The organism is Helicobacter monodelphidis (assembly GCF_003288845.1).
Classification (GTDB): Bacteria; Campylobacterota; Campylobacteria; order Campylobacterales; family Helicobacteraceae; genus NHYN01.
In genome coordinates, this window is record NZ_NHYN01000010.1 from 1 (window position 1) to 57,238 (window position 57,238).

At 35.5% G+C, this 57,238-nt stretch carries 59 protein-coding genes and 1 other RNA gene (1 of these 60 cut by a window edge); 17 read left to right on the plus strand and 43 right to left on the minus strand.

Annotation, left to right across the window (positions count from 1 at the left end):
* Positions 1–348: 348 nt before the first annotated feature.
* Entirely contained in the window at positions 349–606 is a 258-nt protein-coding gene (locus CCZ01_RS05410) for a ComEA family DNA-binding protein (protein WP_112052211.1), read from the plus strand.
* 4 nt (positions 607–610) lie between these two features.
* Here CCZ01_RS05410 and CCZ01_RS05415 read toward each other — a convergent pair whose 3' ends face one another.
* From CCZ01_RS05415 to CCZ01_RS05425, 3 genes are read right to left on the minus strand one after another with little or no spacing between them, the layout of a single operon-like run.
* Positions 611–1,021: a M67 family metallopeptidase gene (locus CCZ01_RS05415; protein ID WP_112052212.1), complete on the minus strand. Its 411-nt coding sequence runs from the start codon at positions 1,019–1,021 to the stop codon at positions 611–613.
* A complete protein-coding gene (locus CCZ01_RS05420; protein ID WP_112052213.1) occupies positions 1,022–1,627 on the minus strand; it encodes a TetR/AcrR family transcriptional regulator in 606 nt (201 codons plus the stop codon).
* A gap of 12 nt (positions 1,628–1,639) precedes the next feature.
* The gene (locus tag CCZ01_RS05425; protein ID WP_112052214.1) at positions 1,640–3,016 is read right to left on the minus strand and encodes a sodium-dependent transporter; all 1,377 of its coding nucleotides are present in this window, start codon (positions 3,014–3,016) and stop codon (positions 1,640–1,642) included.
* A 261-nt stretch (positions 3,017–3,277) separates the two neighbouring features.
* Between CCZ01_RS05425 and CCZ01_RS05430 the strand changes: the two genes are divergently transcribed.
* The 3 genes from CCZ01_RS05430 (at position 3,278) to CCZ01_RS05440 (ending at position 5,486) form a co-directional block, all read left to right on the plus strand.
* Positions 3,278–4,186: a DMT family transporter gene (locus CCZ01_RS05430; protein ID WP_112052215.1), complete on the plus strand. Its 909-nt coding sequence runs from the start codon at positions 3,278–3,280 to the stop codon at positions 4,184–4,186.
* 164 nt (positions 4,187–4,350) lie between these two features.
* Complete coding sequence (locus tag CCZ01_RS05435) at positions 4,351–5,160, plus strand: 3'-5' exonuclease (RefSeq protein ID WP_112052216.1); 810 nt, start codon at positions 4,351–4,353, stop codon at positions 5,158–5,160.
* Between the two features lie 14 nt (positions 5,161–5,174).
* The gene (locus CCZ01_RS05440; RefSeq protein WP_112052217.1) at positions 5,175–5,486 is read left to right on the plus strand and encodes an HU family DNA-binding protein; all 312 of its coding nucleotides are present in this window, start codon (positions 5,175–5,177) and stop codon (positions 5,484–5,486) included.
* Positions 5,487–5,551: 65 nt separating this feature from the next.
* Here CCZ01_RS05440 and CCZ01_RS05445 read toward each other — a convergent pair whose 3' ends face one another.
* The gene (locus CCZ01_RS05445) at positions 5,552–6,406 is read right to left on the minus strand and encodes a DUF817 family protein (protein ID WP_220106540.1); all 855 of its coding nucleotides are present in this window, start codon (positions 6,404–6,406) and stop codon (positions 5,552–5,554) included.
* Positions 6,407–6,828: 422 nt separating this feature from the next.
* Here CCZ01_RS05445 and CCZ01_RS05450 point away from each other — a divergent pair, with 422 nt between their 5' ends.
* Positions 6,829–7,722 (plus strand): DMT family transporter, encoded by an 894-nt coding sequence (locus CCZ01_RS05450; protein WP_112052218.1) that lies wholly within the window; start codon positions 6,829–6,831, stop codon positions 7,720–7,722.
* Here CCZ01_RS05450 and CCZ01_RS05455 read toward each other — a convergent pair.
* Entirely contained in the window at positions 7,719–8,834 is a 1,116-nt protein-coding gene (locus CCZ01_RS05455) for an Mrp/NBP35 family ATP-binding protein (RefSeq protein WP_112052219.1), read from the minus strand. The two genes, CCZ01_RS05450 and CCZ01_RS05455, sit on opposite strands and share 4 nt — an antisense overlap.
* Positions 8,835–9,225: 391 nt before the next feature.
* Here CCZ01_RS05455 and CCZ01_RS05460 point away from each other — a divergent pair, with 391 nt between their 5' ends.
* Positions 9,226–10,341: an ABC transporter substrate-binding protein gene (locus CCZ01_RS05460; RefSeq protein ID WP_112052220.1), complete on the plus strand. Its 1,116-nt coding sequence runs from the start codon at positions 9,226–9,228 to the stop codon at positions 10,339–10,341.
* 31 nt (positions 10,342–10,372) lie between these two features.
* Here the strand turns inward: CCZ01_RS05460 and CCZ01_RS05465 are convergent, their stop codons facing one another.
* The 21 genes from CCZ01_RS05465 to CCZ01_RS05565 all read right to left on the minus strand — a co-directional run bounded on the left by CCZ01_RS05465 (position 10,373) and on the right by CCZ01_RS05565 (position 27,906).
* Positions 10,373–11,473, minus strand: coding sequence for a DegT/DnrJ/EryC1/StrS family aminotransferase (locus CCZ01_RS05465; RefSeq protein ID WP_112052221.1), 1,101 nt, complete (start codon positions 11,471–11,473; stop codon positions 10,373–10,375).
* Positions 11,463–12,047: an acyltransferase gene (locus CCZ01_RS05470; protein WP_112052222.1), complete on the minus strand. Its 585-nt coding sequence runs from the start codon at positions 12,045–12,047 to the stop codon at positions 11,463–11,465. The genes CCZ01_RS05465 and CCZ01_RS05470 overlap by 11 nt, the downstream gene beginning before the upstream one ends.
* 78 nt (positions 12,048–12,125) lie before the next feature.
* A complete protein-coding gene (accA, locus tag CCZ01_RS05475; RefSeq protein ID WP_112052223.1) occupies positions 12,126–13,103 on the minus strand; it encodes an acetyl-CoA carboxylase carboxyl transferase subunit alpha in 978 nt (325 codons plus the stop codon).
* A gap of 10 nt (positions 13,104–13,113) precedes the next feature.
* The gene (locus CCZ01_RS05480; protein ID WP_112052270.1) at positions 13,114–14,355 is read right to left on the minus strand and encodes a beta-ketoacyl-ACP synthase II; all 1,242 of its coding nucleotides are present in this window, start codon (positions 14,353–14,355) and stop codon (positions 13,114–13,116) included.
* A gap of 53 nt (positions 14,356–14,408) precedes the next feature.
* On the minus strand, positions 14,409–14,645 hold the full coding sequence (gene acpP / locus CCZ01_RS05485) for an acyl carrier protein (protein WP_112052224.1): 237 nt from the start codon (positions 14,643–14,645) through the stop codon (positions 14,409–14,411).
* 74 nt (positions 14,646–14,719) lie between these two features.
* Positions 14,720–15,463, minus strand: a complete 744-nt coding sequence (gene fabG, locus CCZ01_RS05490; RefSeq protein WP_112052225.1) for a 3-oxoacyl-ACP reductase FabG — start codon at positions 15,461–15,463, stop codon at positions 14,720–14,722.
* Positions 15,464–15,495: 32 nt separating this feature from the next.
* Entirely contained in the window at positions 15,496–15,708 is a 213-nt protein-coding gene (rpsU, locus tag CCZ01_RS05495; protein WP_112052271.1) for a 30S ribosomal protein S21, read from the minus strand.
* A gap of 89 nt (positions 15,709–15,797) precedes the next feature.
* Positions 15,798–16,637, minus strand: coding sequence for a metal ABC transporter solute-binding protein, Zn/Mn family (locus CCZ01_RS05500; RefSeq protein ID WP_112052226.1), 840 nt, complete (start codon positions 16,635–16,637; stop codon positions 15,798–15,800).
* 11 nt (positions 16,638–16,648) lie between these two features.
* Entirely contained in the window at positions 16,649–16,972 is a 324-nt protein-coding gene (gene cutA, locus CCZ01_RS05505) for a divalent-cation tolerance protein CutA (RefSeq protein ID WP_112052227.1), read from the minus strand.
* The gene (locus CCZ01_RS05510) at positions 16,972–17,286 is read right to left on the minus strand and encodes an LETM1/MDM38 family protein (protein WP_112052228.1); all 315 of its coding nucleotides are present in this window, start codon (positions 17,284–17,286) and stop codon (positions 16,972–16,974) included. Before CCZ01_RS05510 ends, cutA begins: the two co-directional genes overlap by 1 nt.
* A complete protein-coding gene (locus CCZ01_RS05515) occupies positions 17,286–18,098 on the minus strand; it encodes an HdrB C-terminal domain-containing protein (protein ID WP_112052229.1) in 813 nt (270 codons plus the stop codon). The genes CCZ01_RS05510 and CCZ01_RS05515 overlap by 1 nt, the downstream gene beginning before the upstream one ends.
* Positions 18,098–18,784 carry a DUF5644 domain-containing protein gene (locus CCZ01_RS05520; RefSeq protein WP_112052230.1) on the minus strand — a complete coding sequence of 229 codons (687 nt, stop codon included), beginning with the start codon at positions 18,782–18,784 and terminating at the stop codon, positions 18,098–18,100. Before CCZ01_RS05520 ends, CCZ01_RS05515 begins: the two co-directional genes overlap by 1 nt.
* Positions 18,785–18,787: 3 nt before the next feature.
* Complete coding sequence (locus tag CCZ01_RS05525) at positions 18,788–19,246, minus strand: hypothetical protein (RefSeq protein ID WP_112052231.1); 459 nt, start codon at positions 19,244–19,246, stop codon at positions 18,788–18,790.
* A 10-nt stretch (positions 19,247–19,256) separates the two neighbouring features.
* Positions 19,257–20,987 (minus strand): M3 family oligoendopeptidase, encoded by a 1,731-nt coding sequence (locus tag CCZ01_RS05530; protein ID WP_112052232.1) that lies wholly within the window; start codon positions 20,985–20,987, stop codon positions 19,257–19,259.
* Between the two features lie 189 nt (positions 20,988–21,176).
* Complete coding sequence (locus CCZ01_RS05535) at positions 21,177–21,602, minus strand: PepSY-like domain-containing protein (RefSeq protein ID WP_112052233.1); 426 nt, start codon at positions 21,600–21,602, stop codon at positions 21,177–21,179.
* A gap of 75 nt (positions 21,603–21,677) precedes the next feature.
* A complete protein-coding gene (locus tag CCZ01_RS05540; protein ID WP_181566331.1) occupies positions 21,678–23,207 on the minus strand; it encodes a class I SAM-dependent methyltransferase in 1,530 nt (509 codons plus the stop codon).
* 17 nt (positions 23,208–23,224) lie between these two features.
* On the minus strand, positions 23,225–24,286 hold the full coding sequence (locus tag CCZ01_RS05545) for an LptF/LptG family permease (RefSeq protein ID WP_112052235.1): 1,062 nt from the start codon (positions 24,284–24,286) through the stop codon (positions 23,225–23,227).
* Complete coding sequence (gene pth / locus CCZ01_RS05550) at positions 24,286–24,846, minus strand: aminoacyl-tRNA hydrolase (RefSeq protein ID WP_112052236.1); 561 nt, start codon at positions 24,844–24,846, stop codon at positions 24,286–24,288. Before pth ends, CCZ01_RS05545 begins: the two co-directional genes overlap by 1 nt.
* Positions 24,847–24,858: 12 nt before the next feature.
* Entirely contained in the window at positions 24,859–25,395 is a 537-nt protein-coding gene (locus CCZ01_RS05555; protein ID WP_112052237.1) for a 50S ribosomal protein L25/general stress protein Ctc, read from the minus strand.
* 61 nt (positions 25,396–25,456) lie between these two features.
* Positions 25,457–26,215, minus strand: coding sequence for a glycosyltransferase family 2 protein (locus tag CCZ01_RS05560; RefSeq protein ID WP_112052238.1), 759 nt, complete (start codon positions 26,213–26,215; stop codon positions 25,457–25,459).
* An 8-nt stretch (positions 26,216–26,223) separates the two neighbouring features.
* Positions 26,224–27,906, minus strand: a complete 1,683-nt coding sequence (locus CCZ01_RS05565) for an ABC transporter ATP-binding protein (RefSeq protein ID WP_343216169.1) — start codon at positions 27,904–27,906, stop codon at positions 26,224–26,226.
* A 94-nt stretch (positions 27,907–28,000) separates the two neighbouring features.
* On the opposite strand from CCZ01_RS05565, the gene rfaQ reads away from it, so the two are divergent.
* Together rfaQ and CCZ01_RS05575 are read left to right on the plus strand one after the other, a co-directional pair.
* A complete protein-coding gene (gene rfaQ / locus CCZ01_RS05570; RefSeq protein WP_112052240.1) occupies positions 28,001–29,071 on the plus strand; it encodes a putative lipopolysaccharide heptosyltransferase III in 1,071 nt (356 codons plus the stop codon).
* The gene (locus tag CCZ01_RS05575) at positions 29,068–30,042 is read left to right on the plus strand and encodes a hypothetical protein (RefSeq protein WP_112052241.1); all 975 of its coding nucleotides are present in this window, start codon (positions 29,068–29,070) and stop codon (positions 30,040–30,042) included. Before rfaQ ends, CCZ01_RS05575 begins: the two co-directional genes overlap by 4 nt.
* On the opposite strand, the gene truD is transcribed toward CCZ01_RS05575, so the two are convergent.
* The 6 genes from truD to CCZ01_RS05605 form a co-directional block, all read right to left on the minus strand.
* The gene (gene truD, locus CCZ01_RS05580; protein ID WP_112052242.1) at positions 30,039–31,127 is read right to left on the minus strand and encodes a tRNA pseudouridine(13) synthase TruD; all 1,089 of its coding nucleotides are present in this window, start codon (positions 31,125–31,127) and stop codon (positions 30,039–30,041) included. The two genes, CCZ01_RS05575 and truD, sit on opposite strands and share 4 nt — an antisense overlap.
* Complete coding sequence (locus tag CCZ01_RS10375) at positions 31,127–31,441, minus strand: hypothetical protein (protein ID WP_181566332.1); 315 nt, start codon at positions 31,439–31,441, stop codon at positions 31,127–31,129. The genes truD and CCZ01_RS10375 overlap by 1 nt, the downstream gene beginning before the upstream one ends.
* A gap of 278 nt (positions 31,442–31,719) precedes the next feature.
* On the minus strand, positions 31,720–32,460 hold the full coding sequence (locus CCZ01_RS05590) for a phosphatidylglycerophosphatase A family protein (protein ID WP_458692858.1): 741 nt from the start codon (positions 32,458–32,460) through the stop codon (positions 31,720–31,722).
* 8 nt (positions 32,461–32,468) lie between these two features.
* A complete protein-coding gene (locus CCZ01_RS05595; protein WP_112052244.1) occupies positions 32,469–33,665 on the minus strand; it encodes a sulfate adenylyltransferase in 1,197 nt (398 codons plus the stop codon).
* Positions 33,628–34,536 (minus strand): response regulator, encoded by a 909-nt coding sequence (locus CCZ01_RS05600; protein WP_112052245.1) that lies wholly within the window; start codon positions 34,534–34,536, stop codon positions 33,628–33,630. The genes CCZ01_RS05595 and CCZ01_RS05600 overlap by 38 nt, the downstream gene beginning before the upstream one ends.
* The gene (locus CCZ01_RS05605) at positions 34,533–35,684 is read right to left on the minus strand and encodes a bifunctional 2-C-methyl-D-erythritol 4-phosphate cytidylyltransferase/2-C-methyl-D-erythritol 2,4-cyclodiphosphate synthase (RefSeq protein ID WP_112052246.1); all 1,152 of its coding nucleotides are present in this window, start codon (positions 35,682–35,684) and stop codon (positions 34,533–34,535) included. Before CCZ01_RS05605 ends, CCZ01_RS05600 begins: the two co-directional genes overlap by 4 nt.
* A 568-nt stretch (positions 35,685–36,252) precedes the next feature.
* Between CCZ01_RS05605 and CCZ01_RS05610 the strand changes: the two genes are divergently transcribed.
* From CCZ01_RS05610 to CCZ01_RS05625, 4 genes are all read left to right on the plus strand, one after another.
* Positions 36,253–37,173: a DMT family transporter gene (locus tag CCZ01_RS05610; protein ID WP_112052247.1), complete on the plus strand. Its 921-nt coding sequence runs from the start codon at positions 36,253–36,255 to the stop codon at positions 37,171–37,173.
* Between the two features lie 73 nt (positions 37,174–37,246).
* Positions 37,247–40,528, plus strand: a complete 3,282-nt coding sequence (carB, locus tag CCZ01_RS05615) for a carbamoyl-phosphate synthase large subunit (RefSeq protein ID WP_112052248.1) — start codon at positions 37,247–37,249, stop codon at positions 40,526–40,528.
* A gap of 2 nt (positions 40,529–40,530) precedes the next feature.
* The gene (locus CCZ01_RS05620; protein WP_258436809.1) at positions 40,531–40,974 is read left to right on the plus strand and encodes a Sua5 YciO YrdC YwlC family protein; all 444 of its coding nucleotides are present in this window, start codon (positions 40,531–40,533) and stop codon (positions 40,972–40,974) included.
* Positions 40,975–40,983: 9 nt separating this feature from the next.
* On the plus strand, positions 40,984–41,625 hold the full coding sequence (locus CCZ01_RS05625; RefSeq protein WP_112052249.1) for a hypothetical protein: 642 nt from the start codon (positions 40,984–40,986) through the stop codon (positions 41,623–41,625).
* Positions 41,626–41,683: 58 nt separating this feature from the next.
* Here CCZ01_RS05625 and CCZ01_RS05630 read toward each other — a convergent pair whose 3' ends face one another.
* Genes CCZ01_RS05630 through CCZ01_RS05660 form a run of 7 tightly spaced genes read right to left on the minus strand, consistent with a single transcriptional unit; the run spans position 41,684 to position 49,733 of the window.
* Entirely contained in the window at positions 41,684–43,648 is a 1,965-nt protein-coding gene (locus CCZ01_RS05630) for an OPT family oligopeptide transporter (RefSeq protein WP_112052250.1), read from the minus strand.
* Positions 43,645–45,099, minus strand: coding sequence for an IMP dehydrogenase (gene guaB, locus CCZ01_RS05635; protein ID WP_112052251.1), 1,455 nt, complete (start codon positions 45,097–45,099; stop codon positions 43,645–43,647). Before guaB ends, CCZ01_RS05630 begins: the two co-directional genes overlap by 4 nt.
* 29 nt (positions 45,100–45,128) lie before the next feature.
* Complete coding sequence (gene gatA / locus CCZ01_RS05640) at positions 45,129–46,466, minus strand: Asp-tRNA(Asn)/Glu-tRNA(Gln) amidotransferase subunit GatA (RefSeq protein WP_112052252.1); 1,338 nt, start codon at positions 46,464–46,466, stop codon at positions 45,129–45,131.
* Positions 46,463–47,569, minus strand: a complete 1,107-nt coding sequence (gene aroC / locus CCZ01_RS05645; protein ID WP_112052253.1) for a chorismate synthase — start codon at positions 47,567–47,569, stop codon at positions 46,463–46,465. Before aroC ends, gatA begins: the two co-directional genes overlap by 4 nt.
* Positions 47,566–48,282: a ribonuclease III gene (gene rnc, locus CCZ01_RS05650; RefSeq protein WP_258436814.1), complete on the minus strand. Its 717-nt coding sequence runs from the start codon at positions 48,280–48,282 to the stop codon at positions 47,566–47,568. Before rnc ends, aroC begins: the two co-directional genes overlap by 4 nt.
* Positions 48,272–48,712 carry a ribonuclease HI gene (rnhA, locus tag CCZ01_RS05655; protein ID WP_112052254.1) on the minus strand — a complete coding sequence of 147 codons (441 nt, stop codon included), beginning with the start codon at positions 48,710–48,712 and terminating at the stop codon, positions 48,272–48,274. Before rnhA ends, rnc begins: the two co-directional genes overlap by 11 nt.
* Positions 48,687–49,733, minus strand: a complete 1,047-nt coding sequence (locus CCZ01_RS05660; protein ID WP_112052255.1) for a tetratricopeptide repeat protein — start codon at positions 49,731–49,733, stop codon at positions 48,687–48,689. The genes rnhA and CCZ01_RS05660 overlap by 26 nt, the downstream gene beginning before the upstream one ends.
* A gap of 101 nt (positions 49,734–49,834) precedes the next feature.
* Between CCZ01_RS05660 and dnaG the strand changes: the two genes are divergently transcribed.
* The 4 genes from dnaG to CCZ01_RS05680 all read left to right on the plus strand — a co-directional run bounded on the left by dnaG (position 49,835) and on the right by CCZ01_RS05680 (position 53,887).
* Positions 49,835–51,487 carry a DNA primase gene (gene dnaG, locus CCZ01_RS05665; RefSeq protein ID WP_112052256.1) on the plus strand — a complete coding sequence of 551 codons (1,653 nt, stop codon included), beginning with the start codon at positions 49,835–49,837 and terminating at the stop codon, positions 51,485–51,487.
* Positions 51,465–52,454: an argininosuccinate synthase domain-containing protein gene (locus CCZ01_RS05670; RefSeq protein WP_112052257.1), complete on the plus strand. Its 990-nt coding sequence runs from the start codon at positions 51,465–51,467 to the stop codon at positions 52,452–52,454. Before dnaG ends, CCZ01_RS05670 begins: the two co-directional genes overlap by 23 nt.
* Positions 52,455–52,488: 34 nt before the next feature.
* Positions 52,489–52,809, plus strand: an RNA gene (rnpB, locus tag CCZ01_RS05675) — RNase P RNA component class A.
* Between the two features lie 40 nt (positions 52,810–52,849).
* Positions 52,850–53,887, plus strand: a complete 1,038-nt coding sequence (locus tag CCZ01_RS05680; protein ID WP_112052258.1) for an efflux RND transporter periplasmic adaptor subunit — start codon at positions 52,850–52,852, stop codon at positions 53,885–53,887.
* Here CCZ01_RS05680 and ribE read toward each other — a convergent pair whose 3' ends face one another.
* Genes ribE through CCZ01_RS05700 form a run of 4 tightly spaced genes read right to left on the minus strand, consistent with a single transcriptional unit; the run spans position 53,888 to position 56,998 of the window.
* Entirely contained in the window at positions 53,888–54,502 is a 615-nt protein-coding gene (gene ribE, locus CCZ01_RS05685) for a riboflavin synthase (RefSeq protein ID WP_112052259.1), read from the minus strand. It lies immediately after the preceding gene.
* Between the two features lie 11 nt (positions 54,503–54,513).
* A complete protein-coding gene (gene dxr, locus CCZ01_RS05690) occupies positions 54,514–55,623 on the minus strand; it encodes a 1-deoxy-D-xylulose-5-phosphate reductoisomerase (protein WP_112052260.1) in 1,110 nt (369 codons plus the stop codon).
* A complete protein-coding gene (locus CCZ01_RS05695; protein WP_112052261.1) occupies positions 55,620–56,411 on the minus strand; it encodes a phosphatidate cytidylyltransferase in 792 nt (263 codons plus the stop codon). The genes dxr and CCZ01_RS05695 overlap by 4 nt, the downstream gene beginning before the upstream one ends.
* A gap of 2 nt (positions 56,412–56,413) precedes the next feature.
* Positions 56,414–56,998: a metal-dependent hydrolase gene (locus tag CCZ01_RS05700; protein ID WP_112052262.1), complete on the minus strand. Its 585-nt coding sequence runs from the start codon at positions 56,996–56,998 to the stop codon at positions 56,414–56,416.
* Between the two features lie 233 nt (positions 56,999–57,231).
* On the opposite strand from CCZ01_RS05700, the gene CCZ01_RS05705 reads away from it, so the two are divergent.
* Positions 57,232–57,238, plus strand: partial view of a DUF2325 domain-containing protein gene (locus CCZ01_RS05705; RefSeq protein WP_112052263.1) — the 5' end (the start) only. It continues 320 nt past the right edge of the window; only the first 7 of its 327 coding nucleotides appear in the window; the start codon lies at positions 57,232–57,234; the stop codon falls past the right edge of the window.

A 57,238-nucleotide genomic window follows, 5' to 3' on the forward strand; every position in this document is an offset into this window, starting at 1 on the left:
TAATGTTGAAGAACCAGAATCTGCTGAAACTACCGCATTGAAGGTATCATCGCGTTCTGTTCCTGTATAAGCAGTAGTACCTGCAGTAAGACTGAAAGTCTAGGTGATGAGATGGAATTTGAGGTAAGATGAATAGGTTAATCATATAAAGGAGAATCTCTTTAGATTCTTTATTAGATATTATCAATATCTTAATCAATATCTTAAAAGGGTATTGTAGCATTGTATGGGAAATGGTGTTACATTTTTTCCTATTCTTTTGATGATAGTGATATTTTTTGGAATCTCTATTGATTCTTTGGTGAAAAGGTTATACAATATTGGGTATTTTATTGCAAAGGATTTACGATGAGAAAGATTTTATTGTTTTTGTTTTGTCTCTCTTCTTTTATTTTTGCAGCAATTAATATTAATACTGCAACTAAGGAAGAGTTGGTTAAACTTAAGGGCATTGGAGAAAAAAAGGCGGAGGCAATTATTGAGTATCGTACGCAACAGGGTGCTTTCAAAAGTATTGAGGAAATTCAAAAGGTCAGAGGTATTGGTCCTAAGCAGTTTGAATCAATAAAGAATGAAATTACTGTTGATGAAAAACTACAAAAATAAGGCATTAAAAGGCAATCCATTCTTGTTCTTTGACTTTGCCTTTTTGAATCCAGTATGACTTCATTATAGGCTTTTTTCTATTTTTTAATGAGATGATCATATAATTTAGGTTTTCATCGAAAGCAAGACGTATATCTTCTTCTGATGGATAGGCTGATGTCTTAGGGTGTGAGTGATAGCATACTAAGAGTCGCAGTCTAAGATGTTGTGCTTCTTTGAAAGCTTGAAATTGCTCGTGAGAATCCATCATAAATTTTGTTTCATTTTTATAAATATTACTGATAGGAAAATGTTTCAAGATTTGTATTTCTTTATCGAAAGCGATGCCACCTAGATAGCCACAAATTTCTAGCGGATATTCTTTTATGGCGTCTTTAATCATAGTATCGTAAATGTCTTTTGGTATTTTTATCATTTATGGCTTCTTGGAAATTCCAAATAAAAAAAGGTAGACAATTTTTTCAACTTTCTTGTGTACTTCTGCTTTTGTTGGTTTTTGTTGATTTGTTAGAATGTAAAATAAATCTTTACGCAATAGAGCTAAAAAAGCGTTAGTGTAAAACTGGATATCTTCTTCTGTAAAATGTGGATAATTTTGTTTTAAGATATCCATAACAAAGCGATTGGTGTTTTGGGAATTGATAACTTTCATTAAAATATCACTCACTGCTTCTCTCTCTTGGATTAAAAGCTTAAATATTTTATAGGAAAATTCACTATTATAGAAATAATAAAATTGAATCCCGTATTGAATTAAGGCATCTTCTAAGTCATCACCTTGAATATCTGGTAAGGAGGAAAGTTGTTTGCAAAATTTTTCTCCTTGTTGTCTTAAAATTGTTTCAAATAATTCTTCCTTGCTATGAAAAATTTTATAAAGTGTTGTTAAAGAACCGCCTGTTTTTTGCACAATATCAACAAGATTTGTTTTAGCAAATCCTTTTTCAAAAAACATCTCTGATGCGATATCTAAGATTTTATAATATTTTTCTTTTAACTTAGGGTTTAAATGGTGTTTCATTATAAACCTTTATTATAGCCAAGAGAAAATAATTTGAATTAAATTAATTTCAAAAAATTTGTTTAAGAAATTTTGTAGCATAATTACAACAATAACAATGGGTGCAATATAGCGAATAAGGATGAGCCAAACGCGAAAAAACCAATAAGGAATTGTGCCACTAAACATTCCATAAAGTTCATTTTGAGAAATAACAAAGCCTACAAAAAGACAAATAATGACGCCAGATAATGGCATAAATACGGTAGATGTGAGTAAATCAATCCATTGAAAAACCGTAAATCCACCCAAATATTCTGCGGAATGAAAATAGTCAGTCTGCCCTAAAATAGTTATTCCCCCCACGAGAAAACAGAATGTTATGACTAAAAAAGTAGCTTTTGGACGTTTGAGATGATGTCGTTCGATTAAGTAGGCGATAGCAGGTTCTGCCATTGAAATTGCTGAAGTTACTCCAGCAAACAATAAAGCGAGAAAAAAGATAAAAGCAACAATATGCCCAACCCAACCCATCTGATAAAAAACAATAGGTAAAGAGACAAAAATCAGATTGGGTCCTGCATCAGGGCTTAATCCCTCCTTGAATAGCAAAGAGAAAACAACAAGCCCAGCAATTAGTGCAAGAATCGTGTTTAAAGTAGCAATGTAAAAAGATGAACTAACAAAATTAATATGTCTAGGCATTGCGGCAGAATATGCCATAATTGTTCCAACGCCTAATGACATTGAGAAAAAAGCCTGCCCGAGAGCTTCTAAAATGCTACCTGAATTCACTTGTTCCCACTTAAAATCAAACATAAAATCGACAGCTTTAGGAAAACTATCAAGCGTAATAACATAGAAAAAGAGCATAATAAAGATAATAAACAAAGCAGGCATAAGTATAAGATTGATTTGTTCTATTCCTTTTTTTATTCCACGTACAAGAATAAAGCCACAAATAGCAATAATAGCAAGATGGCAAACAATTTGCCAAAATAATTCATATCGTCCAAAATTATCAAATAACGCTTGTGCTGTTGCTCCATTTTCAGGAATATAAAACAAAAGATAGAACATATAGTAGGTAATCCAACCTAAAATCATCGAATAAAACGCAAGGATAAGCAATCCGCTAATGAACATATACCCGCTATATTTCCACAAGTTTTTGTGTCGAGGAGCAAGCATTTCAAAGGTGCTTACAGGATTCTTGCTACTTTCACGTCCAAGTATCATTTCTGCTAAAAAAACACTACAAAGCACAAAAATAACAGACAAGATAAATATAATAACAAAAATCCCCCCCCCATTTTGTCCTGCAACATAGGGGAATTTCCAAATATTACCTAGCCCAATTGCACTTCCTGCAAGTGAAAGAATAAAACCAATTTTTGAAAAATGAACCATCAAAAACCTTTCTCTAAGAAAAAAAGAGCCTTAAAACAGGCTTATTATTAAATAAATATAGTGATTTCAGCACGAAAACTTCTTTTTAATTGTAAAATACACTCCATATTTTACAAGTATTTACAAAGAATTGCAAATTTTACCAGAAGGGGAGCAATGGCAGATTTAGAGATGTTAGGAATTGAGGTGCTATTTTTTACCCTCATTATTATCGCGTTATTACTGTATAGACGCCGTTTAAAGCATTGAGAAAGCACTAGAATGAGAAAAATCACAAAACAAGAGGCTTTGTTGGTTGCATTGTTTGTTGCAATGCTTTTTTGGGGTGGTTCTTGGGCAACCTCCAAAATGATTGTACATTACGCAAATATTGAAATTATTGCTTTTTGGAGATTTTTACTTGCTGCAATCACTTTTACCCCGATTATCTTTTTTTTTCGACCTTCATTGTTAATTTCTATTAAAAGTTTATCGTTTCTTATTTTGGTATCTATTTTTAATTGCCTCTATGCTTTTTTATTTTTTCAAGGGATTACGCTTGGAATGGCTGGGGCTGGAGGCGTTCTTGTTACAACACTGATTCCTATATTTACTTATATCTTAACTTTTTTTATTTATCATAACCGTATTGCCCCTTATGAATTTTTTGGACTTGTGTTGGGTATTTGTTCTGGTTTTTTACTTTTAAATTTAGATTTTTCATCTGAATTATTTGTTGGTGGAAACTTATATTTTCTTATTTCTGCACTTATTTGGGCTTTACTAACATTGACAATGCAGAAAATTCGAACAGAGGTTCACCCGATTACGGCTAACCTTTACATCAATATTTTTAGTTCTCTTATGTGTTGTGTTTTTATTATGCTATTTGATAAAGGTAATATTATGCAAGTTTTTGCATTTGACCATATTTTTTGGTTGGGATTAATTTTTATTTCTTGTTTATCTATTGCATTTGGGAATACACTTTACTATCAAGCTATAGCGATTCTTGGTAGCAATAAGGCGAGTGCATTTAATCTTCTTGTACCCATTAATGCGATGCTTATTAGTTGGTGGTTGCTGAATGAAGTGCCTACAATCAATACTATTGTTGGCGGATCATTGGCAATTATTGGTATTTATTTTATCAATATATATAAACCAAAAAAGGGAAAGAATGTTACTTGAGGAATATGAAAAATATTTTAAATTTATTTTTTTTCTGCAACAGATAGTATATACCTGCTGTCAAATGTTATTTAAAGTATCTGTGCTAATTAGCCTGATTGTACAATATCTTCAGTATTTTAGAAGTATTAAATATACAGAAAAAATAAAAAGGTTTATATAAAATGTCTAAATTCTATCCTTTTAGAAATCCTTATGAATCATTAATTGATTTGTTGATTCAATCCCCACAAAACAAGAAAAAATTTATGAATAAACTTGCTTCCTGTGGTGGGCTTTTATATGAAGATGAGAAGGAAGAATTAGAGTTAATACGTTTAATGGGTGTGCCTTTGGTGGAAAATGAAGATTATTTTTTGCTTTCAACCCTGCAAACACCATTTAAGAATCAGAGGTTTTGTTTTGTGGATATTGAAAGCAATGGTGGTGACCCAACAAAGCATCAAGTCATTGAAATCGGGGCAATTCTTTATGAGAGTGGTAAAATTATTGATCATTTCGAAAGTTTTGTTTTTTGTCAATATATTCCAGAATCAATCACGGAAATTACAGGAATTCATCTGGACGATGTTGTAGATGCACCCAATCTTTCTACGGTAATGCAGAGTTTTAGAAAGTTTTTAGGAGATGCTGTTTTTGTCGCACATAATGTTTCGTTTGATTATCGTTTTTTGAATGCTATGTTTTATCAAAGTTCGCTAGGTTGGCTTTGTAACCGCTATTTATGCACGATTAACCTTGCCAGAAAGACGATTCCAAGCGTCCGTTACAGCCTATCACATTTGAATGAATTTTTGGAAATTAATACACCGGTTATCCATCGTGCATATGCAGATGCTCTGACATCTTTAAGGATTTTTGAATATGCTCTCAAAAATATCCCAGAACATATTATTACGACAGAAAATCTCATCGCTTTTACAACGATGAACGATCCTGTATTTCCAACCTTAGAAATTTTACAAAATTTATAAATAAAGGAATCAATATGAATGAAATTACGCAACGTATTGCAAAACGGCTACAACTCTCTGATGAAGAGGTGCAAAATGTCGTGAGTATTATTTTTGAAGAGATCGAGTCTCTCTTAGTGCAGAAAGAAAAATCTCATCAAAAACAGACTTTATCTCCGAAAGAAAGGGAAGTTTTGATTAAAAACTTTGGTAGTTTTTTTATTGTTTCTCGTCCGGCACGTCAAATTTATATTCCAGGCACACATGAACAAGTGAGTACCGAACCTATTAAAGAAATACACTTTCGTCCTTTTCTTGCCTTAAAAGAGCGAATGGGGCTTACATAAATTCAAGGCATATACTATCTACAATTAATAATTAGAATCAGCAGATGTGTCGAAATAAAAATTTATTATTTAGTGTTTAAATTTTTTAAAAAAATTACAATACTAAAAGTCATAATAGATAATAACGCCCAAGAGTTCCATTTACCGATATGGACAAGTTCCCATTCTTCAGCTTGATTGGGGTAATGCCAAACATGAAAGAATGTGCCAAAATTTTCAGCAATATAAATTAAAAATCCAATAAATAAAAAAAATATTAATAAATGACAAGAATATTGCTTATCAAAAGGGTAGAAATAAATTTTTGTTTTACGATAAAGCATTAACGCAATAAGAGCCAAAAATATTCTATAGTCTCCAATAAAATGATGAGTGAAAAAATTAATATATATCAATAAGCTTAGTATTAAGCCAAAATATAATGAAGGAGGGTGATGTATTTCAAAACGCATTGAACGCCATAATTGTAACATAAAACTACCGATAGCTGCATACATAAATCCAGCAAATAGGGGGACACCAAAGAATTTTGTATAGCCAAAGTCTTGATAGTTCCATGAGGCAATTTCAGCAGAAACTTTAAAAACCTCCATCGCAAAACCTAAAAAATGAAAAATCAAAATACCAAAAAATTCTTGTTTGCTTTCTAGTTTATTTATAATTAACCAAACTTGAACGCTAAGCATAACGATTAGTAGGATGTCGTAGCGAGGCATACCAAGAATTCCATCACGTGGAATAATTAATACAGACACAAAAAATAAAAGGGCAAAAAAAGCTGCCCGTAAACTTTTTAAAAAACCAAAAGAAATTTCAAGAAAGAAGCGCTTAAATCCCCTAATTTCTGGATTAAATATGATAGAATCTGTATATTTATCAAATTTTAATAAATATGTGGAGAGTGATATTTTCCCATTCAAGAAGCTAAAACCCCTTATTTTTTAGTTTTATTGACAAATTATAGCCATTCTAAGCAAAAGCTCCTCTTATAAACCTTGTATTTATTTAACATTGTTTTTATGAATCTATAAAAATCCTACTTATTAGGATTTTGTTGCATTCTCCTTTTAGCTATATTCTAAATTTATCACTTATATATTCTTTAAGTTAAATTATTTTTTTGAAATCCTAAATTTTAAAAAATATTGAATAGTTATTATAGTGCATATTTTTAATATTTTATGTATTTATTAATTCCTAAGCTATAAAGGCTAATATTGTGTAGTATCTTTGCTAATTATCCTTTTCTTGGTTTGAAAAATAATATATATTATTATGAATTTATGATACTCTTGATTACAATTAATATTTTCCGTATAATGCTTTCCAAAAAAGGTAAATAATGGTGCAAAAACAGACTAAAGGATTGATTTTAACGATTGCTGGTGCTGTAAGCTGGGGTGCTTGTGGTGTTATTAGCGAGTTTTTATTTAAGCGAGGTTTTAATCCAGATATGATGAGTGTTTTGCGTATGCTCCTCGCTGGAAGTACCTTTCTTGTCCTTGCATATTTTTTTCCGCGCAAACATTCTAAATCCATTGTGCAACTTTTTACGCACAAAAAAAACTTGATTGAATTGATGTTGTTTGCATTTTTTGGCATATTGATTTGCCAGTATGGTTACTTTCTCTCAATTGCTTATAGTAATGCAGGGATTGCAACGATGATTTGCTACATTGGACCCGCTTTGGTGATGCTAACGACTTGTGTTCTTGCAAGAAAACTTCCAAAAAGAAATGAAGTTATTGCTTTATTTCTGGCTCTGTTAGGTATATTTTTACTTGCAACAAAAGGAGATTTTGAAAGTTTAAAAATAAATGGATACGCCTTGTTTTGGGGGATTGCTTCCGCTGTAGGTATGATTTTTTACACGCTCACTCCGCGTCGAATTGTTATGTATTTTGGTAGTACCCGCATTATGGGTTTTGCACTTTTGATTGCTGGAGTATTGTTGGGTATAAAAGTGCAGATTTGGGCATTAGAGATTCCAACTGATGGCATTTTTTGGTTATGTTTATTGATAATTATTGCGGTAGGGACAATGGGTGCAACTTGGATGTTTATTAATGGAATGATAGTGATTGGTGCTGTCAAGGCAAGTATGATTGCTTGCCTTGAACCTTTGTGTGCAGCTCTTTTTTCCTTTGCATTTTTGGGTGCACACTTTATTTTTGTTGATATTATAGCTTTTGTATGTATTGTTAGCACCGTCTTTTTAATGAATAGAATTCGTTAACTGCTACAGGCAGAAGTTTGGCTAGGAACAGGCTGAATTGTGCTATTATCTGCTTTTTTGTATTTGAGCGCTTCCTCAATAAATTCCCACAATTTTGATGCTGCACTTAAGTATTCCTTTGCACTTTTACTTTCTGGGTGAAAAAAGACAACGGGTTTACCCTCATCACCGCCTTCCCGCACAATAAGTTCTATCGGAATTTGTGCAAGGAGTTCTGTTTGGAAATCATCAGCGATTGCCTTTGTTGTCCCCTTGCCAAAAATATCATATTCTTTACCATTATCAGGACAAATAAAGCCACTCATATTCTCAATAATTCCTGCAATGGGAATTTTTAGTTTGCGAAACATATCAAGACTGCGAGTAGAATCATCAAGCGAGACTTTTTGTGGTGTTGAAACGGTAATGCCTGCTGTTACTGGAACACTCTGTGCAAGCGTTAATTGTGCATCGCCTGTTCCAGGAGGCATATCAATGACTAATACATCAAGTTCACTCCACGCAACATCTCTTAGCATTTGATCAATCGCACGCATAATCATAGGGCCACGCCAAATTAGACTTTGATTTTCTTCATATAGAACACCCATACTCATCATTTCTATACCATAAGCAACAAGTGGTTGTAATCTTTTTCCGCTTGAATCCACCTCCGGACGCTGTTTGTTTAGCTTTAGCATTCGCGGAATATTTGGTCCATAGATATCTGCATCGAGTAAGCCTACTCTTTTTCCTTGTTGTGCAAGTGCAATTGCAAGGTTCACGCTTGTTGTGGATTTACCTACACCACCTTTGCCACTACTTACCATTACAAAACTTTTGATATGTGGTGCGAGATTTTTTGCTTGTGTTTTAGCAGGTTCTTGTTTTTGAATTTCTGGTTGTTCAATACTTAAATGGTATTCTTTTGCATTAAGTGGGCTTAAAGCTTCCTTAATTTCTGATTCTAGTTTCTGCGCAACTTCCGGTACAGAGGAAGGAATTCGCACAACAACGCTAACTTTGCCATTTTCATCTTTTGCTTCTTTTACAAAACCAAAACTGACAATATCTTTTTGAAAATTTGGGTAGATGACCTTTTTTAATAAAGAAAGAATTTTTTCATCTAGCATTAATGCTCCTTTTAAAATGATATTTGAGACTTTTTCAAGCTATGAAACAAAGTATTTATAATAATAATCCTTAAAAAACTATAAAAGTTTTTAATAATGTAATGTTATCCCCATTCTATTGCTTAAGAATGACAAAACTTGTCCATATATTGCTCTGTATAGTTTTACTTTGTCAAAATTAAGCTAGATTGGGTTTTTGTATATTTGTTGAGTGAGTCAAATATATTGGGCGGTTTGGTGATGGATTTAAGTGAATGCTTTTGGGCGATGTTAAGGTGTGCTAAAAGGCTAAAAATATTGTTGGTAGGGAATTCGAGTTGAATTGATAAATATATTCCTAAGCATAGATTTCCTATAATGCGAACGAACTCAAATATTTTAAGGAGCTAAGATGAAAAAATGGAGCTTGGGTATTGCATTGAGTGCTTTGAGCCTGTGTGCTTGTTTGCAAGCTGATGAAATTAAGGCAGGGGTTGTGATGCCTCTTAGTGGTGCAGTTGCAGGATATGGGCAGGCTGGGTATAGGGGGCTTGAATTGATGCAAGAATTAATGCCTCAAAATGAAAAGGGTGATTCTTTAAAGTTTATTATTGTAGATAATAAAAGCGAAAAAATTGAATCTGCAAATGCGATACGTAAGCTTGTTTCAAGTGATAAAGTTGATATTGTTTTTGGTCCAATGATTACAACAAATGCTCTTGCTATGGCAAAAACAGCTGAAGATTCTAAAACACCACTTGTCCCAGCTGTGGCGACTGGTGATCGCGTAACAAAAGGCAAAAAATTTGTTACACGTATTGCCTTTGCGGATAGTTTTCAAGGCACAATTAATGCTAATTTTGCTTATAATGATTTGAAAGCAAAGACGGCGGCAATTTTATTTGATAGTAGCAGTGATTATTCAATTGGCTTGACAATGGCGTTTAAGGAACAATTCCAAAAATTGGGTGGAAAAATTGTTGCAGAGTCTGAATTTAAGGCTGGTGGTAAGGATTTTAAGGCTCAGCTATCTAATGTAAAAGCAAAAAATCCTGATGTCTTATTTATTCCTGTTTACTACAATGAGGCAGCGTTGATTATGGTGCAGTATCAGCAGTTAGGTTTAAAAATGCCTGTAGTTGGTGGAGATGGGGTTGCTAGTAATAAGATTTTCTTTGATGTAGGCAAAGAAGCAACAGAAGGTGTTATGGTTACAGATTATTATTCAACAAATAGCCAACAAACAGAATTAGGAAAAAAATTTATTCAAGCATATGAAAATAAATATAAAGAGAGTGTTTCTAGCTTTAGTATGATGTTTGCAGATGCGTATGTGTTAGCACTAAAAGCAGTTGCAGAATGCCCTAAAAATGATAAAGTTTGCTTGAATGATAAGATTCGAAATGTAGAAAATTTTGAGGGCGTAAGCGGTGTTTTTAGCTTAAAGAATGGTGAGGCGATTCGTAGTGCCGTTATTAATGAGGTTAAAAATGGACAACTTGTTTATAAAACAACAGTTAATCCTTAATTTACTCTAATGTATCCGATAGAGGTAAGTATTATTCTGTTACCTGTCGGATGCATTGTGCAATGTATTGAATCTCTTCATCAGTTAGGTATGGATTCATAGGAATGGAAAGCACTTCTTCACTTGCCAGTTCGGTGCAAGGAAAATCCCCTTTTTTGTAGCCTAAATTTTGGAAACATTCTTGCAAATGGAAGCCTAAGGGGTAGTGGATGGCTGTTGGAATATGGCATTTTTTTAGTTTTTCTTGCACAAGGGAGCGATTTTTTACTCTTAAGGTATATTGTGCAAATACAGAGGTTCTATCCTTTGCAATTTTGGGTAGAATCACATTGCTCCCTTGCAGTAAGAGATGATATTTATTTGCTACATCTTGTCGTTTTTTAATATCTGATGTAAAAACTTTGAGTTTAATGCGTAAAATAGCGGCTTGTATAGAATCTAGGCGCCCGCCAATCCCAATGTATCGATGAAAATAACGTTTTGTTTGTCCATGAATGCGTAAGCTTTTGATGATTTGTGCAAGATTAGCATCCTTTGTAAAAACAGCTCCACCATCGCCATAGCACCCCAAAGGCTTTGATGGAAAAAAGCTTGTTGTTGTGATATTACAAAGCATTGAATCCTTTTGCCCTTGAAATGTTGCTCCAAAGCTTTGTGCACCATCAAGAATGAGGGCAAGAGAATTTTGCGTTGCAATTTCTTGCAACTTTGCAATATTAGGTGGTTGCCCATAGAGGCTAACGGCTAGAATTGCCTTTGTTTTGGGAGTAATTACTGCTTGAATCAGGTTAACATCAAGATTGTAATCTTCTAAAGAAATATCAACAAAAACCGGTTTTGCACCTAAAAGTGTTATGATTTCAGCAGTCGCAATAAAGGAAAAAGATGTTGTAATGACTTCGTCGCCATTCTTTATGCCTAAAGCCATCAATGCCAAAAGCAGTGCATCAGTGCCACTAGAACAGCTAATAGCGTGAATATTGCCGATAAATGCTTCTAGCTCTTTTTCTAAATATTCTACTTCCTCGCCCATAATGTAGTTTGCATTTCTGCAAATGTGCAAAACCGCCTCTTCAATCTCTGTTTGTTGTCGTAAGTGAGCTTTTTGTAAGTTTGCAAAATCAATTTTCACCAAGAATCCTTATTGTTTGATTGGAAAGTATATATTGTGTACCATCATAACTATCAATGGCAATGTTATCGGCATTAAAAGACATACGATTACCTCCCTTATCTACCCAGCCGATTTGTCTAGCAGGGTTACCAACCATTAAAGCATAAGCTGGAACATCGTGTATAATGACGCTACCTGCACCTACAAAGGCGTATTCACCAATGCATACACCACAGACAATTGTTGCGTTTGCACCAATTGAGCAACCCTTTTTGAGTAATGTTTTTTTAAATTCATTGCGACGAATAATGAATGCACGTGGATTGATAACATTTGTAAATACCATTGAAGGTCCCAAAAATACATTTTCTTCGCATTCCACACCTTCATAAATGCTGATATTATTCTGAATTTTGCAACCATCAGCAATATTAACACGTGGTCCTACGACACAATTTTGTCCAAAAGAGCAGTTTTTTCCAATCTCACTTCCTTCTAAAATATGACTAAAATGCCATATTTTTGTCCCCTCACCAATCTTAACCCCATCATCAATTAAAGCGGTAGAATGAGCAAAATAATGTTTTTCCATTTCTTTCCTTAATGTCTATGCGGAATGATTATAGCATATTATGGTAGTCTATGTAGGGTGAAAATTCCCTTTAGAAAATTAGCTGGGGCTTTGTATCTCCTGTAGAGTTTCATTATTTTCTAGTTCTTTTTCTTTGAATTCTCCATACGCCATAATACGTTCATAACGTTGCAAGAGGTAGTTATCTGTGGAACGAATCTGTTGTAGTGAGGTCTCAAAATAGGTAGCAATACTTCGTGCTGCCCCCTCTTTGTCGCGATGTGCACCGATGTCTGGTTCATCAAGAATGGCATCAATTAGGTTTGCTTTTTTTAGAGCATCGGGCGTAATTTTAAGTGCTTTTGTTGCATTTTCAATTTTGCTTGGGTCACTCCACAAGATTGCAGCACAACCTTCAGGTGAGATAACACTAAAAACAGAATATTTCATCATTGCCAATCGGTCGGCGACACCTAAAGCTAAAGCACCGCCACTCCCGCCTTCACCAATTACAACAGCAATAACAGGAATTCTTAAAGTGCTAAATTCTTGCAAATTTCTAGCGATTGCCTCACTTTGTCCTCTTTCTTCTGCACCAATTCCGCAATAAGCACCGGGTGTATCAATCAGCATTAATAAAGGAATATCAAATTTTTCCGCCATTTTTGCTACTCTAAGAGCTTTGCGGTAACCTTCTGGATTAGGCATCCCAAAATTTCTTGCAATTTTATTTTTTGTCCCTCTACCTTTTTCTTCACCAATAATTATTACTTTTTCATTATTTAGATACCCAATAAATGCTACAATTGCACCATCATCGGCAAAATGGCGGTCGCCGTGAATTTCAATATAATCTTTTAATAACATATGAATATAATCGATAGCATAGGGGCGGTCTGGGTGACGCGCCAACTGTAATTTCTGATAATCACTTAAATTGCCATAAACCTGCTGAATTTCTTTCTTCAGGTCATCTTGAAGAATCTCGCACGCACGCGTATCATTGCGAATTGTCGCAATTTTAATTTCTTCTTGAATACTTTTAATTGTCTGTTCGAAGTCTAAATAAGTTGCCACTATACTGCCTTTATACCGCTTTAAAGATGATTACCCCATTTGTTCCACCAAAACCAAAAGAATTGCTCATTGTCGCGTTAACGTTCGCCTTCCTTGCTTCATTTGGAATATAATCTAGGTCACATTCTGGGTCATTTGTCTCTTGGTTGATTGTTGGAGGTAATATACCTTCCTTTATCGCAAGAATGGAGATAATGGCCTCAAGCCCTCCGGCAGCACCTAAGCAATGTCCAATCTGCCCTTTTGTGGAGCTAACGGGAGGGACTTTATCTTTACCGCCAAAAGCGTGTTTAAGGGCGATAGTTTCGTAAAGGTCATTATATTTTGTGCTTGTGCCATGTGCGTTAACATAATCAATTGGACAATTCGCCATTTTGAGGGCAGCCTGCATTGCACGAAATGCACCCTCTCCCTCTGGAGCAGGAGTTGTAATATGGTTTGCGTCTCCGCTTTCTCCAAAACCGATAATTTCAGCATAGATGGTTGCACCACGTTTTTTGGCAAGATCATAGTCTTCTAGCACCAAAGCTGCCGCACCTTCACCCATAACAAATCCACTACGTTCTGCATCGAATGGGCGGGAAGCCTTAAGGGGTTCGTCATTTCTGTCGCACAGTGCTTTCATTGCTGCAAAACCACCAATCCCAACACCACAAATCGCTGATTCAGCAGCAACAACAAGCATTCTTTCAGCACCACTAAGCATAATTGTCTTAGATGCCTCAATGATAGCATGCGTACCTGCCGCACAAGCTGTTACAGAAGCTAGATTTGGTCCTTTAATGCCAAAGAGGATAGAAGTAAAACCCCCCAACATATTGACAAGGGCAGACGGAATAAAAAACGGAGTGATTCTCCGCGGTCCTCGTTGTGCATTGACAACAGAATTCGCTTCAATATTAGGAAGTCCACCAATACCTGAACCAGAACTTACACCAAATAACTCCGGTAAAACTCCATCAATTAGACGATTTTGGCTATCCACTAAGCCTGAATCTTGCATTGCCTCAATGGAAGCCTTAATTCCTAGTTGGATAAAGCGGTCAGCTTTTTTTACCTCTTTTGCATCCATTATGGAGGTAGGGTCGAAGTCTGTAATTTCTGCAGCAATTTTTACTGGAAATTCGCTGACATCGAAACTAGAGATTCGTTTAACTCCACAATGCCCTTCAGTAATGGCTTTAAAAGAATCCCTACAGTTTTGCCCAACAGCATTAATCATTCCTATTCCTGTAACTACTACTCTACGCAACATATCCTCCTTAGGGTAACTTTAAGGGGAGAATTCTCCCCTTTTTTCTGCCATTATTTTTTGTGGGATTCGATGTAATCAACAACATCTTTTACGGTTTTAATCTTTTCCGCGTCTGCATCTGGAATTTCAATTCCAAACTTTTCCTCAATTGCCATAACAAGCTCGACAACATCAAGAGAATCCGCATTCAAATCCTCTGTAAAAGTTGCATTCTCTTTAACGATATTCTCATCAACATTAAGCTGCTCTGTAACGATTGCTTTGACTTGTTCAAAAACTGCTGACATCTGATTGCTCCTATTTTGTAAAATATTTGAGTTGTATTTTATCAAAGATTTCTTAACTAAAATCTTTTACAAGACTACATATATAGCCCACCATTGACTCTTAGTACCTCGCCTGTGATGTATGAAGCATAATCGCTTAATAGATACGCCACAGCATAAGCAACATCAGTCGTTGTCCCAAACCGCCCCAAAGGGATATTTTTAGTGTATTCAGCTTTAATTTCGTCTTTGAGTGTGTCTGTCATTTCTGTGCTGATAAATCCCGGTGCAATAGCATTAAAGCGAACATTCCTGCTTGCACCTTCAAGAGCAAGAGATTTTGTTAAAGATATTATCCCGCCTTTACTTGCAGCATAATTGCATTGCCCCATATTTCCGCGTTCTCCAACAATAGAAGAGAGGTTTACCACACTGCCAAAACGTTGCTTACTCATTACCTTGAGTGCTTCTCTTGAACCAATAAAAGCCGATGTTAGGTTTGCTGTGAGGATTTGATTGAAGTCTTGTACTTTCATGCGTAAGGCAAGTTTATCGTTGGTGATTCCGGCGTTATTGACAAGATATCCACATTCACCATCGCTGTCGCAAATTACCTTGAATGCAGCAACAAACTCTTCCTCGTTTGTAGCGTCAAAGAGGAGTATAGCTGCTTGTCCTCCATCTTTCTCAATCTCATCTTTCAAATCCTCTGCCATCTGTTTGTTTGAACGATAATTAATCCAAACCTTTAACCCCATTTTGGCTAACACCTTACAGATTTCCGCTCCAATTCCACGACTTCCGCCTGTTACAAGTACATTCTTTTTGCTAAACTTCATTACATTCCTTAAAAAACCGTGATAGACACTAGTTATAGCCGTGATTCATAACGACGTAACATATAAAGTCTTTTGAGCATTTTTTTTCTCGCACTAATTTTTTGTTTTTTTCGTTTTTCTGTTTTTGGTTCAAAAAAACGTCTTGCACGACATTCTGTAACAACCAAGTTGCGATCAGTCTGCTTTTTGAATCGCCGATAAGCTTCTTCAAAAGATTCCTGTTCTCTTACTTTGATGCCCGGCATACTCTCACCACCTTTTCTATAATATAAATCTCCAAAAGGAGCAGTACATTTTAAGCATTTTTTACTTAAAAATACCTCTTTTTGTTTTTTTATGATGCTACTTGTGTTAGAATTGTTGCAAATTTTCTCATATTTTGTTCCCATTCTCCACCAAGTGGGTCTAATTCTACGACGCCAATTTTTAAATCTTGAGCAATTTGACGTGCAACTCTATCTGAATAGCCTTTTTGGGTAACAATAAGGGTTATTTTTTCTTGCCTTGCTATTTTGAGTATGCGATTTAATTCTTTTCCACGAGGTTCTCGTCCATCTATCTCAATGGGAAGTTGAGTAAAACCAAATTCAGCTGCAAAATAGCCCCAAGAAGGGTGAAGAACCATAAAAGTTCTTCGTTTAACAGGTGTAAGTTGGGCTTGTAATTGTGTATAAAGCATATCCAATTCTTTTTCTAAAATTTTGTAATTATTTAGATAAAAATCTTTATTTTGTGGGTCAATTTGTATAATCGCCATTAAAGAATTTTGTGCAATCATTTTTACATTCTGTACATTTAGCCAAATATGTGGGTCATAGGTGGAATGCCCATGCCCATGCTGATGATTTCCGATTTTACGCACTCCAGATTGTGTTTTAACGATCTTCATTTGCGGATTATTGCTACTAAAACGTTTCAGCCAAATTCGTTCAAATTCTACTCCAATTGCTAAAAATAGTGGCGAGTCTGCCATTTCTTGCATAATGATGGGCTTTGGTTCATAGGTGTGTGCATCATAGCCACTTTGAATGAGGCTTGTTAGTTTCACTTTGTCTTGCACAATTTTCTTTGTCCAAAATTCCTGTGCTTGTATGCTCATAAAAACGTGAGGTCTAGAATCCGTATAGCCAAATTGAAAAAGACACAAGAAAACAAATAAAATATATTTTGTCAAAACAGTCTCCTTTATTTTTTTGTTTCTAAGATGGATTGCTTTATCCACTCTAAATAAGCATTTGTGCCATCTATAATGGGTGTGACTATGATTTGTGGTAAATCATAAGAAGAATGCTTGCAGATTAAGTCTTGCAAAGATTCTTGGATATTCCGCATAGTCTTGCAAGAAAGTTTAACTTCTTGACTAATGCAAACTTCATTCTCCCAAATATAATAACTTTCAATAGGACATAATTGAACGCAAGCGGCATAGCGATGTTCAATTATGATTTTTGCAAGTTTAGATGCGATGGTATGATTCTCACAAGTAGTGGTGAGTTCAATATATTCCATCAAACCTCACCCATACGTTTTTTGAGATTCTTAAAATCCTGTCTTTGTTTTTCTTCTCTATCGCCGTCGCTACGCAATTTTTTCTTTTCTTCTAAACGTTCACTTTCTAAAAATGCTTGTCTCTCCCTTGCTTCCTTCATTTTCTGAATAAACTCCTCACGTTGTTTTGGATTTTGAAAAGTGATAGGCTTAAGCCATAGAATCGCCAACACAAATAAGAAAAAAAATATCGCAATTTGCATATTGCCCGTAAGATAATGCCAAGCAATTGCAACCATTCCTGCAATTAAGAATTTTAAAATAAATTGAAGCATTATATCATTCCTAGCGGGATTTTATGAGAATCAGGTTTTTCGCCCATCAGTATCAAAAGCAATTCCGCGATGTGAATAATAGGAATATCCATTAGTTCCCTCCCTGCGGCTGATTTAATTTTAGACTGATAGTTCTCAAAAAATGAGAATGCACTGAACGACATTGTTATAATAAAATCAATTCCTAAATCAGCCATTTGGTAATAAACCCTTGCATTCTCTTTTAATGCTCCTTCCAAATTGAAAGAAGAAAGATGAGCTACAGATTCAAAGTAACTCCGTGGTTGAATAATGTCTAGTTGTATTAACTTCCAAATCGTTTCTTGCAAGAATCGGTAGCGGTCGCCTTCGATGACTTTACGCAAAAGCGTGAAGGAAGAATGGCAAACTGTAGCCCTAAAACCACGCCAATTTTTTTGAAATTGCTTAGATAAAATATCTTGATGGAGATTTAAGAGTCCTGTAAAAATTTCTACTTCTTTGAGTGAATCTAACTCTTTAAGAATTGCTTGTGTTTGTAATGTGGGATCTTCTCGAATGGCTTTAATCGCAAGTAGAGCACTAATATAGCTACCTTCTTCAATAAATATCGGGGTAGAACCTTGATTTTTGATGTGCAAGAGAGTTTCAAACCAGCTCATCGCCCATGCTTTTTTGGTGTGTAATGCAGGAAACAAGCCCTCCATTAAGTAATCTGGAGCGATAGAAATATGTTCATCTAAGGGTAGATTTAGTTTTTTAAGTAATCTTTGGCTACTCGTTTCAAATAGTCCATTTCTTTGTGTCCCGATAAGTGTGTAATGCTCTTTCATTATTGTACCTCCGTAGCAATATTTTTCGCATAATCAATCCAAAAGGAGTTGTTGAGTGGATAACCTTGAAGAAGTGATTTTTGTAATGCAAGCAATGTAAAATCAAATTCTTTTTTCTCGGGAAAAATACGTCCTTTAAGTAACATTGCATTCATTACGCCATTTGTAGGAGAATCAATCAGTTCATATAATTTATGTGCTTTTTTGGGGTGGTTTTTTGCCAGATTAGCGATAAAAATAAAAAATCCTTCACCCAAATAATCCTCAAGTGATTTTGAAATAGGTGTAAGAGAGAAAAATGGCATCAAGGAATCGTACATATCATATTCTTCTTGTGTTAATGTGCAGATTTTTTCCACTTGCTTTAAGCCTGTTTTTAGAAATTCACGATTAACGATAAGGTCATGTTGTGTAGCCTTAGGAGCGAAAGATTCTACTCTCCATTGATAACCAAACCTCTCACATAAAACACCAATCTCTACATCTTCATAGACTAGAATCCCATTAATAATAACACAGACAGATTTTTTATCATATCCAAAATCATCTAATTCGCTATCAAGTTGTTTGTAGAGGTCAGAAAGAAGCATTGTTTCTTGAACGATTGTCGTATGACAACATTCATAAGCTAGATAGTGGAGTTTTATATTAAATCGCTGAAGTGTCAAATCAAGTTTAACTTTCATTTGCTATCCTTTATTTGTTAAATATTGGTTGAGTGGGTTTTGCAAGAATGCACGCATAGAATCTTGAACGCCCTTATTTTGCTTTTCCTCTTCAAGGTGTCCAAATGGATTCATAAACAATATACGTTCTGGAAAATCTTTTTCTAGTTGTGCATTTTCACAAATTTGTACGATGGAATTAAGAGGCACGGTTACAAAACTTCCTTCGCTATTTTCACCAAACCCTGCTTCAAACACTAAAGAGTCTTCAAGCATTTCTACACTTTCAAGTGTATACCCCTGCAAGACAAAGAGACTTAAATCAGGTAAACCCTTAACCACAGGTAAAAGAGGATTAAAGGTAACCTTTGATACTTTACATACAATCGCAAAAGTAACTTTTTGCGTTAAGAGATATTTAATAATTTCTTTTGCGTAATTTTCAATGATTTGTTTCAGCCCTTTTTCTGTTGCTGTTAACATAATCGCCCCTTTATTTATTTGTAATAATTTTTTTAAATTCTTCTAAGAGAATGTGGATCTCTTGAATACCTATCTTCCAAAATTCTTCACTTTCAATATCAAACCCAAATAACGCAACCAATTCTCGTGGCGAACGACTGCCACCAGCAGAAAGGAATTCAACATATTTTTGTGTAAATTCTGCTCTATTGTTCTGATTGCGACGATACAAGCCAAATAAAGCCAAAACTAAAAGTTGTCCATAGCTATATGCATAGCAATAAAAAGGGCTATGGATAAAATGTGGAATATAGCTCCACCAAAGGGCATAATGTGATGTGAGGGTTAGGCTATCACCGAACATTTTTTGGTTTTCTTCTTGCCAAATATGATTAAATTGTTCTGCACTCAATTCTCCTTGTTCTGCATGAATTCTGCGTTCAAAATTCGTAAACACAGTTTGTCTAAATAATGTTGCAAAAATATCTTCAAGTTTTGCTGCATATAAAGCAGCCTTTTCCTTGCCTTTTAGCTGATTTTTTATTTTATCGAAGAGTAACATTTCTGCAAAAACAGAGGCAGTTTCGGAAGTTGTCAGCGGTGTGTGTGCGTTCAGACAACCTACCTTTTTAGATAATTCTTGATGGATAGCATGCCCTAACTCATGTGCCATTGTGAAAACATCTTTACGATTATTGGTATGGTTTAGTAAAATAAATGGATGGGCTTTAGGTACGGTAGAATGCGAAAATGCTCCACTTTGCTTATTTTCGCGTGGGTGAGAATCTATCCATTGTTCATTAAATGCTTTTGTTGCAATTTCTGCAAAAAGTGGTGAGAATTCTTGAAATGACTCCAAGACAATTTTTTTAGAATACTCAAAATCAAATCGTATTTTATTGTTGAATAAGGGGGCGTATCGATCATAGTCATAAAGTGTGTCATAACCCATTAATTCTTTTTTAATTGTGTAAAATTCAGCAACAATGCCCATATTTTGATTCACGACTTGAATCATTGTATCAACGCTATGTTGTGTTGTTTGGTTATCGATATGACGCGGTTCTTCTGGCGTTGTGTATTGTCTAATTTCACCGATAATACTCCATTCTTTTCGCACAATATTAAGAATATAGGCAAATAAATCTTTTTCTTTTTTTAGGACTTGAGTAAAAGCCCTTGCTGCTTTTTTGCGTTTATGCCTTTTTGTGTGATGGAGTTGGCTTAGGATTTCTTCTTCACTATATTCTTGATTTTCCAAAGGAACTTTTAGGCGACTAAAATGTTCACTAAAGAGACGCGAAAAAGCATTTGCACCGACAGGTGAGAGTTTGAGTATGATCCGTTCTTCAGCATCGCTCCTTTGGTGTTTATGATTTTCAACAATGAGTGAGAGGTAGTAAGCGTAACGGGGAGCGTGTTTAATGAAATATTGCGATTGTGTCGGTGTAAGATTCCCAAATTCAAGCTCAAAAAATAAGAGATGTTCCATTGTTGCATTTACATGAAGTTCGCATTCAGAAAGCATTGCCCCTTCAGTTGTTTGTGATGCAAAACGCAAGTAAGCATAACTCATTATTCTTTCTAGGGATTCTATAATATCTTCATATTTATTAAGTGCGGTTTCAAATTCTTCGGCTTTGAGTTTCGCTAATTTGCCTTTGTACTGTTCTTCAAAAGAAATTGCACTTTGCCTAGCGATATTTTTTGTCTCTTGTAGTTGTTTTTGATTTTTAAAAAGAATATCTAAATCCCACTCCATCGCCCTTTTCTCTCCTTATTAATTTAAAAATATACCAAATTCTAACATAAACTATCCAAAAACTTCCAAAAATAATCTATATTTTTTCCATCTTAATGGCTTATGTTGCTAATTGACTCATTGAAAATATATTGAAGTAGGTAAAAATGGGCGATGGTAATTGAATTACCATCAAGAATGCAATATGGGTTATCTATCTTCTTTGAATACAGTACCATCATTGCCAACAGAAATTTCAAGCCCATTGTTTAACTTAATTTCAAAACTACTAATTTTTCTTTCAATCTCATGAACACTATTTTGTGCATATTTGCTTTGTAGGAGATTTACGACAGGTTTTGGCAGAAAATCGAGATTTTTGATAGGTGCATAAGATTTTACAGAATGCCATTCACCATCTATCGCAAAATCAAATTCAACACCATTGTTTGTTTTTGCACCAAAATCATCAGAACCCTTTTCAGCAAAACTAACGCTTTCAGCAGCAAAATAGGTTTTAATAAACTGCTGTGCTTTTTGTGGTAATGCAGATGGTTGAATAGCAATATCAGAGGCAAGTAAAGAACCGCTTAAGAGCATAACACCCAATGTAGAAGACAGAAAAATTTTTTTCACTACGAACTCCTTGAATTGAAATATGTCGACTATTTTACATAAAAATACTAATTTTTTAAAGAAAATCAAAAAAATCTAGCAAATTTCTAAAGCTTGCAATAAAGTTAATCTCTCTTCTATGAATTCTTTGAATGCGTCTTGTAGAATTTGAAAACTTTTTGCATAGTCAATTTGTTCGTTACCATTAGCAAGAAGCCTATTTTGCGAGGTTAGAATTTCTAAGACAAATGTAATGATTTGGTGAGTATCTGAAAAAAGTTTCTGTCCTTGAATGAAAAGTTGTTCGACTTCTGAAACGACGATACCTCCACCTGTAATGGGAGAGGCAGCATAGATGCTTGACTTTTCGTGCATTTGACGCTCAAATAAATGGGTATTGAATTTTTTTGTTTGCTGTTGAAGTTGTTGATTTGGTTTTTGTGCGGGCATAACTAAACCTTGATGGATAATTACGCATAAAGAAGCAAGAAATTCTCTAAAGGGAAGTTTGCAATGTTCCATTATTTCAAATCCACTTTTTGGACGATAAGAATCTGTTGTGAGGAAATCTAGTATAACCAAAATAAAGCGATAAAAAATATTCGTTCCCTCTTGAGAAGTGCCTTTGAAGGTTTTGGGAAGCTTAATGAGCGTAAAAAATGTGTTAGAAATTTTTGCAATTCCTTCTTGTATGCCTAATGTTTGCTTCCCTCGCATAAAAATATCTAATCTAAATTGTCTATTGATACAATAATCCTTTATTTGTTCTTTAAAGATATCATCTTGTATCTGTTTTAAGGAGGTGAGTTCTAAAGAGTCTATATCCATATCAATGTGGTCAAGAATCTTTCCGCTAGCAGCAAAAGAACACTTGTTTGATTCTAATTTTTTAACCATTTCTGTAAAGTAGCAACAATTCCAATCTTGATTTAGATATTCGTGGGCAATGTATGCAACATTATGTTGTTTGAGTTCTGCTAAGAATTGTGGGTAATCAGGGAATGCTTTTGTGAAAGAGGTTTGTTTATTTAAGAACTCCTCAACAAAAGCGATACTTTGGGTAATACGTTGTTCCGCACTTCCACTTGTATTTTGAAAATACCCCATTAGTAGTTCTCTGATTGGATGTTTTTTTGCCCAGCCAGGAAAGGTATTGTAGCTAATATAAACAATACCTCCAACTTTAAGGAATTTTCTGATTATTTTTAAAATAACTTCTTGGTTTTGAATGCTTACCCAACTCCATACACCATGTAAAACAATAATGTCAAAAAAGGTATTTTCTGAATGGAGTCGTTCATATAGTTCTTCAAAGCTATCATCAAAAATTCTTGCTTTTGCACCACTTGCCTGTGCAAATTCTATAGCATTTTTAACATGGTTTGGGTTGAAATCTATTCCCATAAAATCTCCATCATTGCCCGCTGCATGGATATTGAAGCTACTCCCCTTACCAAATCCAAGTTCAAGATAACTGAGGTTTTTGATAGGTAAGATGGAATCCGCATGATTTATTTTTACTCCCGCGAGCGTAAGGTTTAATTGTAGCAATAAGGGACTCATTTCTGCTAAATAACCATCAACATATTCTAACTCCGTAAAATAGCCCTCATGCCATTCTTTCATTAAAAACTCCTTAATTCTTAGTTTATCTTTGTTGTAAAATAAATTCCAACTAACCACCATAAGCACATTGGCAATAAAAGACTCCACTCGGGGTGGATGAAACCGCTTTGTGCAAAACGAGAGAGTGCAAAGAAAATTCCCCATGAAACAAGAGCAATAAGAATGGAGCGAAAAATATAAAATGTCAATTCTCCATAACGCGTTGTGAGTGGCATTTTAGTAAAGACTAAAACTAAAACAGGGAAAACAAAGAGTGGAAAGATTGTTAGGGAATAAAGGATTCCACGAATTTTAGGAGATTGGATTTGTTCATTATTGAGCAGTATTAATGATGAAATTGCATCAATAATACTTACAGAACCGCTTTTTTCATAAATAATATCTAAAATTTTTGGACGAAATCCCTCTAAGATACCCATTGTTTCATCTTGCTGAATTTGCATAATTTTTTCTTTTGCATCAATATCTGGATTTAATGTAAAGATAGTTACATTTTTCAAGTTCCATCGGTTATTTTCAAAAAATGCTTCTTTTGCTTGAATGAGCTGGGTAAGATTCTTACCTTGTAGCGTATAGACGCGTATATCATTTGCTTTTTGTAATAAAGGAAAAATTTTATCAAAATAAATATAATTATTTTGATGCTTAACGAGTAATTCACCTTTATTTCTTGAGCTTGCATTTTGGTCGATAATGAGGTCAACATTCTCCTTCGCGTATGCAAAGGGTGTTGCGTTTAGGGCAATAAAACCAAGAATACAAATAAAGGCTGTACAAAAAATGGGTATTGCAATCCTTTTCTTACTGTATCCAAGAGATAAAAAAGCCGTAAATTCATTGTTCTTAAGGAGGGCGGAAAGCAAGACAACTTCTGCCAAAAGTAAGGAAATAGGAAAAATAAAGCCACAAGCATACATAAAGTCATAGAGAACAAAAAGGACAATCAGGTTTGCAGAATCTGGTAAATCGTTAGAATATTTCAAGGTATCAATACAGACAAAAAAAATCCCTAAACCAAAAGTAATAATAATAAGGTATTTTAAATAAACACGAATGAGAAAGAGGTAACTAAGTGGCATTAAGATGCCTTTAAAGTGTAAAGTGAGGCAATTTTCTCCCAATTTTCTCCTTGTATAAGCTGTAACACTGCTTCTGTGGCTTGCTTAAAAACACTTTGTAAAATTTCTAATTCTTCTTGACGGAAAGAAGAAAGTACATAATCTGCTCCACGTATCCCTTGAGAGCCAATCCCAATACGTAGCTTAAGATAGGGTGGAAGAAAAGAATCTATGGAACGCAATCCATTATGTCCTCCATGCCCACCTCCTTGCTTAAAACGCAAAGAACCTAAAGGTAAATCTAAATCATCATAAATGACGATAAGGCACTCACATCGGTAAAAATTCCAAACAGCATTCACAGAATGTCCTGAAAGATTCATATAGGTCGTGGGTTTCAAAAAAAGATTTGTGGAATATTTATAAAGTTCGCCTTGAAAAGCTGCCTTATGGATAGGGTTAGCTTCTCTGCCCTCTTGCAGGAGGGCGTGAAGAATTGCGTCAATACACAAAAAACCTGCATTGTGACGTGTTAATCGATATCGTTCTGTGGGATTTCCTAATCCTACAAAGAGATTCATTCAGCATCCTAGTTAACGTGATTTAACGACACCCACAACAGCAACAGAATCCCTATCGATGATTCTAACTCCTTCAACAGGGGCAATATCGCGTATAAGTAAAGAATCACCCACGCCCAAAGGAGCAATATCAAGCGGAAAATTCGCAGGAATTTTTTCTGGTGTGCAACGCACTTTGATTCTTTTTTTAGAAATTGTCAATGCACCCTTATCTTTCAAGCCTTTAGGTGTGCCGTGTAGTGCAATAGGAATGAAAAATTGTGCTTCAACACCGGGTTGCACAAGCATTAAATCAACATGTAAGAGATGGCTTGTTACGGGGTCTCTCTGATATTCTTGAATGACAACGCGATACTCTTTACCGCTGACTTTCACAGGGAAGACAAGCGTATCTTTGTGCTTCACAGCACGGATAAAGTCATTGACTTTGAATGCACAATGGGTGTTAGGTTGCCCCTTGCCATAAATATTTGCAATTAGATAACCATCCTTTCTAAGGGCTTTTGTTCCTGCCCTAGAAACACTCTCTCTAATTATTCCTTCTAACATTAGTAGAATCTCCTTTTCTAAGATAAAAGGCTGATTCTAGCATAAGATTCTTGAATCTTGCCTAAGATTTTGTTTTTTGTTGCAATTCGTATAGGATAATATATTTCCAAAAAACAGATTGTGCATTGTAGGAGGAGATGACAAAGCCGACATAGCCATGTAAGAATCCACGTTGTAAAAAATAGTTTTTAAAAAAACACCATACGCTACGTGTGACTGCTTTGATGGGTGAAGAATATTTGTGGTGAATGTGTTGTTTTGCAAAAAGTTCCCCATATCGTTTGATTTTCACCAAAAATTCTGTTGCATTCTCGAAGGGGTAATGCTCGATAAAGCCTTGTAGGGGTTTTGTTTGTAATTTTCCTTGCAGGGAAATAATTTTTTCATGTACCTCGCTATCATCAAATCGTGCATATTTGCGGTGATAAATGCCAACACAGCGGTCTTTATCCCAACCGCAGCATCGCACCCACTGCCCTTGATAAAAATTCTTTACCTCATAAGAATATGCAATGTGGGGTTCTAGGTGGGTATGCCGTAATTCAGCAATTAATGCATTTGAAGCAATCTCATCACTGTCTATGGATAAAATCCAATCATTTTTTGCAAGCGATGCTCCAAGTTGCTTCATTTTTCCAAAGCCAATAAATGGGTGCTGATGAATATTGACATTCTGGAATTGTGTAGCAATTGAGAGAGTAGAATCTTCTGAACCATTATCTAACACTACAACTTCGTCTAATTCTTGTAGAGATTCTAAAACCTTTTGTAGGTAATGTTCTGAATTTTTAGTAAGAATGACAGCTGATATTTGTATCATAATGTGCCTTATTGAATAATTTCATTAAATTCGGGACAAATATGTAGTAACTCTTCCTTATTATTTGCAATACCCTTAATAATTCCATTCTTGATAAATGCGATGCGATCGGCAAGCTCAACGGTAGAAAAACGATGAGTAATGATTAATGTGATTTTATCTTTCATTATTTCTCTGAGTGTTTCTTTAAAATTAGCTTCCGTTTTGTTGTCTAATGCACTTGTCGCTTCATCAAGAATCAAAACATCGGGATTTTGATAAAGAACTCTTGCAATGGCGATGCGTTGACGTTGACCGCCGGAGAGAGTTGCTCCATTTTCATCAAGAATTGTGTTGATGCCCTCCTGAAATTGCGAAACAAATTCCCATGCTTTAGCAGCTTTGAGTGCTTCAATCACGCGTTCATTGTCAATCTCTTCACCAAAACCAAGTGTTCCATAAGCGACATTATAGGCGATACTTTCGTTAAATATTGATACCCTTTGTGTAACAATGGCAACTTTGCGTCTCAAACTTTTTTGTGTAAATTCTCTGATGTTACAGTGATTAATTAATACTTGCCCACAACTTGCATCATAGAATCTCAAAATCAGTCCAACAAGGGAGCTTTTTCCACCACCACTATTCCCTACCAGCGCTAAAGAATCCCCTTTGTTGAGATGTAAATTAATGTTTTGTAATGCGTTTTCCTTGCCTTCATAGTGTAAATAAACATCGCGGAAGGTAATATCTTGAATATGAGTGAGGTTGTTGTGCCCATCTTGAACGATTATCGCTCGATTTTTTAACTCAAAAATACGTTCTCCAGCTGCAATAGCAATTTGGAATTTGTTGTGCATATTACTAAGGCGTTTTAAGGGTGTGTAAAGCATAAACAATGCGGTAACAAATGAGAAAAATTGAGGCATTTCTAATTTACCTTCAATGACTTGTGAGCCTCCAAGAAAAATGACCAATGCAAGGGCGATAGAACCCATTGATTCCATTGTATAAGGGGAAAGCTCACTGATACGAACGGCTTTAAGATTTAGCTTAAAGAGCCTCTCATTTTCTTCAGAAAAACGTTGTACCTCCAATTTTTCTGAAGCACTTGCTTTCAATACTTCTATGTTGTTAAAGATTTCTGTGAGTCTTGAGGTGATGTCTGAATTCTTCTCCTGTGTTCGCTTAGAGACTTTTTTCATACTTCTTGCAAGGAGAGAGAGCGGATATAGTGCTAAAGGAATAATTACTAAACCATAAAAAGCAAGTTCAGGGCTTTTGTAAATTACAACACCAACGAGGGCAATAATGGTGAATGCTTCACGGATAAATTCAGCACAATAATTTGAAATGGCGGATTGTACTTGTGCAATATCATTTAATAGTCGGCTAATTAATTCACCCGAACGTTTTTTGTTAAAAAAAGCCATCTCGAAAGACAACATTTTTTCAAGCAATTCATTCCGCAAAGTTTTTGTAATATTTTGCCCAATGTATGAGATGTAATAAGATTGTATAAATGCCCCTAAACCTTTGGTAAGGAATACTGCGACAATTACAAAGGGTAGAACAACTAATTGCACTTTGTCTTTATTGATAAAAATATCTTTTAAAACAACTTCAATTAAGTGTGCAGTTGCTGCTGTAGCACCAGCAACAAGGAGTGAGCCAAAAATGGCTATGACAAAATGAATTCGAAAACGCCTCATGTAGGGCAGAAAATTCTTAAAAAATCGTTTCATTGTGCGATTATATCAAAATTGCTACAATAGTGAAAGTGAATGATGTACAGAAAGGAATTTTGTGAAGATTTTAGTGGTTAAATTTCGCCATATTGGTGATGTTTTGCTTCTCACGCCTTTGATTGAGAATTTAGCTATCATATTTCCAAATGCACAAATTGATGTAGCGATTAATCAAGAGTCTGAAATGGTATTGCAAGGAAATCCCCATATTCATCAATTAATAGTCTATGATAGAGCAAAAATTAAAAAATCAAAGGGCTTAAATCGCTTGAAGTTAGAATTGCAATTTTTTTACTTTTTCGTCCAGAATCGCTATGATTATGTGCTGAATACAACAGAGGGTGATAGGGGTGCATTTATCGCTTTTTTAAGTCGTGCAAAACAGGTTGTTTCTCCAGTAAGCCACTCCTTTTTTGCTTACAAAATTACACATATTCTTCCACCCTACAAAGGACATATTGTTGAATCGCATTTAGATATCTTGCGTGTGCTTAAAAAAGAGATTTATAGTAAAAAAGTTTGTGCCTATTATGAAGAGTCTAATTGGAAGCAAATTCAGAGATTGGGTATAGAAGGTGATTTTGTATTGATTCACCCATTAAGTCGTTGGAAGTTTAAATGTATTGATGTGTCGCTTGTTGCTAAAATTATTGATTTTTGCCAGGAGGAATTGGGTGTTAAGGTTGTGTTAAGTGCTGCTCCCGCACAAGAAGAATTGCAAGAAATTCAAGAAATTCTTTCTGTGTGTCATAGTCAACCAATGAATCTAGCGGGGCAAATGACGCTGAAAGAATATATTGCACTTGCACATCACGCAAAACTTTTTATTGGTGTAGACACTGCAAATATGCATATCGCCGCTGCGATGAATACTCCAGTCATTGCATTTTTTGTTGCAAGTGCAGTTTTTCATTGGGGGGCTTGGGATAACGATTTAATGGAGTCAACATATTGCAATCAAGATGGTTTGCAGAGAATGGGAAAGCATACTATTTTTGTGAAAAATAGTGCATCAAGAGATAGTGAAATTATGGAGAATTTTCGTCAAAATGGGACTTTTAACATAAATAATTTTGATTTGAATCTTCTCTTTCAAGAAATTAAAGAAAAATTAAGGAATAAAAAATGAAAAGGAATTTTTTATATGCTATTATTTTAGGATTATTGATGGTTTGCTTACTTATCCTTCCTGTAAAAATGGGGGAAGAGGGAGCGAATCGTCATATTCCCATTTTAGGATATGTTGAAGATATTTCGCATAGTTACTATAATGAAACACTTTTAAAATTGAGTGCAACTTGGGCAAGTGTGAAATTTGCTAGTAAAATGGTTGCAGTTTTTCAACGTGGAGAAATTTCTTTTACCCCATTTGGAATGGGTGTTACAATTGCACCAGGTGAGCTGTTGGCTGCTGTGAGCGATAATTTAGAACGTGTCTCATCACTCCTTTTTTCCCTTATTTTAGTTGTGCTAGGAGAAAGGTTGGCAGTGAGCGTAATGACTTTTTTGACATTTAAGGTTTTTTTACCTTTTTCTTTACTTTTAATTATTCTTTCATTGCTTTTTAATACATTTAGAATAGTAACACAAAAATGGGGATTTTTGATATTAAAAACTACATTGCTTCTTTATTGTATTCTCCCTGCGAGTGCATTTTTAAGTGCTTTTGTACAATCTCATTATTTAGATGAAACCTATCAAAAAGAGATGGATTTTGTGCATTCTAAACAAGAGCAACTTGAATCTTTGGAAATTGTTTCCTATTCGCAAAAAATTTCTGAACAAGATGAGGTTCTATCACAGCAAAAGACGTCAACAGACTCTAGCTGGGTGGAACAAACTTTGCGGGAGGGTAAGAAAATTGCTGAATCGACTTTGGAGGGCATGAAGAAAACAATTAAACAGGTCAGTGATATGCATTTTGAGGAAATGCGAAAACAACTTTTGGAAGAATTTAATAATGCTTTAAGTTTTTTGGATGCAATGGTGGATCGTTTTATGAGTATTATCACGATTTTTTTACTAACAAATATTGCTATTCCACTTGTTTTATTTGTTGTTATGATGAGAATGGTAAATTATTTTTGGCAGAAAATCTAATCATCACATTTTGGAAATTCTTGTTGGTTGGAGAGTTGCTCCAAAAAAGTAGTAGCATAAGCACCTTTTGGTAAGCTAAAATGCAGTTCACCCTGTGCTTCCTGCGGAAAATAAATAAATTCTATATCACTTAAAAATACCCATGCCTGGCGACGAGTGCCTTCCTCTTGTAGGAGTGGTTCAAGAAATTGTTCTTCAAAAAATGCTGCTTCTTGGGTAGAATATTTTGTTTTTTTGCCACATATTAATCCTGTTGGCGTGATGTCTTGTTTTAAAAATCGTAAAGATTCTTGCATTAAATCAACAGCTTCAAAAAACTGCCCAAATGGGTAATGTGTTAAAATGTCCCCTTGTAAAATCTTAAAAAAATGGGGTTGTTTGTAAAGTGACTCAAGGTGAATTTGTGGGTATAAATGTGCAATATCCTTGGGTTTGAATTCTTGCAATAATAAAGAAAGCTGAATACGTTTGTTGAGCCATTGATTAAAAAGATGGCTCTGAAGGGCAGAGAATAGAAATTCACGCTTTTTTTTGTCTCGCATTTTTGCTTCCCCTTGTAGAATCTTCTTAGCAAGAATGTAGTTGTCTTGATTCTTGCCAAAACGTTGATAACCAAAATAATTAGGTATACCTGAATGTTTCAATTTTTGTAAAACAGATTCTAGGCGATTTGCTTCCCCTGGTAGAATTTTTTTAAGTCGCATACAAAAGCGATTACCTTTTAAATGTCCAATGCGAATTTTGTTGTGATGGTATTGGATAGAAAGAAGTTTGATTTGTGGGTGTTCAAATTTTTCTAGCAAAGGAAGAATTTTTTTTGGAAGTGTGATAGCTTGAGTGGTAAGTGCATTTTTATCCTTTAGTCCAGCATAGCCGATTTCAAAGCTTTTAACACCAAGTGTATTAGAAAGAATTTTAATGAGTTCAAAAGTGCTTAGATTCTTCTTGCGTATGAGAATATAGAGATGTTCACCGCTCTGAGATGCTTCATAGAGTGGAATTTCATTGACAATAAAATCGCGTGGACATGGGTTAAAGTAAAATTGTAAGGGTGCATGTTGCATTATTCTTAATCGTTCATTCATTATCTATTCCTTTGAAAGCTCCGAATAAGGGAGTGGATTACAAGAATTTGATTTATAAGAAGCACGAGATGGATATAGAAAATTTGTTCTTGCTTATCGTAGTTTGTTGGTGTCCTAAAGCTTTGTTGCCATTCTATAAAAGCATAGAGGATGAAAGCAAGAATGAGTCCAATAAAAGAACCCTGTTGTTTAGAAATATCCAATGCCATAATGGCTTGTTTGTGGTGAAATATCATTGTTTCAGCACGTAATAGGTAATTTCCAAAAATAAAAATAATTTGATAAAATGAATAAATAAGTATTGCAATATACAAAGGTGTACTCCTTGATATAAAAATATAAGAAAATATAAATATTAAAATAATAAAAAAAGGTAGTAATTCTATAAATAATAAAATTTTGTAGTAGGAATGCCGATTTAGAATCTTAGGATAGAGATAAGCAACAGCCCACATCGCAATAGCGAGAAAAATACCACCAATAGAGTAGGTTATAGGTGGTAGAGGTGTATATATTACAAAAACGCTCCCAATAGATAGTCCACTAAATAAAGAATTATAAAGTTTATAATTTCTATAATGATAAAAGGTTGTCATTGTGCATTAAAGTCAAAAAGTACGGGGATATCAATTCCGGCTTGCTCTAACGCACCAAAAAGTATTGCCCCCAAGAGTCCTGCGAAAAAACCTGCTAATGCATCATCACCAACAACACCTAACCCACCTTTAACTTTTTTATCGATTCTTCCAATAATGGAAGGTTTCCAGATGTCAAAGAGACGAAATAGAATAAATGCAAGAATGGATTGATAAATTCCAAAGCCAATCATTGCCATCGCAATCCATACGCCAACAAGTTCATCAATTACAATACATTTATTATCGTGAATGCCACCTTCTTTTTCGTATCCATCAATTATTTTAACGGCGATAACACCAATGAGTGCAGCGGCTAGAAATAAATTTGAAGCCGCAAAGTAATAAAGAATAGGTAAGCCTAACAATATGGCGATTAAGCTTCCCATTGTGCCGGGTGCTTTAGGAAACATTCCACTATAAAAAAGTGTGAGAAAAATCCAACGCATCTCTGCCTTAAAACCCACTCTGTGCATATATTCTTGTGTAATTTTGAATTCATTTTGTGCATATTCTTGTTTTTTTTGTTCATTTTTTAAGTCTTTATCCGCCTCTTGCTCCAGTTCAAGATTGCGCTGTTTTTCTTTTTGTTTTGCTTTTATTACTTCTTCTTTATTTGGCGGTGCAGAGAGAGAAAAGTTTTGTTTGTGGTGCATAGCTTGTTCCAGGTTTTGTGAAAAATCTTTTTTTTGCTCCATTATTTTTCCTAAGTAACTAAATTTGTTTGGTATAAATCCAAAAGGTTTAAATAAAATTCTTGGTCACTATAGTTGTTTAGCATACCTTGTGCATTAGGGATGATATCGTTATAAAGTTTTTCAAGTCGTTTGAATCTGTCAGGAAAAAGTTGATTTAATATCATCGCTGAAATTTCTTTACGCACTAAAATAGGGGGTGGTGGAATGCCTAAACGATAAAGTTCCATAATTGTTCCTGCACGATAATGCACATAGTGATGATGCCCATGTGGGCAAGACTTTACGCATACAATGGTGTTACAGATTGTACAATAGACATATTCGTTGATGATTTTAATGTCCATATTAAAGCCCTTTAGGGAATTAAAAATGTTATTAATTTCATTATTGTCGTAATAAAGGGATAATCCCATATAATTAGAGCCTGCTACCATACGATTACAACCAAAATTTTGTGCGATGAGCGCGTCCATAATGATACGATTTGCTCCACTTGATAGATAAGTATCATCTAAGGGAACAATAATTAGTTTATCATGAGAAAAGTAATTGTTAATGGTGTGTTGGAGCATTTTAAAACGTAATTGATAGGGAATTAATGGTGTAAAACCATAAGGTCTGAATAAGAATATAACAAGTAAATCACTGTCTTCTAAATTTAAACGTATAATTCTTTCATGCACTCTATGTAGTGGATTTGCTTGCAAAGTAAGGGCGGTAATACGTTTTGCTCCTAGTTCTTTTACTTTATCTTGAATCTTTTGTTGAATGTTGACCAGGTTTTGTTGCAATTCAATCTCATATTCACCACAAACTGCATAATTACCTAAATGTGAGTAGGCATATTTCGCACGTTGAGAGACAAGATCTCCTGCCATAATTTTTTGGAATCTTTTTTCTTTGTTAATTAAAAAGACTTCATTGACAAAAATTTGCCCATATTTTTTGCCCTCACAGACAATATCTAAAACTTCACCCTCATGTGTATTTTTGAGTATTTTTTCATTATGTTCACCACTTGGTGTTAATAGAAAGGGGAAAGGAAAACTCCGTCCTTGATATATACCACATTGATCAACCTCTGTAGCCTCTTGCTGATTCATTAATTTATGCACAGGGTTTAAAAGCCCAAGTTTACATAAACAGAGAATATAAATTGTTTCCCTGTCAATAAATAGGGTCTTGTTTTTTCTTGATAATTCCATATTTTTTTCGCTTCTCCCATAGACTTTTTCGAGACATTCCCAAACGACGTGAAAGTTCTGTGTCTGGGTATTTATGTTCATAACGTAAGATGATATTCCTAATGTAATCGTCGACGCATAAAATTTTCCCACAAAAGTCGATATTATCGACACCTTCTACATCTAAAACATTCTTGAATTCTATCTCTTCTAAGGCAATAAAAGAACTAATGATACGTTTATTCTCGATAATTTCAAAAAATTCCTTTCTTTCTGGTTTTTTTAAATCTTCAAGCCCAATCACATACATTAGGTCTGTATTTTTCTGTCGTAAATGGCCTAAATATTCACGCCAACCTTGATGGCTCTTTAGTGAAAAGAAGCTAAGAGAAATTTTTTCTTGCCTAGCATAAGAGATAATGAAAGCATCTGCACTTTTCTGATTCTGACTTCTTATGATAATTGGTAAAGTGACCTTGCTGTCATTAGGTGTTCTAAAATCACTAAGTACCATATCAACATAGTTGCGATAAAAAGTAACAAGTTGCTTAAGATGTTGAAAGGTGTGGTAATGTTCAATTTTTCTCACCAATTCATCAAACATAAATGGTTTCAAAATATAGTCTTTAGCACCCGCTTTTAAGGGTTTTGTAACCGTATCATCACTGACATAAGGAATCATTAAAATAATAATATTATCTTTATGTTGCTCAATAATAGGGTAGATGTTTTGTCCCATTAAGCTTGTTGAAAGTAAAATCACATCATATTCATCTTTGCATAAAGCATCGTTGACAAGTGAAACAGTATCACACTCAAATCCAAAATCACAGAGCTTTGCGGCAATGCTCTGTGCTAAATAAATCTCATTCTCTACAATTAAAACCCTCATTTTAAAACCCTCCAATCTAAGAATTTTAAGGTTGCAGTGCTTAAGACAGCAATACCCTCATTGCGTCCAAGAAATCCTAATTTTTCTGTTGTTGTTGCTTTAATGTTGATTTTGTATTGAGGAATATGTAGTAAAGAAGCTAATTTATGTTTCATTTCCTCCTTAAAAGGTGTGATTTTTGGAGCTTGTGCAATAATTGTTATATCAATATTCACAATATCAAAACCAACATTTTTAATAAACTCAACAACAATACGCGTTAAATCGCTTGAATCTGCTCCCTTAAAGCACTCATCAGAATCACTAAACCATTCTCCAATATCTCCAGCCCCAGCAGCCCCCAATAAAGCATCAATGAGGCTATGCAATGCAACATCGCCATCGCTATGGGCTTCAAAGGATTGAGAAAAAGGAATTTTTATGCCACAAAGCAAGATAAAATCCCCCTCTTTAAAACGATGCACATCAAAGCCATTGCCAATAAAGTAATCAGAGCAGGGTACACAAAGTGTTTCTAATAAATTGATATTTTCCCTATTTGTTAGTTTTTCAAGTTTTTTACTCCCTTGAACAAAGTGAATCTTCCCTCCATTTGCATAAATTGCACTACTTTCGTCATTGAATTCGCCCTTTTTTAGTGCATCCACAAGGGCATCTTTACGACTCAGTTGAGGAGTTTGAATTAACTTAATAGCCTGGCGATTGAGGTAGCCTAATTCTTCGCTATAAATTGTGTCTACCACCTTTAAGAATGGCACAATACAATCAGCCTGTATTTGTTTTGAGGCAACAAAAATACGTTCCAATACAGATAAATCAATCTGAAATCTCGCTACATCATTGACTAATACAAATGGTGTATCTACAAGGTTAAGAGCATTTAGCAAGGATTGTTGACGTGTTTCTCCCCCTGCAACAAATTCTAAGCCCTCGCCCCATTTTTGTGCGTAATCAATCTCCTGAGAATGTAATACAACGACGATTTTTGAAAAAGGGTGGAATGATTGGAATTGTTCAGCAACATATCGCCACAAAGGAATATCACCAATTCGTAACCATTGTTTTTTAATGCAGACTCTTCCATTAAAATCTTTTTTAAAGCGACTCCCTTCGCCAGCACCTAATAGTACTAAAGCAACTCTATCCATCTCCTATCCTTTATCTTAGCCTTAATGAGAATTTTTTACTCAACTAAATTTGGCACGAGTAGATTATACACAAAAAAAGCTTTTGTTATCTTTTTTATTGTCTATAATGGAGCATATTTTAGTTAATGATGTTATTTTTGGATAGTGCAGTGTGTAATTTTTGGAATAATTGGAGATAATTGATGTAAAGGGATGTTGTAATTTTCTGTTGCAGGAGAGATGAGGTGAATTCTGATTTGTAGTTTTTGGTGGGGCGGACAAAGTTTATTGCCATTTTATCCAGTAGCAAATTTTTGATATTTTTGTTGCTGATGATAAAGTGAGTATATTACCAACAAGTGATAGATAATTTATTATTTCAGAGGAGACAATTTAGCATCTTTTAAATTTTGCATTTGTTATTATCGATATAGAGGAATTCCTGTAAAAATTTATCTAATTTCAAAGTTGTTAAGGATTCAAGAATAGGTTTTCATAAACTGAGGTATAGATTCTTTTAAATACAAGAGATAATGAAATTTGTACTAAATTTGTTTTGGGTATAATCCGAAAAAAATGAGGATTTGATATGGCACACTATCGTCTAACAAGTGGAATTTTATATATGCTAACTTCATCATTTTGCTTTGCCTTAATGAATGCGTTTGCAAAAGCTTTATCTCAACACCACATTCCATCTATGCAAAATGTATTTTTGCGTTCTTTGGTAATGGTTTTTATTATGGTGTTGATTTATCTTTATCAATTCTCTTCCCATAAACCTAAAAAACAAATGAAAAAAGGTGGAGTCAAAAAGCTGATTATTCGCTTGAGTATGGGGGGGTTTGCCATGCTGTGTATCTTTTATAATATCGCAACAATGCCTTTAGGGATTGCGATTGCTTTTGCACAAAGTATGCCTTTGTATGCTGTTTTAATGGGTGTTTTATTTTTAGGCGAAAAGCTGAATTTGATGAGTTTTGTTGCCACATTGGTTGGTTTTGTAGGATTATTGCTGATGAGTAACCCTAATGTGAATGAATTAAGTTTTGTCGGTATTATCGTAGGAATTTTGAGTGGAGTGTGTATGGCAGCTGCATTTGTTACATTAAGGAGTTTAAGAGAATATTTCAGTAATGAATTTTTGGTTTTTGCATTTGGTTTATCTACAACATTCTTAGGATTTTTGGGTTTGTGGATTCCAATAGCAGGCGTAGGGGGATTTACTATGCCAAATATGTTTGAGTGGGTTTTGATTTTGGCTATGGGGTTGAGTGGTACGGTGGCACAATTTTTTTTAAATAAAGCTTATATGAATGCACCTGTTGGAGTTGTTGCTCCTATTGATTATTTCAGAATAATTTTTAGTGTTTTGCTGGGGATTGCTTTAGGTGATGCTTTACCGAATTTATCAACTATACTGGGAATGGGCTTGATTATTGTGGGCGGGTTGATCATTGCAGCTCCTGCACTGATGAGCGATATTAAAAAAATCAATCCTGTTGCATAAAATATTTGCTTTTAAGCACCCTAATGTTAGAATATATAACTAACCAAATGATTGAATAATGTAAGGAATTTTAATGCCAAAGCGAGAAGATATCAGTAATATTTTGCTGATTGGTTCAGGGCCAATTGTGATTGGGCAAGCATGCGAATTTGACTATTCAGGGACACAAGCAGCAAAAACTCTTAAGAAACTTGGCTATCGCGTTGTGCTGATTAACTCTAATCCTGCAACCATTATGACAGACCCAGAATTTGCCGATAGAACCTATATTGAACCGATTGCAGAAGAAGTGATTGCAGATATTATCAAAAAAGAGAAAATTGATGCAATTTTACCCACAATGGGCGGACAAACAGCTTTGAATGTCGCTATGAGTATGTATGAACGAGGTATGTTAGAGGGTATTGAGTTTTTAGGGGCGAAGCCAGAAGCGATAAAAAAAGGCGAGGATAGGCAAGCATTCAAAGAAGCAATGCTTAAAATCGGTATGGATTTGCCTAAGTCAAGCTATGCTTATACGCTTGATGAAGCAATGAATGCGGCAAAGGAGATAGGCTTCCCGCTTATTATCCGTGCAAGTTACACGCTTGCAGGTGGTGGCAGTGGTGTGGCTTATAATATCGATGAATTCAAAGCAATAGCACAAAATGGCTTAGAAGTGAGTCCTATTAATGAGATTCTTATTGAAGAATCTTTGCTTGGGTGGAAAGAGTTTGAAATGGAGGTTATTCGCGACAAAAACGATAATTGTATCATTGTGTGCAGTATCGAGAATCTCGACCCTATGGGCGTGCATACGGGAGATTCTATCACCATCGCTCCAGCTCTCACACTTACAGATAAAGAATATCAGCGAATGCGTGATGCAAGTTTTAAAATCCTGCGAGAAATCGGCGTAGATACCGGCGGGAGCAATGTGCAATTTGCCATTAATCCGCAAAATGGGCGAATGACCGTGATTGAGATGAATCCACGCGTTTCGCGTTCTTCCGCACTTGCCTCAAAAGCAACAGGCTATCCTATCGCAAAAGTCGCCACAATGCTTGCAGTGGGGTATAGCCTCGATGAAATCACCAACGACATTACAGGCACACCGGCGAGTTTTGAGCCAAGTATTGATTATATTGTTACAAAGATTCCGCGATTTACTTTTGAGAAATTCCCACAAGCTGATTCTACACTGACCACTTCGATGAAGTCTATCGGCGAGGTTATGGCGATTGGCGGGACATTCAAAGAGTCGTTGCAAAAGGCGTTATGTAGCTTAGAGACAGGTATCTTTGGATTCAATTCCTTAACTAATGATAAACTTGAAATTCAGAGGGAAATCCGTCGTGCGAATGCTAATCGTTTGCTTTATATTGCTGATGCATTTAGGATAGGATTTAATGTTGATGAGGTGTATGAATTTTGTAAGATAGATTATTGGTTTTTAAATGAAATTCATGAAATCGTTGTCTTAGAAAAGGAAATTTCATTTGAAAATATTAAGCAAGAGTCGTTTTTGCGTTCTTTAAAGAGTAGCGGTTTTAGTGATAAAATGATTGCGTATTGGGTAAATGAACATGATGGTTTAGATGTTCAAGAAAGAGAAATTTATGAGCTAAGAAAGGAATTGGGCGTAGTGCTTGAATATCGTGAAGTCGATACTTGTGCAGCTGAATTTGACACAAAAACTGCTTATCTGTATGGCGTTATACCTTTGATGCAACCTTTAAAACCAAGTCAAAAACAAAAATCAGACCAGAAGGTAATGATTATCGGCGGAGGACCTAATCGCATAGGGCAGGGTATTGAGTTTGATTATTGTTGCGTTCATGCAAGTTTTGCATTGGCGGATATGGATGTTAAGAGTATTATGTATAATTGCAATCCTGAAACGGTAAGCACAGATTATGATACAAGCGATACACTTTATTTTGAGCCTATCGATTTAGAACGCGTACAATCAGTTATTCAGAAGGAGAATCCGGAAGGGATTATTGTGCATTTTGGCGGACAAACGCCTTTGAAGCTTGCAAAATCCTTAACTAAAATGGGTGCAAATATTATCGGTACGAGTGCAAAGGTGATTGACATTGCAGAAGATCGTAAAAAATTTGCTAAATTTGTTGAGGAAAATCAATTACTTCAACCTCAAAATGGTACAGCTTTTACCAAAGAAGATGCATTAAGCGTTGCACAAAAAATCGGATTTCCAGTTTTAATGCGTCCAAGTTATGTGCTTGGCGGACGTGCGATGCGTATTGTGTATAACAGTGATGAATTATTGCAGTATATGAGTGAGGCGGTCAGTGTAAGTGAGGACTCTCCTGTATTGATTGATAAGTTCTTAGAAAATGCGATAGAACTTGATGTGGATTGTATTTGTGATGGGCAGAATGTGTATATCGGTGGAATTATGCAACATATCGAAGAGGCAGGGATTCATAGTGGGGATTCAGCCTGCTCACTTCCTGCACAAGCATTAAGTGAAAAGCAGCTTTTAGAAGTACAGAATGTTACTGCTAAAATTGCAAAAAATTTGGGTGTTGTTGGGCTTATGAATACACAATATGCTATTTATCATGGACAGCTTTATTTGATTGAAGTCAATCCGCGTGCAAGTCGCACCGTACCATTTGTGAGTAAGGCAACAGGTATTCCTCTAGCAAAAGTGGCAACACGTGTAATGTGGAATGTAACTACTCAAAAATTGCAAAATCCCCTCAAAGAGGCTTTGCAATTTTATGATAATTTTAAGCGCATTGACTATAGCGATGAGATTTTTAAGCCGAAGAAAATCACACATATCGCCATCAAGGAATCTGTATTCCCATTTAGCAAATTAAGTGGAGCCGATGTTTCTTTAGGTCCGGAAATGAAAAGCACAGGTGAGGTGATGGGGATTTCTAAAAGTTTTGGATTAAGTTTTGCAAAAAGCCAACTTGCTTCTAAGAATCCCTTACCTCTTTTTGGAAAAGTTTTTATTTCTCTTGCGGATTCAGATAAACCAAGTGGAATTCCAATTATTCAAGAATTATATGCTTTAGGATTTTCATTTTGTGCGACAACAGGGACGCAAAAGATTTTTGAGCAAACTTCCATACCTGTGGAGGTGGCATTAAAAATTTCTGAAGGGCGTCCAAATGTGTGTGATATGATAGCAAATAATGAAATTGCTTTAGTGATTAATACAAGTAATATACAATCTAATCAAGAAGATACTTGCAAGATTCGTACGCAGGTGCTTAAAAGTTCTGTTCCCTATTTTACGACAATTGCGGCAGCACAGGCAGCATTGAAGGCGATTAAAGAAAATAAGAATGGGGAAGTTTCTATTGTACGTGCAATTCAAGATTATCTTAAAGACTAAGAATGCAAATGGTTTATTTAACCCAAACAGATACGACAATTGGCTTTTTAAGTCAGAATATGGAGAATATTATGACTTTAAAGAAAAGAAAAAATAAACCTATTTTGATGGAAGTGTACTCTTTACGCGATTTGCAATATTATGTTCGTGTTCCGCATTTATTCAAAAATCGGATTAGACGCGGAGAAAAAACATCTTATCTTTATCCTAATAAAAAATGCTTGAGGGTTTCAAAAAATCAACGACATAATGAATTCTTGAGATGTTTTTCAAGATTACCGGGATTGTATAGTAGTTCTGCAAATAAAAGCGGACAAAGTTTTGATATAGAATTTGCTACAGAAAAAGCAGATGTAATCGTATATGAAAGGAATGTAGATTTTAGTCAGAATTTACCTTCCCGTATTTTTAAAATCAACACTATAAAAATTCAAAGAATTCGATAAGGAGGAAGTATGGTTTGGCGACTGATAACAATTTTATTTTTTGGGTGTTTATTTACGCTGATTCCTGTTGCTGGAATATTAGGTGCGGTGATGAATGGCTATATTCGTTATTATGAACTGCGTGATTGTGGACGTCCAGTTTTTTTTAACCCCTTTTTTTATGATACAATTTTTCATGCGGGTTATGGTTGGATTTTCTTGGGCGTTAGTTTTGTCGTAGGTATTTTTATGATCTTTCCTCCTTTTTTTGGAAATTTTTTTCGTTTAATGTATGTGATGAGTATTTTGGTTGTTTCATTGGGCTTTATTCCGTCTGTAGGCTTAAAGGTGGGTGAAAAAATGTTTTATCGTCCAGATACTCCCATTGCTTTAACAAATGGTGAAATTCATCGTGTTGATGTATTGTATAAGGGGCGCGAGGGTATACATTTTAAGGATGCAACAAAGGGTTATCCCTCTACTTTTATATGGGCAATTGTACAAAATGGAGAACAACAGAGATGTTATCGTGAAGTTGAATCACAACCCAAGAAATCACAACCCAAGCAACCGCAAATAACAAAGGAAGAAGCAGAGGCGTTAGGTATACAGCCACCTAAGGAAAAAAAGGGCTTTTTAGAGGTTTTACAACAAAAACTCTTTGGCGAGTAAAAGGATACTATTAGCAAGGGATTCTTTGAATCCATGCTGATAGTTTGATTAGGGTGAATCAGTGTTTTGTTCGAAGCATTCTTTGAATAAAGAATGCGATGACAGCCATAAAGCAGATGAGTCCAATTATATCTCCAAACGGGGAGTGTTCTATAATCGCAAGAGGAGAATCTCCGCCACCTGCGCTAATGGATACGACGATAATCCCTGCAATAAGAACGCCCATTAGTGATTCGCCAACAATAAGCCCAGAAGCAAGTAAAATACCTTTGTTTTGACGCTTTTTGATCTCTTCTGCGGAATAATGTTTGTGAAGGGATTTTAAGATGAAGAACCCCATAATTGAGCCAATTACAAGAGGGGTCTGCAATGTTGGTGGAAGATAAATCCCCATACCTACTGCTAGAGGCGGTAGGCTGAATGAAGTTTTCTTTTTAAGCACAATATCGACAAGAATCACGCTAACTCCAAGCCCAATTCCCCAAACAATATAGTTCCATTCCAGGGTACTGCTAAAAATACCTTGCGCAATATGTGTCATTAATGTTGCTTGTGGTGCAGAAAGTGCTTGAGACTCTGCCATGCCTTCACGTGGCATCATACCAGTAAAGCCATATGCCTCATATAGCAAGTTTAAGACAGGGGCAATAACCAACGCTCCGGCAATGCAACCTAAAACCAGTGCAATTTGTTGTCTATAAGGTGTTGCACCAACAAGAAAGCCTGTTTTTAAATCTTGCAAATTATCATTAGCAATACAAGCAATACTCACAATAACTGTTGTCATAAATAAAGCTAATGCAGTTGCGAAAGAAACACCTTCTGTTGAATCTAGAAGATGAAAAGATAAACCCAATGCAAGAACAATTAGTGATGAAATGATAACGCCAAGAATACCCACACCTGAAATAGGGCTAGAGGAGCTTCCAATTAATCCTGCCATATAGCCACAAGCAGCTGCAACAAAGAATCCCATACCTACAGAAACACAAACGCCAACAATAATATATATCCACAGCAAGTAGCCATCTAAGGTATTTGAAATAAAAGAATAAAAAACAACCCCTAATCCAAAAATAATAAAACAAGTTAAAAGGCTAATCGCAAAAGGTGAAAGGTCTGTGTCCTTACGATTAACCGCTATTCCCGCTTTTTTGTTTTTAATGCTTTGAATGGAAACGGAAATTCCATCAAAAATAGATTTTAATAAAGTAATGAGCGTCCAAATTGCGGCAATCCCAATCATTCCTACCCCAATAAAACGAACTTTTTGACTCCAGATTGTTTCTGCTATAGCACCAATATCGCCATGTACAGGCACTAAACTTGTATAATAGGGTACAAGAATACCCCATGCAATAAAAGAGCCAATAAGCATTGCAATTCCGCTTGCAATACCAATCAAATATCCAGCCGCCAATAAAGCAGTAGAAAAACCCATAGGAATTTGCGTAACCATTCCTCCCGCTGAAAACCAAAAATTTGCTTCCATTGAAAATAGGCGGAAGCCATTTGTGCAAAGCGTGAGCAATGAAGCAATTCCACTTCCAAGTAGAATTTCACGCATTGCATTTTTTGTATTTGATGTTGTTGCTGAACCTACTTTAAGAATTTCTGCAGCAGCAACTCCTTCAGGGTAGGGTAGGGGGCTATTTACAACCATCGCACGTCTTAGAGGAATGGTAAATAAGATTCCCAAACAACCACCACAGGCACAAAGGATAAAAGTTTGCCAGAATTCAAAATTTTGCCAATAGCCCATCATCAAAATGCTAGGAAGGACAAAAATAACTGCAGAGAGAGTTCCAGCTGCGGAAGCTTGAGTTTGCACAAGGTTATTTTCTAAAATATTAGAGTTTTTAAAGAATCGTAAAACAGCCATTGAAATAACTGCTGCAGGGATAGCAGAGGAGAATGTAAGCCCAACTTTTAAGCCAAGATAAACATTAGAGGCTGTAAATATAAGGGTGATAATACCCCCTAGAATCATACCTCTAAGCGTTAATTCAGGTAGCTGATTCATGGGCGCTCAATATGATAATTAGGAGATTCTTGTGTGATAAACACATCATGGACATGTGATTCTTTTAGTCCTGCTGAGGTAATTTCAACAAATTCTGCATTTTTCCATAGCGTTGGAATGTCCTTTGCACCGATATAGCCCATTGCTGCACGTAAGCCACCTAGCATTTGATGGATAACATCAGCAATTTTTCCACGATAAGGAACGCGTCCTTCAATGCCTTCTGGGACAAGTTTGCTACTGATGACTCCATCTTGAAAATAGCGGTCGCTACTACCCTTATTCATTGCCCCTAAACTGCCCATTCCACGATAATTCTTATATTGTCTTCCTTGAAAAATAACCATATCGCCAGGAGATTCTTCTGTTCCAGCAAGTGCAGAACCAATCATTACACTACTTGCACCAGCTGCAAGGGCTTTTGCAATATCTCCAGAATAGCGAATACCTCCATCAGCAATAACAGGTATATTGTATTTTTGTGCAATCAAAGCTACTTCATCAATGGCTGAAATTTGTGGGACTCCCACTCCAGCGACAATACGCGTCGTACAAATACTGCCTGGCCCAATACCTACTTTTAACCCATCAGCTCCAGCATCTATCAATGCTTTTGCTGCTTCAGCCGTTGCAATATTTCCTGCTATTATATCAATGTTGCACTGTTTTTTAATTTCTTTGATTGTTTCAATAATGGCTTTAGAATGTCCATGTGCACTATCTAATACAAGTAAGTCAGCTCCAGCATCAATTAGTGCCTTTGCTCTATCATATTGTTTAACACCAATCGCTGCACCTACACGTAATCGACCAAATTGATCTTTATTTGCATGAGGATATTCAATTTTTTTCTGAATATCTTTAATCGTGATAAGCCCCTTGAGTTTACCATTCTCATCCACAATAGGTAATTTCTCAATACGATGATTGTGCATAATACTTTTTGCTTCTTCTAAGCTTGTACCTACCTGTCCAGTTACTAATGGTGCTTTTGTCATTACTTTGCTGACTGCTTTTGATAGATCATTCTCAAAACGAATATCACGATTTGTAAGAATACCTAAAAGATTACCTTTTTCATCAACAACAGGAACTCCAGAAATTTTATAGTTATCTGTTAGATTTTTTGCCTCTGCTAAGGTGTTATCAGGTCTCACAAAGATTGGGTCAATAATTACACCACTTTCACTTTTTTTCACTTTTTTGATTTGTGAGCATTGGGAGCTAATGTCCATATTTTTGTGAATAATACCTATTCCACCTTGCCTTGCCATTGCGATGGCGGCTTTGTATTCTGTGACGGTATCCATCGCCGCTGAAACAATAGGTGCGTTGAGTTTAATATTTGATGTTAGTTGGCTTTGTAGGCTAACCTCTGTTGGGAGAACTTCTGAATATTGAGGGATTAATAAGACATCTTCAAAAGTGAGAGCACGTTTTCTAATTTTCATTCCAATTCCTTTACTAAAAATTTAATCCTCTATTTTAGAGCATTTTCAAGACTTAAAGCTCCGTCAAGAACACTTTGTTCATCGAAAGCTTTACCGATAAGTTGCATGCCTACAGGTATACCCTCTTTTTGAGAGGTAGGTAGACTAATTGCAGGAAGTCCAGCAAGATTTACAGAAATAGTGTAAATATCACCCAAATACATTTCAAGTGGACTTGAAGTTGCACCAAACATAGGCGGCAGAGTTGGAGAAATAGGACTTAAAATTAAATCTGTATCGCTAAAAATGCTATTAAATTGTTGCTTGATTAATGAGCGAACTTGCTGAGCTTTTAGGTAATATGCGTCATAATAGCCACTGCTTAAAACGAAACTACCTAACAGAATGCGTCTTTTCACTTCTTCGCCAAAACCCTGTGTTCTTGTTTGAATATATAATTCTTTTAGGTCATCTGAATCGATACGATTGCCATAGCGAATCCCATCAAAACGTGAAAGATTTGCACTGGCTTCAGCAGTGCAGATAATATAATATGCAGAAATATGATAAGCAGTATCTAGCATCGTTTTTTCAATAATGCGATGTCCTTGCTTTTCTAATATAGAAATTGTTTCTGTATAGGCTTGTTGAATTTCTTGGCTTGCGTCTTTAAGAAAATCTGGAAGAACCGCAATTGTTTGTTTTCTGTTTGGATTAATATTTTTAAAACATTCTGTTGGAGGGAGGTTTGCGGAGGTGCTATCTTTAGTGTCGTAACCACTTAGCATATCTAGTAAAATAGCCGCATCACTTACATTTTGTGTGATAGGTCCAATTTGGTCAAGACTTGAGGCATAAGCAACAAGTCCATAGCGACTAATGCGTCCATAAGTAGGTTTTAAGCCTACGCAACCACAAAAACTAGCCGGCTGTCTGATAGAACCGCCTGTATCACTCCCTAATGCTGCAATTGCAATTCCTCCAGCGACTGCTGCTGCACTTCCACCGCTTGAGCCACCCGGAACACGATTCTTTGCTACGGGATTCAATGTTTTTCCATAGCAGCTCGATTCTGTTGTGCTACCCATCGCAAATTCGTCCATATTTGCACGTCCAAAAGGAATACATCCATGTTTGCGTAAATTGATAATAGCAGTTGCGTCGTAAGGTGCAATATAGCCTTTTAGAATACGACTTGCACAAGTGAGTGGCTCATCTTTAATGTTGATATTGTCTTTGACTAAAATGGGAATGCCTTGTTCTTCTTTTTGGGTTAATTCGCCCACATAAGCATTCAAATCACTCGCCGCTACCTTTTTGCGTATATCGGCACAAATTTCTTGTAACTCATTTTTATCTTTTTTTAAAGCCTCTTGCAAGGTTATCATATTTTTCCTCCTGAAAATGGATTATGTATTGAATTGTAAAATTGCTTAAAAGCTGATAGTTGTGAATGTAGATTCAAAATCGCCATATCTGCAAGAACAAGAGCAACTAAGGATTCTGCCACAACAACACCTCGAATACCAATGCATGGGTCATGCCTACCTTTGAGGGAGAATTCCACAGGTTCTAATTTAGAATTCAGTGTTTGTTGGGGCAGGAAAATGGAGGGTGTGGGCTTAAAATATATGCGTACAACCAGCGTATCACCATTGCTAATTCCACCAAGAATTCCGCCACTATGATTGCTTGAGAATCCATGCGGTAAAATGGAATCATTATGTACACTTCCTCGCATTTTAGCTACATTTGTTCCTGTGCCAATTTCTACAGCCTTCACTCCATTTAATCCCATTAAAGCTGCTGCTAATTGGGCATCTAATTTATGGTAAAGGGGTTCACCTAAGCCTAATGGAACTTTTAATGCTCTAATTTCAGCACCTGCACCTATACTATCGTGATTATTCTTTGCTTGAAGAATCTCTTTTTTAAAAGATTCTTCAATCTTTGAATCCAACGCGTAAATTTCACTTGTTTTTGCAAAAGTGAAATCCCGTTCCTCCGTACAAGTCTCACCAATACTGAAAATTCCACTTTGAAATTCAATGCCAATTTCTTGCAGGAGAAGTTTTGCAATTGCCCCTGCAGCCACTCTTGCGGCACTTTCCCTTGCACTTGCACGTCCACCGCCACGATAATCACGAATATTATATTTGTGTTGGTATGTCCAATCCGCATGAGATGGGCGAAAAATATTTTGTATTTCTTTATAATCACTACTTTTTTGGTTTTGGTTTGCAATCCATAAAGCAATGGGAGCACCTGTGCTATGAGATTCAAAAACACCACTTAAAATCTCAACTCGATCACTTTCTTTGCGTTGTGTTGAGAAAATATTACGACCGGGTGTACGACGTTGCATTTCAGAGTAAATAAATTCTTCATCAATTTTTAAACCAGCAGGTAGCCCATCGATAACACAACCAATGCCTGCACCATGAGATTCTCCAAAAGTGCTAATACGTAGGGCTAAACCTAGTGTATTCATTGTTGTGCCTTTCTTCTTGATAAATCTGCCAATGCGATTCTTGCTGCCTCTTGTTGTGCCTCTTTCTTACTTCCACCATATGCCTTAGCAGCTTGTGTGCCTAAGATGAAAACGGCAACCTCAAATTCCTTTTTATGGTCAGGACCACTTGTATTTAAAATCACATATTCAGGAATTTCTCCAAACATGGCTTGTGTAAGTTCTTGGAGCATAGTTTTATGATCTCTTAATAAAGATTTGAGATTCATATTTTTATAAGTTTCATGAAGGATTCTAAAAATGATTTCCTGTGCCGTGCTGATGCCCGCTTCTAGATAAATTGCTCCAAAAATAGCTTCAAAAGCGTCTGAAAGAAGAGATTTCTTCTCCCTCCCTTGATTATTTTCCTCAGCAATGGAGAGATAAATAAATTTTCCCAAATCCAAATTGCGTGCTAGCTGACTAAAACCATTTTCATTCACCATTGCTGCACGCATTTTTGAAAGTTCGCCCTCTTGTGCTTTTGGGAATTTTAAAAATAAAAATTGACCAACTAGTAAATCCAATACGGCATCGCCTAAAAATTCAAGTCTTTCATTGCTGATAGCATGTTTATAGCTTTTATGTGTGAGGGCCTCAACAAGAAGGTTTTTATCCTTAAAGACATAGCCCAATCGCTCTTCTAAAATATTTAGATGTGCAGTATTATTCATAATTTTCTCTTCATTTTTCATTTTGACTACTTTGTTTTGCCAGAAAAGCCTCATTACGTGCGATAGAATCACAACGTTCATTTTCGGTGTGTCCATCGTGTCCTTTTACCCAACGAGCTTGAATCTGATGCATAGAGGAGACCTTAAGATACTCTTGCCATAAGTCTTTATTTTTTACTTTTTCAAAGTCCCGCTTCACCCAATTGGACAACCATTCATTGATTCCACGTACAACATAAGAAGAATCACTAAAGAGTTCTACAGAGCAAGATTCTTTTAAAGAATTCAAACCCTCAATGACTGCTTTGAGTTCCATTTGGTTGTTGGTGACATTCTTTGCAGAACCGCTGATACATTTTTCTTTGTCTTTATAACGCAAAATTGCACAATATCCGCCGAAACCAGGATTCCCTAAGCTAGAACCATCACAGAAAAGAGAGACCATTTTCATCACGTACCTTTCTAATTTTATAAGTGAGTTCACCACTTAATAAAGCCCCACAGCTTAGACAGCGCTCAAAACGCAAAGGGTAACTTCCTTTGCATTCTTCGCAACGATAGGAGAATTCCAAATCCCCCTTTACTCCCCCTAAAATTTGCAGAGAACGTAATACTTCTAGCTCAAAAATGTAGCAGTGATTTTGTATTTGCATAAAACCCTTTGCAGCACAAACATCTTTAAGAATAAGATTATTTGTTTGCTCGGCTCGGCTTAATAGTTCATCTTTGGGGAGATTCCATAGTAAATCCAATAATTCTTCACTCCTTTTTTGCGTTAAATACGCTTCCCAAAACCAATCTCTTTGTAAGGCTTGAAGTTTTTCTAAAACGAATGTCCACAGACGCGAATCTGATTCTAGCCAGTAAAAAATTTCTTTTTTTTGTGGCTGATTTTGCTGAAAAATTTTTTTCAAATTCAAGTACCCTCGATTTAATCGTTCGCTTTTTTCAGGAAGTCCTAACTCTTGCAAACATGAAAGGGCGTCCAAAGCTTCATCATAAAGCCCCAATGCTTCATAAGAACGCATTAACAAGGAAAGAGCCTCCGGATTTCTAGGATTATTTTTCAAAACTTCAAGCAAAATTTTTTTGGAACGTTCTAAAAAACCAGCATAATAATAAACCTCACCTAAAGAATAAAGAAAATTTAAGCGACTAGAGGATTCTAAATCACATTCTAAAATTGCCATATAAAGTTTGATAGATCGTTCATAATCACCAATACGAAAATAAGTTTCTGCTAAGAATCGTAACGCAGGGAGTGATTCTCCGAGTTTCAGTAAAGTTTCTCTAGCAATTTCATCAACGCTAACGCTTTCAAAAAGTCTTGAAAAATCTTTTAAAGAATCTTCTTGTTTTTTGCGTGTGTGTAAATTCCAGAAATAGGTTGCAAGAACAATAAAGGCAATAATTGCAATTAAAATGGCAACACCAAACAAAGGATCTCTGAAAAATTTAAAGAGCTCGCCCATTCCTTTGTTTTCCTCCAAGTCTTTAGTTTTTTCATTCTGAAATTGTATTTTATCTCAAAAATCAATAAAAAGCCCTTAATTAATTTGTTATAATGTGATTTATGATTAAACTAGAATCCATAGAAGAGCTTAATAGAATTGTTGATATTACTGATATTATCGGTCTGCATTTGGAATTGATAAAAAGCGGTTCACATTATAAGGCTATTTGCCCTTTTCATGATGAAAAAACACCTAGCTTAGTAATTACACCGATAAAAAATTTATATTATTGTTTCGGTTGTGGTGCACATGGAAATGTTTTTCATTTTTTAATGGAGTATGAGAAGTTAACTTTTCAAGAAGCTGTTGAAAAAGTGGCTAGATTCTACCATTTTTCCTTGCAATATACACAACAGAGAAATCCAGTTTTAAAGAGCGACTATTTAGAGAGAATGACATTTTTTTTTATGCAATGTTTACAAAATAGTCCAAAAGTTTTGGAGTATGTTGAAAATCGTTATATTGCGCAGAGTTCTCAAGAGCGATTTATGTTGGGGTATGCTCCGTCAGCTTCCGAAATTATGCAATTTATCTATAAAGAAAATATACCTGTAGCTGAATTGTTTAAGTTGGGTTTTTTAGGGGAAGATAAGGGTCGATTTTATCCGCGTTTTGTGCAACGTTTAATATTTCCTATCACCTCTTCAAGGGGTGAAATTGTTGGTTTTGGTGGGCGCCGTTTGCAGGAGGAGGGGCAAATTGCAAAATATATCAATTCTCCCCAAACTCCTTTATTTAATAAATCCAAACTTTTATATGCTTACTCTGTTGCCAGGGAGGCAATTTTACAAAAAAAACGCGTGATTGTTACTGAAGGCTATATTGATGTAATTTTACTTCACCAAGCAGGATTTAATAATGCAGTAGCTACTTTAGGAACATCTTTAACAAAGGAGCATTTGCCTTTACTTTCTCGCGGAGAGCCACGTATTCTTCTTGCGTATGATGGAGATAAAGCAGGAAGGGCAGCGGCATTTAGAGCTGCAAAATTATTAACCCATAAAGATGGTGGCGTAGTTTTGTTTAAAGATGGTGTTGATCCTGCAGATATGGTTGCACAAAAACGTATAGAGGAGATAAAAAGTATCTTAGAAAATTTTACGCCATTTATTTTGTTTTTAATGCAAGAGATTCTTGCTTCTCATAACTTGAAAAATCCCATAGAAAAGCGAAAAGCACTTGAAGAATGTGAAGAAATTTTAAGGGATCTTCCGCCTATTTTACAAGAAGAATATAGCCTTTTCTTAAGTCATACTTTACAGATTCCACAACGAGCGATTCGTCTAAAGAATAATAAAAAACGGGTGAAAGCTATCCATTTAAGTGAACCTAAAGATCCTGTATTAGCCAACATTTTAAAGATGATTATCCAAGACATTGCTTTGCTTGATAGTTTGCTAGAATATGTTGATACGCCTGTATTTCAAGGCTATGAAGAGGAATTTGAACTTCTTAAGCAAAATAATTTAGAGGCAGCACCGATTCTTAAAATTATGCTTGATGAACAAATTGTGGGTATGGATAAAGCTAATCTTAAAAAACAAGTTTGTATGATTTTAGATAGGTATTATCGTAAGCAATTAGTAGAGGTTGCACATCAAAAAACACTTTCTTCTGAGCGACGATCATTTTTGCTTGACAAGATACGATTAAAATTACAAGAATTACAGAAAGGAGAACTCCCCCAATATGAAAGCTTTAGCACTTTTTAGCGGTGGTTTGGATAGTTTATTGGCAATGAAACTCATCAAAGATCAAGGGATTAAGGTTGTTGCATTAAATTTTAATATTGGTTTTGGGGCAAAAAAAGATAAGCGAGAATTTTTAGAGAATGCTACAAAGCAGATTGATGTTGAATTGCGTTTAATAGACATTCGTGAGCAATTTTTCGATGAAATACTTTTTAATCCGAAATATGGTTACGGAAAATATTTTAACCCCTGCATTGATTGCCATGCAAATATGTTTCGTCAAGCTTTTTCTTTACTTGAAGAAGAGGGTGCAAGTTTTGTGATTAGCGGTGAAGTTTTGGGACAACGTCCTAAAAGCCAACGCAAGGAGGCACTATTTCAAGTTAATCATCTTGTAGGCGATAAAATAGGTATTGATGAAGGCTTGATTTTACGCCCAATGTGTGCGAAACTTTTGCCAATGAGTACACCTGAAAAAATGGGTTGGGTAGATAGAGAAAAATTACTTGATATTAGTGGAAGAGGACGCGAAAGACAACTTAAAATGGTGCAAGATTTGGGATTAAAGTATTATGAGAAACCCGGTGGTGGGTGTTTGCTGACTGATATTAGTGTTGCTAAAAGATTAAAGGACATTACTGCAAGGCGAAAAGCTGTTAGAGGCGATCGTGAGATTTCTTTATATGGGCGTTATTTTATTTTGCCTGATGGTGGTCGTTGTGTGATTTCACGCAATGAAGAAGAGAATCAAAAATTAAATATTGAGCATGAGAAAATGCAACAAATCAGAATTAAAGAAGAATCTTGGCTTGGTCCTGTTGGGCTTGTTGATTCTGAATCTTCAATGAGGGATAAGGGGTTGGCTGCTTCTTTAATGCTACTTTATGGTAAAAGTCAATTGCGTGAATATCCTCTCCAGATTGGAGAGGCAAATTTTTTTGTCGTTCCTTTTGACTCTAAACAAAAAGCACAAGAAATGATGATTTAAGTTTTTTTGTGAGAATTATGCTATAATCATTAAGGAGGTGTAGCAGAGGGTTGCTTGCTAAAACAAGAGGAAAGTCCGAGCTGCATTGAGATAAGGTTCTATTTAACGAATAGCTATCGTAAGATAAGGGAAAGTGCCACAGAAAATAAACCGCTTGAAAAAGTAAGGGTGAAACGGCGGTGTAAGAGACCACCGGATTCTTAGCAATAAGAATCGCTAGGTAAACCCAACCTGCAGCAAGAAGGAATTGGTAAAAATCTCAAGTAAAATGCCTTCGCGTGAGCGTTATTGTGAAATAATCGCCAAGATAAATGACCCTTTAATACAGAACTCGGCTTATAGCTACACCTCTTCTTTCAGGAATCCTATAGTAACCGAATTCAAGGATATACATTATGAAAAAGATGCTTGTTTTGGCGTTAGTGATTTTGGGTGCAAATGTTCTATTTGCGAAAACACCTACTCTTGTAATCACAACTCCCGTTGAAGATGGGAATCTAGCACAGGGAAGATATTTTGTTGGTTCATTGTATTTTGAAGAACGTTCTAATCTTGCTTCCGAAGTCTCTGGAGTGATAGAGACAATCTATGTAAAGGAAGGAGAACGCGTTAAGCAAGGGCAGAAATTAGCATTATTGAATAGTGATTTATTAGATTTACAGATTCAATCTCAAGAGGCTTTATTAAGGCAATCTAAGGCATTATTAGATAAAACAGCTAAGGATTTTGAGAGATTTAATAAACTTTATAAAAGTAATTCTATTTCTTTTAAAGAATATGAAAATGCGTTATTCGATTTACGTGCTCAACGTGGGAGTGCTGATGCGATTGAAGCAGATTTAAAAAAATTAAAAAAAGAAAGAGATAAGAAAGAATTAAAATCGCCTTATGATGGTGTGATTCTTTCTCAATCATTAAAACGCGGTGAATGGGTAAATGTGGGTGCTTCATTATTTAGTATCGCCAAGTTAAGTCCTTTGGAAGCAACATTTGAAGTGCCTTTTGATGTTTTGCGTTCTTTGAAAGTTGGACAAAAAATTGAAGTCCTTATTGCTTCTAAACAATACAATGCTTCCATTGCAGCATTAATTCCACTAGGAGATGCAAAAGCTAGAACTTTTCCGATTAAATTAGCGATTGAAGATCCTTATGGGGAATTAATTGAGGGCTTAGAGGTGCGTGCAAAGCTCTTTAAAAAAGGTTTAGAAAGCGGACTTTTAGTGCCAAGAGATGCAATTCTTCCTAGTAACAATGGGAATATTATTTTTGTTGTACGAGAATCTAAAGCTGTTCAGGTGGATATTGAAGTGCAACAGTATAGCAGTAACCTTGCCCTTGTTCGTTCCAAAAAAGCAGGTTTTTTAAAGGTGGGCGAGAAGGTAATTACAAAAGGGCATGAACGTTTAAAAAATGGAGATGAAATAAAAGAATAGTCAATAGCTCAGAGTGAGTGCATCAATTTGTTCCCAACTTAGATTCTGGGATTTTTGAATGCTTAAAATATGTGCGATAGAGCGCGTGAACATATCTGTTTCGATGTTTACGCGTCGATGAATGCGGTATGTATGAAAAATGCTTTCTTTGAAGGTGATTGGAATAATGCTTAGGCGAAAAATATCTCCTCTAACTTCGTTAATGGTAAGGCTAATGCCATCAATCCCAACACTTCCTTTAGGCACAAGTAGGTGTAGAATCTCCTTTGGTGCTTGAATGTAAAAATCAACACTAATTGTGTGTTCGACGATATTTGCGATAATACCTGTAGAATCAATATGCCCTTGTAAAAAATGCCCATCAATTTTATCACCCAATCGCATAGCAGGTTCTAAGTGGACTTGTTTGCATAAATTTTCTGTTGCAATGCACTTTTGTGTCTCTTCGCTGACTTCTACAACAAATTCGTGGTGATGAATCTCTACAACGCTAAGACAAGCTCCATTAACGGCAATACTTTCACCAATTTCTGGAGTTAGTGAAGAGTGAATGCGTAAATAGGGTGGTGTATAGGAGACAACCTTTCCTATATTTTTAATCAATCCATTAAACATAATTGCACCTTTTAAGAAGAATAAGATAAAAAAGTACGCACTTCGGAATCAAGATATTCTATTTCATCAAATGTGAGTGCACCATCAGGGAAATGCTGGATAGCTCTTTGTATGTAGGATTCTATTTCACCAAAACAAATTTGGTGGTTTAAGAATTTTTCTACTGCCACCTCATTTGCAGCATTCACAACCACGCCCAAAGAAGGCTTTTTTAAAAGTGTATCTTTAAGTGACCATAATGGATAACGTTGGATGTCGATTTCTTCAAATTTAAAAGCATTTAGTGAACAGAGATTGATTGGCTTAAATAATTCTTTGGCTTGATTGCAAGGGGTTTGTAAAGCTTTTTTTCCAAGCATTGCATAGGCGATGGGTAGACGCATATCGTTTTTTGCAATATGAGCAGTGAAACTCCCATCATAAAAACCAACAAGGGCATGAACAATAGAATTTCTTTCAATGAAAGCATGGATATGAGATGTTTTGAATAACCAAAAAGCTTCCAAAACTTCAAAAATTTTATTCATCATCGTGGCACTATCAATCGTAATTTTTTTACCCATTGCCCAATTTGGGTGTTTAAGAGCTTCCTTTGCATTTTGTGAGTGGAGATATTCAATGGGCGTATCGCGCAACGCACCACCGCTTGCAGTGAGGATTAATTCTCGAAAGGGTTGGTTGTGTTGCAGATAGTAGAGACTGAAATGTTCGCTATCTACGGGAATAATCCGACTCACATCTACCCATTGACCACCGATAACTAAAGATTCTTTATTTGCTAACGCTAAGGTTTTACCCATTTCTAAAATTTTTAATGTGGGTTTAAGTCCAGCAAATCCGACAATTGCATTAAGTGCAAGTGGAGAGTGCGTATGTTCTAATGCACGCAAAAGCCCGGATTCACCACTATCAAAATATTCAACATTTTTGTGTTGGGATTGGAGCGCAGGAATATGGGTAGAATCTTTAATGACGACAATGCGTGGCTGAAATTGTTTGATTTGTTGAGAAAGTAGGGTAATGTTACTACCTGCACTAAGCATTTCAATTTGAATGCCAAATTCTTGAGCGATATGAAGTGCATTAACGCCAATTGAGCCCGTAGAGCCTAGAATAATCATAGAAAATTCCTAATTAGTAACATTGGATAAAGAATGATAACCGCAAATAAGTATCCATCAATACGATCTAAAATTCCACCATGACCGGGCAGAATGCTACCGCTATCTTTTAGATCTGCACAACGTTTAAGATAGCTCTCATATAAATCTCCAAAGACAGATGCAATTGAACTTACAAATGCAACAAAAAAACTAAACATAGCAGGAAAAAATCCAAAAAGTATACCACAAATTCCGCCAATAATTGTCGCACAACTAACACCAATTAGAACGCCCTCTAATGTCTTTTTTGGGGATGTCGGGCAAAAGGGTCGAACACCAAACAATCTTCCGCCAAAATAGGCGAATGTATCCGTAATGGCAACAATGATGAGTAATAAAATTAGGGCATTAATTCCAAAATCCACATAAAGCGTAAGGAATGCAATGCAAGGAATTGTTGGATAAACAAGAGGTAAGATGAAGGCTGATTCACCAAGTTTTGTATAAGCTTGAAAACTGCTAAGAATAAGCATCGCAATAAAGACAACCCATGTCGATAAGAGTGCAGAGTAAGGAACAAGCAAAGTACCAAACCAAATCACAATTCCTAAACTAAGAAGTAATGGGGTTGGGAGAGTAGGATAGAGATTGGACATTTCCTTTAATGCTAATAAATAAACAATCCCTAAAAATAACCACATAATCCAAAAATGATGAAAAATTCCCACAATTGTAATGAGTGCTAAAAGAACACCCGCTGTATAAAGACGCGCGGGTTCAATTTGTTTAAGTTTCTGCCAAACCATAATTAACCTCCTACTATTTGCATAAATTTATTCAGATTGATATGTTGAATCCATGAAATATCAAATCCTGCAAAATCAGCACTACATAATAAAAAAATTGCTAGACAAATCACACCAATCATTTTATCTGTTATACTTCCGGTTACAAAGCGAAGAGGTTTTGGGAGCAACCCTATATTTCTGCTGTGCAAGGGTAGATAGATAGGGCAACCACTTTTTGTAAGCATATCTCCAGCAATATGTAAGTAAGAACCTATAACGATGCCTAGCAAGGGCAACATATCAAAATGCAATGCGAGGAATAGCGGGTAAAGAATAACGCCTATCACTAATGGAAATAAAAGCGTATGTGTTGCACCACGATGGCCAAAAATCTTGTGAATTAAGTGCGAGATAAAAAGGGTTTGTCGTCCAATTTTTGATTGTGGTTCATCAATATCGGGCAATAAAGATCCAATTGCAACGCCGCCAAGCAATAAAATGAGTTCCTTTGAATCAAAAAAGGTAATGTTGGCTATTTTTGTGGTGATAAAAATAGGAACGCTGACAACACAAAGTGCGAAAGAAATATGTGTTTTTGCAACCAATGATAGTCCTTTCTTTCTGTAATGAAAATTTGTATATTATAGCCACTTGTTGCTATTATCTGTTTTAATATATAGATAAGTTATTGAATTTTTGATTGTTTGTGTTAAATATTTTGGAATTCACAGTGCTTGAATCTATCAAATATCTTTAAATAATAATTGTTCTTATTATTGACATTTATTTAAAAATATCCTATAATTCCTAATAGATATTTTTAAATAAGGAGAATGTAATGTCTG

What these genes read in the sequence shown, in the direction of transcription:
- CCZ01_RS05410 (WP_112052211.1), top strand. Translation starts at nt 349, where the DNA reads ATGAGAAAGATTTTATTGTTTTTGTTTTGTCTCTCTTCTTTTATTTTT.
- CCZ01_RS05415 (WP_112052212.1), bottom strand. Translation starts at nt 1,021, where the DNA reads ATGATAAAAATACCAAAAGACATTTACGATACTATGATTAAAGACGCC.
- CCZ01_RS05420 (WP_112052213.1), bottom strand. Translation starts at nt 1,627, where the DNA reads ATGAAACACCATTTAAACCCTAAGTTAAAAGAAAAATATTATAAAATC.
- CCZ01_RS05425 (WP_112052214.1), bottom strand. Translation starts at nt 3,016, where the DNA reads ATGGTTCATTTTTCAAAAATTGGTTTTATTCTTTCACTTGCAGGAAGT.
- CCZ01_RS05430 (WP_112052215.1), top strand. Translation starts at nt 3,278, where the DNA reads ATGAGAAAAATCACAAAACAAGAGGCTTTGTTGGTTGCATTGTTTGTT.
- CCZ01_RS05435 (WP_112052216.1), top strand. Translation starts at nt 4,351, where the DNA reads ATGTCTAAATTCTATCCTTTTAGAAATCCTTATGAATCATTAATTGAT.
- CCZ01_RS05440 (WP_112052217.1), top strand. Translation starts at nt 5,175, where the DNA reads ATGAATGAAATTACGCAACGTATTGCAAAACGGCTACAACTCTCTGAT.
- CCZ01_RS05450 (WP_112052218.1), top strand. Translation starts at nt 6,829, where the DNA reads ATGGTGCAAAAACAGACTAAAGGATTGATTTTAACGATTGCTGGTGCT.
- CCZ01_RS05455 (WP_112052219.1), bottom strand. Translation starts at nt 8,834, where the DNA reads ATGCTAGATGAAAAAATTCTTTCTTTATTAAAAAAGGTCATCTACCCA.
- CCZ01_RS05460 (WP_112052220.1), top strand. Translation starts at nt 9,226, where the DNA reads ATGAAAAAATGGAGCTTGGGTATTGCATTGAGTGCTTTGAGCCTGTGT.
- CCZ01_RS05470 (WP_112052222.1), bottom strand. Translation starts at nt 12,047, where the DNA reads ATGGAAAAACATTATTTTGCTCATTCTACCGCTTTAATTGATGATGGG.
- acpP (WP_112052224.1), bottom strand. Translation starts at nt 14,645, where the DNA reads ATGTCAGCAGTTTTTGAACAAGTCAAAGCAATCGTTACAGAGCAGCTT.
- fabG (WP_112052225.1), bottom strand. Translation starts at nt 15,463, where the DNA reads ATGAAGTTTAGCAAAAAGAATGTACTTGTAACAGGCGGAAGTCGTGGA.
- rpsU (WP_112052271.1), bottom strand. Translation starts at nt 15,708, where the DNA reads ATGCCGGGCATCAAAGTAAGAGAACAGGAATCTTTTGAAGAAGCTTAT.
- cutA (WP_112052227.1), bottom strand. Translation starts at nt 16,972, where the DNA reads ATGGAATATATTGAACTCACCACTACTTGTGAGAATCATACCATCGCA.
- CCZ01_RS05510 (WP_112052228.1), bottom strand. Translation starts at nt 17,286, where the DNA reads ATGCTTCAATTTATTTTAAAATTCTTAATTGCAGGAATGGTTGCAATT.
- CCZ01_RS05515 (WP_112052229.1), bottom strand. Translation starts at nt 18,098, where the DNA reads ATGAAAGAGCATTACACACTTATCGGGACACAAAGAAATGGACTATTT.
- CCZ01_RS05520 (WP_112052230.1), bottom strand. Translation starts at nt 18,784, where the DNA reads ATGAAAGTTAAACTTGATTTGACACTTCAGCGATTTAATATAAAACTC.
- CCZ01_RS05525 (WP_112052231.1), bottom strand. Translation starts at nt 19,246, where the DNA reads ATGTTAACAGCAACAGAAAAAGGGCTGAAACAAATCATTGAAAATTAC.
- CCZ01_RS05530 (WP_112052232.1), bottom strand. Translation starts at nt 20,987, where the DNA reads ATGGAGTGGGATTTAGATATTCTTTTTAAAAATCAAAAACAACTACAA.
- CCZ01_RS05540 (WP_181566331.1), bottom strand. Translation starts at nt 23,207, where the DNA reads ATGAAAGAATGGCATGAGGGCTATTTTACGGAGTTAGAATATGTTGAT.
- CCZ01_RS05545 (WP_112052235.1), bottom strand. Translation starts at nt 24,286, where the DNA reads ATGCCACTTAGTTACCTCTTTCTCATTCGTGTTTATTTAAAATACCTT.
- pth (WP_112052236.1), bottom strand. Translation starts at nt 24,846, where the DNA reads ATGAATCTCTTTGTAGGATTAGGAAATCCCACAGAACGATATCGATTA.
- CCZ01_RS05555 (WP_112052237.1), bottom strand. Translation starts at nt 25,395, where the DNA reads ATGTTAGAAGGAATAATTAGAGAGAGTGTTTCTAGGGCAGGAACAAAA.
- CCZ01_RS05560 (WP_112052238.1), bottom strand. Translation starts at nt 26,215, where the DNA reads ATGATACAAATATCAGCTGTCATTCTTACTAAAAATTCAGAACATTAC.
- CCZ01_RS05565 (WP_343216169.1), bottom strand. Translation starts at nt 27,906, where the DNA reads ATGAGGCGTTTTCGAATTCATTTTGTCATAGCCATTTTTGGCTCACTC.
- CCZ01_RS05575 (WP_112052241.1), top strand. Translation starts at nt 29,068, where the DNA reads ATGAAAAGGAATTTTTTATATGCTATTATTTTAGGATTATTGATGGTT.
- truD (WP_112052242.1), bottom strand. Translation starts at nt 31,127, where the DNA reads ATGAATGAACGATTAAGAATAATGCAACATGCACCCTTACAATTTTAC.
- CCZ01_RS05590 (WP_458692858.1), bottom strand. Translation starts at nt 32,460, where the DNA reads ATGGAGCAAAAAAAAGATTTTTCACAAAACCTGGAACAAGCTATGCAC.
- CCZ01_RS05595 (WP_112052244.1), bottom strand. Translation starts at nt 33,665, where the DNA reads ATGGAATTATCAAGAAAAAACAAGACCCTATTTATTGACAGGGAAACA.
- CCZ01_RS05600 (WP_112052245.1), bottom strand. Translation starts at nt 34,536, where the DNA reads ATGAGGGTTTTAATTGTAGAGAATGAGATTTATTTAGCACAGAGCATT.
- CCZ01_RS05605 (WP_112052246.1), bottom strand. Translation starts at nt 35,684, where the DNA reads ATGGATAGAGTTGCTTTAGTACTATTAGGTGCTGGCGAAGGGAGTCGC.
- CCZ01_RS05610 (WP_112052247.1), top strand. Translation starts at nt 36,253, where the DNA reads ATGGCACACTATCGTCTAACAAGTGGAATTTTATATATGCTAACTTCA.
- carB (WP_112052248.1), top strand. Translation starts at nt 37,247, where the DNA reads ATGCCAAAGCGAGAAGATATCAGTAATATTTTGCTGATTGGTTCAGGG.
- CCZ01_RS05620 (WP_258436809.1), top strand. Translation starts at nt 40,531, where the DNA reads ATGCAAATGGTTTATTTAACCCAAACAGATACGACAATTGGCTTTTTA.
- CCZ01_RS05625 (WP_112052249.1), top strand. Translation starts at nt 40,984, where the DNA reads ATGGTTTGGCGACTGATAACAATTTTATTTTTTGGGTGTTTATTTACG.
- CCZ01_RS05630 (WP_112052250.1), bottom strand. Translation starts at nt 43,648, where the DNA reads ATGAATCAGCTACCTGAATTAACGCTTAGAGGTATGATTCTAGGGGGT.
- guaB (WP_112052251.1), bottom strand. Translation starts at nt 45,099, where the DNA reads ATGAAAATTAGAAAACGTGCTCTCACTTTTGAAGATGTCTTATTAATC.
- gatA (WP_112052252.1), bottom strand. Translation starts at nt 46,466, where the DNA reads ATGATAACCTTGCAAGAGGCTTTAAAAAAAGATAAAAATGAGTTACAA.
- aroC (WP_112052253.1), bottom strand. Translation starts at nt 47,569, where the DNA reads ATGAATACACTAGGTTTAGCCCTACGTATTAGCACTTTTGGAGAATCT.
- rnc (WP_258436814.1), bottom strand. Translation starts at nt 48,282, where the DNA reads ATGAAAAATGAAGAGAAAATTATGAATAATACTGCACATCTAAATATT.
- rnhA (WP_112052254.1), bottom strand. Translation starts at nt 48,712, where the DNA reads ATGAAAATGGTCTCTCTTTTCTGTGATGGTTCTAGCTTAGGGAATCCT.
- CCZ01_RS05660 (WP_112052255.1), bottom strand. Translation starts at nt 49,733, where the DNA reads ATGGGCGAGCTCTTTAAATTTTTCAGAGATCCTTTGTTTGGTGTTGCC.
- dnaG (WP_112052256.1), top strand. Translation starts at nt 49,835, where the DNA reads ATGATTAAACTAGAATCCATAGAAGAGCTTAATAGAATTGTTGATATT.
- CCZ01_RS05670 (WP_112052257.1), top strand. Translation starts at nt 51,465, where the DNA reads ATGAAAGCTTTAGCACTTTTTAGCGGTGGTTTGGATAGTTTATTGGCA.
- CCZ01_RS05680 (WP_112052258.1), top strand. Translation starts at nt 52,850, where the DNA reads ATGAAAAAGATGCTTGTTTTGGCGTTAGTGATTTTGGGTGCAAATGTT.
- ribE (WP_112052259.1), bottom strand. Translation starts at nt 54,502, where the DNA reads ATGTTTAATGGATTGATTAAAAATATAGGAAAGGTTGTCTCCTATACA.
- dxr (WP_112052260.1), bottom strand. Translation starts at nt 55,623, where the DNA reads ATGATTATTCTAGGCTCTACGGGCTCAATTGGCGTTAATGCACTTCAT.
- CCZ01_RS05695 (WP_112052261.1), bottom strand. Translation starts at nt 56,411, where the DNA reads ATGGTTTGGCAGAAACTTAAACAAATTGAACCCGCGCGTCTTTATACA.